Source organism: Streptomyces sp. NPDC054866 (assembly GCF_053610745.1).
Genome location: NZ_JBSGZA010000005.1, coordinates 226661 through 283000 on the forward strand (window position 1 = coordinate 226661; position 56340 = coordinate 283000).

Consider the following 56340-nt stretch of genomic DNA (forward strand, 5'->3'; position numbering starts at 1 on the left):
CGTTGTACGGCGTGATGATGTGCGCGTTACCGCTGATCAGCAGCTTCGACGTGTCGACGCCGCGCTCGTTCAGACCGCTCAGCTCGGAGAGCAGGACCGACGGGTCGACGACGACTCCATTGCCGATGACAGGCACGCAGTCCGGGGAGAGAATCCCGGAAGGGAGGAGATGCAGCGCGTACTTCTGGTCGCCTACGACGACCGTGTGGCCGGCGTTGTTGCCGCCCTGGTATCGCACTACATAGTCCACGGAGCCACCGAGCAGGTCGGTGGCCTTTCCCTTGCCTTCGTCACCCCACTGAGCACCGAGCAGCACAAGTGCGGGCACAGGCGTACACCCCTTCCGGGCGGGGCATGTCCAAGGTCAGGGGCCGTAGCCGCCATATGGGTGTGCCTTGGATGCTGCCCCGGAATAGACGAAGCCCCTGGCGCAATAGCGCAAGGGGCTCTTGCACAAAGATGCTACCCGAGGACTCAGAAAAGGGGCGCACGTTGTCGGCTCGCGACCAGCTGCTAGTCGTCATCGACCCGGTCGCCCGGCGCACGGACGGTGAGTCGGTACGGATCGCGAAGGATGTGCTCGGCGCGGGTGCGGCCATCCGGATCTGCCTGCCGGAAGGGCCCGAGGACTTCGCGAAAGCCCTGGCCAGGAGGGGTGCGCGGCGTCCTGTGGTGATCGGTGACGACCGGGCGCTGCTGCGTGCCGTCGCGGCGTTGCACCGCGAGCGCGAGCTCGGTTCGTGCGCGGTTTCGGTCGTTCCCGTCGGGGCCGCCCAAGTACTTTCCCGGGCCCTCGGAGTGCCGCTCGGCGCCGTCGCGGCGGCCCGTGCGGTGCTCGAAGGGGCCGAGCGGCGGCTTGATCTGCTCGTGGACGACAGCGACGGTGTGGTGCTCGGGACGCTGCGGATCCCGCCCGTCGTCCCGGCGGGCTCCGGGAGCGCGGCGGCCTCCGGGAGCACGGCGGTGGACGGTCGCCCCTGGCTGCGCACGTGCCAGTCCTTCGTACGCACCCTTGCGCGTCCCGCACGCGTGGCGTCGGCGCCGGGCCCCGCGCCCGCGCGGCTGCGGGTGGAGGCGGACGGGGTGCTCGTGGTGGACCTGGACCAGCCGGTGGAGGGCGTCTGGGTGCGTCCGGGGGCCGATGGTCTCGCGGAGGTCGAGGTGCGGCCGACCTCGGTGGGCGCGGCGGCCGAGGCGCTGCGGGTGCGGGCGCGGACGATCACCGTGTCCGGGGCGGATTTCCGCTACCGGGCGGATGCGGTGGTCGGGGGGCCTGTGCGGACGCGGACGTGGTCGGTGCGGGCCAATGCTTGGGGCTTGATGCTGCCTCGTTGACCGGCCGGGGATCCGGCACCCGGCGGAGGACCCACCGTCCTTCGGGTGCGGCGCCGTTTCCGCCTGGCCGCCGCTTCGCGGCGGATTTTCCCCACCCGCCCACCCATTACCCCGCGGGGCAATCGGGTGGGTGGGCGGGAAGGGTCCGCCGCGGGGCAATCGGGTGGGCGGGAAGGATCCGCCGCGAAGTGGCGGGACAGGTCACTTGCCGAACAAGGTCTCCCTCCGCACTCGCCACCGCTCCAGCATCCCCACGATCTCGTCCTCGACGAACTCGAAGAAGGCGAGCGTCTCCGCCATGCGGCGGCCCGCCGGGGTGTCGGCGCCGAGGCTCGTGACGCCGTCGCGCAGGGCCGACTCCCAGCGCTTGAGGATCCCGTCACGGTTGGCCAGCGCCTCGTACCACTGGTTGCTGTGCACCCGGAAGATGTCCCGTCGGGAGCCCGGCTCGCGCTCTCGGGCCACCATGTGCTGCTGCGTGAGGTAGCGGACCGCGCCCGAGACCGCCGCGGGGCTCACCTGGAGCCGTTCCCCCAGCTCCGCCGATGTCAGCGCGCCCGAGTCCGACGCGAGGAGCGCCGCGAAGATCCGCGCGGGCATCCTCGGCATGCCCGCCTCGACCAGCTGCGCGGCGAACTGCTCCACGAAGCGTGAGACGACCTCGTCGTCACGCCGCGCCTCTCCGTTGGACCCCTCGGACCCCTTGGGCATCTGCCGATCATCTCCCCTGCGTGCCGGTCGCGGTCGAGTTTATACGCTTCCTTAACTTCACAAGTTTGTGAAGTTAGCGTAAGTTCCGAAACATGACGAAGGCAATCACCGTCTCCGGACTGCACAAGTCGTTCGGACGGACGCACGCGCTGGACGGGCTCGACCTCGACGTCGAGACCGGCGAGGTCCACGGCTTCCTCGGCCCCAACGGCTCAGGGAAGTCCACAACCATCCGGGTCCTCCTCGGCCTGCTCCGCGCCGACTCCGGCGCCGCCCAGCTCCTCGGCAAGGACCCGTGGAACGACGCGGTGGAACTGCACCGGCGCGTGGCGTACGTACCGGGTGACGTCACCCTGTGGCGCAACCTCTCCGGCGGCGAGGTCATCGATCTGTACGGGAAGCTGCGCGGCGGCCTCGACCGGGCCCGCCGGGCCGACCTCATCGAGCGGTACGAACTCGACCCGACCAAGAAGGGGCGCACGTACTCCAAGGGCAACCGGCAGAAGGTCGCCCTCGTCGCCGCCTTCGCGTCGGACGTCGACGTCCTGATCCTCGACGAGCCCACGTCCGGGCTCGACCCGCTCATGGAGGAGGTCTTCCAGGCGTGCGTCGGCGAGGAGCGCGACCGGGGCCGGACGATCCTGCTCTCCTCGCACATCCTCAGCGAGGTGGAGACGCTCTGCGACCGCGTGAGCATCATCAGGAAGGGGCAGACCGTCGAGAGCGGATCGCTCGCCGACCTGCGCCATCTGACGCGGACCAGCGTCACCGCCGAGCTTGCGGGGCCGCCGAACGGGCTCGCGCGGCTGCCCGGGGTGCACGACGTCGACGTATCCGGGCAGGGAGAAGGAGTAGCCGGGCATCGCGTCAAGTTGCAGGTCGAGACCGACAAGCTGGACGCGGTGCTGCGCTCGCTGGCCGACTCCGGGATCCGCTCGCTGACCTCCACGCCGCCGACGCTGGAGGAGCTCTTCTTGCGGCACTACCAGGACGATGTGCGGGAGGCCGCGCGATGACTGTCGCCACCGGAGCAGTGGGGTCCACCCCCCGCACCTCCCACTCATCCGCCCAACTCGCCGGAACCGGCGCCCTGTTGAGGCTCGCCCTGCGGCGCGACCGCGTCATGATGCCGGTCTGGGTCATCGTCGTCTCCGGCCTGGTCCTCTCCATGCCGGGCGCCCTGGAGCAGACGTACGGAACGGCCGCCGAGCGGGCCGACGCCATGCGGTCGATGAACGCCAACTCCTCGATGCGGGCGCTGTATTCGCCGGTGTTCGGGGACTCCGTCGGCGCGCTCTCCGCCTGGCGCATCGGCGTCTACGCCGCGATCCTCGCCGCCGTGATGAGCCTGATCATCGTCGTACGGCACACGCGCGAGGAGGAGGAGACGGGCCGCCAGGAGATGCTCTCCGCCGCGATGGTGGGGCGGCGTGCGCCGCTGACCGCCGCGCTGCTCGCCGCGTTCACCGCGAACGCTGCCGTGGGTCTGCTCATCGCCGGCGGGATGGCCGGGCAGGGCTCGGCCGGTGCGCTCGCGCTCGGGCTCGGCATCGCGGGCACCGGGATGCTCTTCGCCACCATGGCGGCGATCGTCGCCCAGCTCACGGAGAGCGCGCGGCTCGCCAAGGGGCTGACGTCCGGGGTGCTCGGCGCCGCGTACGTGCTCAAGGCCGCCGGTGACGCGGGGTCCGAGGGCGGCTCGTCCGTGCTGACCTGGCTCTCACCGCTCGGCTGGGCACAGAACCTCCGCGCCTACGCCGGCGAGCGGTGGTGGGTGCTGCTCCTGATCGCCGCCGCGATCGTCGCGCAGGGGTCTTTCGCGTACGGCCTGGCGGGGCGGCGCGACGTGGGGATGAGTTTTCTGCCGACCCGGCCGGGGCCCGCGAAGGGCGGGATCGCTACGGCGGGCGGGCTCGCGTGGCGGTTGCAGCGGGGGAGCGTGCTGGGCTGGACGCTCGGATTCCTGGCGGCCGGTGTGGTCTTCGGCGGGATGGTGGAGGGGGCGGCGGACATCGTCGGCGACAACGCCAACACCCGGGAGATCATCGAGCGGATGGGCGGCCAGTCCGGCCTCACGGACGCCTTCCTCGCCACGATGGTCGGCCTGCTCGGGATGGTCGCCTCGCTGTACGTCGTCGCTTCGGTGCTGCGGCTGCACGGCGAGGAGACGTCGCAGCGGGCGGAGCCGGTCCTCGCGAACGCGGTGGGGCGGCTGCGGTGGGCCGGGGGCCACCTGGTCATCGCCTTCGGCGGCTCGGTACTGCTGATGCTGGCGGGCGGCCTCGGTCTCTACGCCGGTCACGGGGAGAGCCTGGGGGCGATCCTCGGGGCGTGCCTGGTGCAGGTGGCCGGGGTCTGGGCGCTGGGCGGGTTGGCGGTGCTGTTGGTGGGGGCCTTCCCTCGGGGGGCGGTGGCCGCGTGGGGTGTGGCCGGGGCCTGCCTGGCGCTCGGCTGGATCGGCCCGGCCCTGGACCTCCCGCAGCTGGCACTGGACGCCTCCCCCTTTGGCCACCTCCCAAAGCTGCCGGGCTCCGAGATGAGGTGGGCCCCGGTGGCGACGCTCCTCACCATCGCGGCAACGCTGGCGGCCGGCGGCCTGACGGCACTGCGCCGCAGGGACCTACTTACGTGACCCTGCTGCATGCCGGGGGCCCGGCGGGCCGCGCCCCCGGCATGGACCTGACTACGTGACCCTGCATCCGCCTGCAGCCGAACAGGCCTTTCCCTCCCACCCACCCGATTACTCCGGGGTAACGGGTGGGCGGGTGGGAGAGGCTCGTTCGGGGACGGTCGGATGCGGGGTGTCGGGCGGGTGGGTGGGAAAGGTTCGTTCCGGCACGGTCAGATGCGGGGTGTCGGGCGGGTGGGTGGGGAGGTCCCCGTTCCGCTAGGCCCCCGGCCATGGTGTAGTACCTGCGACGGACCCCCGAGGACCCCTCCCTGGCGGGACGACCCCGGTGGAGGCTGCCCGTACCTTCGTACGTGTGACTGACGCGACCAAGAACGCCCCCAGCAGCAACCGCAGCCCGGAGTTCCGCCTGGCCGTGGGTGCGCTCGGAGGGCTTCGGCAGGACCTCTTCCGGGACGCCTTCGCCTACCGCCCGCTGCAAGCGATGCGTACGGACGGCCCCCTCACCCGGCGCCTCCCCGCCCGCATACGCCAGTACGTCGGCTGGGCCCCGCACGCGGCGGTCGTGACGGCCGCCTTCTTCACCTTCCTCCTCGCGTACGCGGAGGACTCCGGCGGTCTCGACTACGTGCTCACCGGCCTCATCCCGGCCGCCGCCGTCGTGATGACCCTGCTCAGGCCCGTCGGCGCCTGGTGGGTCCTGATCGCGAGCACCCCCTTCTCCGGCGCCGTCGCCGGCAACTGGAACGGCTACCCGTGGACCGCCAGCGTCTTCTTCGCGCACATCACCGTGATGACGGTCATCACACTGCGCACCCGCCCCCGCACCGCCGCGTGGATGTGGGTCGCCACAGCGCTCTACGGCATCGCCGCTGAGGTCTTCCTCAGCCCGGGGTACACCACGAATCTCCCGGAGATGCTCTTCTTCTCCGCGCTCGCCCTCCTCGCCGCCTCCCTCGTGCACATCCGCCGCGAGGCCAAGCACGAGGTCAGCGTCCAGCGGACGGTCACCGAGATGGAGCGCGGCAGGCGCACCCTCCTGGAGGAGCGGACGACGATCGCGCGCGAGCTGCACGACGTGGTCGCGCACCACATGTCGGTGGTCGCCATCCAGGCGGAGGCCGCCCCCTACCGCGTCGAGAACCCGCCGCCCGAGCTGGAGCAGGCGTTCGTCACGATCCGCGAGAACGCCGTGGCCGCCCTGACGGAGCTGCGCCGCGTCCTCGGTGTCGTACGCGCGGAGGACTACGAGGCGCCGGACGCCCCGCAGCCCACGCTCGCCGACCTCGACCGGCTCATCGCGAACGTCCGTGAGACCGGCCTCGACGTCGAGAAGGTCGTCACCGGAGCCGTCCGCGAGCTCCCGCAGGGCGTCGAGCTCTCCGCGTACCGCATCGTCCAGGAGGCGCTGAGCAACACCCTGCGCCACGCACCCGGAGCCACGGCCCGCGTCGAGGTCGGCTATGTGCTGGGAGGTCTTGGGCTGCGCATCGTCAACGGACCCGCGACCGGCCTGGTCAAGCCCTCGCCCGGAGCGGGCCACGGCCTCACCGGCATGCGCGAGCGTGTCACGATGCTGGACGGCGAGATGACGACCGAGGAGACCGCCGACGGCGGGTACGAAGTCACCGTGTTCCTGCCGGTCGCATCCGCATCGGAACCCTCCGGAGGCCAGGAATGACGATCCGCGTACTGATCGCCGACGACCAGATGATGGTCCGCGAGGGCTTCTCCGTCCTGCTCAACGCGATGCCCGACTTCGAGGTCGTGGGCGAGGCCGTCAACGGCCGTGAGGCGGTCGACCGCGTCCGCGAGCTCGCCCCGGACGTCGTCCTGATGGACATCCGCATGCCCGTCCTGAACGGCATCGAGGCGACCCGCGAGATCGTCGCGGCCGACGTGACGTCGAAGGTCCTCGTCCTCACCACCTTCGACCTCGACGAGTACGTCTACCAGGCGCTGCGGGCCGGTGCCTCCGGCTTCCTCCTCAAGGACGCCTCCGCGCGCCAACTCGCCGACGGCGTGAGGGTGGTGGCTGCCGGCGAAGCCCTCCTCGCGCCTTCCGTCACGCGCCGCCTCATCACCGAGTTCTCCAAGCTCGGCGAGACACCGCGCCTCTCGGCGACGGTGCAGGCGCAGCAGTACGGCGAGCTCACCGAGCGCGAGACGGAGGTGCTCGTCCTCATCGCCCAGGGCCTTTCCAACGGAGAGATCGCCTCGCGCCTCGTGGTCGCCGAGTCCACGATCAAGACCCACGTGAGCCGCATCCTGGTGAAACTGGGCCTGCGGGACCGCACGCAGGCGGCGGTCTTCGCGTACGAGGCCCGGCTGGTCACGCCGGGCTGACGGCCACTATCCACGCCGGGGCGCACCCGACTACCGTCCCTCCATGGACGCCCCCCTCGCCGAATTCGCCCCCTGGTCAGCGGAGTTCATCGCCGACCCCTACCCGGCCTACGCGCAGCTGCGGGACGCCGGGCGGGTCCACTATTTCGAAGCCACCGATCAGTGGCTCGTCCCGCATCACGCGGACGTCTCCGCGCTGTTGCGGGACCGGCGGCTCGGGCGGACCTATCTGCACCGGTTCACGCACGAGGAGTTCGGGCGGCAGGCCCCGCCGCCCGAGCACGAGCCGTTCCACGTCCTGAACGACAACGGCATGCTCGACCTGGAGGCGCCCACCCACACCCGCATCCGGCGCCTGGTGTCGAAGGCGTTCACGCCGCGCACCGTCGAGCAACTCCGGCCGTACGTCGAGCAGTTGGCCGACCAGCTTGTACGGGAGCTGGTGGCGGACGGGGGCGGTGACCTCGCCGCCCGCGTCGCCGAGCCGCTGCCGGTGGCCGTCATCGCGCAGATGCTGGGCATCCCGGAGGCCGACCGGGCCCAGCTGCGGCCCTGGTCGGCCGACATCTGCGGAATGTACGAGCTGAATCCGCCCGAGGAGACCGCGGCGCGCGCGGTCACGGCCTCGCTCGAATTCTCCGCGTACCTGCGCGAACTCATCGCCGCGCGCCGCGAGAAGCCGGGCGACGATCTGATCTCGGGGCTCATCGCCGCGTACGAGGAAGGGGAGTCCCTCAGCGAGCAGGAGATGATCTCCACCTGCGTGCTGCTGCTCAACGCGGGGCACGAAGCGACGGTCAACGCCACCGTCAACGGCTGGTACGCGCTCTTCCGCAACCCCTCACAACTGGCCGCCCTGCGCGCGGATCCGGGGCGTCTCATCCCCACCGCGGTCGAGGAGTTGATGCGGTACGACACCCCGCTCCAGCTCTTCGAGCGGTGGGTCCTCGACGACGTCGATATCGACGGCACCGTGATCCCGCGTGGCAGCGAGGTCGCCCTCCTCTTCGGCTCGGCGAACCACGACCCCGCGGTGTTCACCGCCCCCGCCGAACTGGACCTGACCCGCGCCGAGAACCCGCACATCTCCTTCAGCGCGGGCATCCACTACTGCATCGGCGCACCCCTGGCCCGCATCGAACTGGCCGCTTCACTCGGCGCGTTGCTCCGCCGGGCCCCCGGTCTCACGCTCGCCGCCGAGCCCGAACGGAAGCCGAACTTCGTGATCCGGGGGCTAAGGGAACTTCGGGTGGAAACCTGAGTCCCGCGGCCCCGCCTCAGAACGCCAGCTGCGCGATCTCCTCCGCCACCACCGCGCAGGCGTCCGCCGCCGGGTCGATCAGCGGGAAGTGCCCGACCTCTTCGAGAAGGGTCACGCCGACCACTTCGCCCGCCTTCGCCGCCGCGTCGGCGTACGCCTCGGCCACCGCCTGCGGCACGACGATGTCGGTACGCCCCTGGACGACGGTCGTGGCGATGCCGGTCGGCAGCAGGGCCGCCGGGTCCGCGTGCGGGAGCCGCTCCTCGAACTGCGCGTCGCCGCCGAGGAGTTGCACGGGCGCGTCCGAGCAGACGCCGAGCTCTCGCGCCACGCGGAAGTCGGCGATGGGCGCGAGGGCGACGACACCCCGGAAGGGGGCGGGCCGATCGGTGCGCCAGGGTGAACCGGTGGGCAGCACATGCCGGGCGGCGGCCCAGAGAGCGAGGTGGCCGCCGGCCGAGTGGCCGGTGACGACGGTGCGGCGGAGGTCGGCCGACGGCAGGTGCCGCGCCGCGAGCGCGGGCAGCGCGTCGAAGGCGGCGGCCACGTCGTCGAAGGTCTCGGGCCAGCGGCCCGCGACGGGCCCCTCCCCCTGGGCGGGGATGGAACTGCCGCGCCGGTACTCGACGTTGGCCACCGCGAAGCCCCGTCTGGCCAGGAAGTCCGCGAAGGGCGTGAGGTGCTGCCGGTCGTACGGGGCGCGCCAGGCGCCGCCGTGCAGGGCGACGACGAGGGGGGCGGGGGCGCCCGTGGCGGTCCGGGGCTCGTAGAAGTCGACCACCTGGTCGGGGTGCTCGCCGTACGCGGCGGTGGCGTCGGGCGTCACCGCGGGGTGCGACAAGGCGGCCTCGGCCTCGGCGGCATCGCGGGCCACGGCGGCGGCGTCGTCCGGCATGGCGTCGTCCGGCATTGCGACAACCTCTCTGCGGGGAGTGGAGCTGCTGCGGGTGGGTGCTCGTTTGATCTTCCCCTACCCCGCCCCTGCCCGAGAACGGCTCCGCCCCCCAAACGCCGGACGGGCTGAACCCGAGCCCGTCCGGCGTCCGAGCGGCGGGGCGGGGTCACTCACCCAGCGTCCGCGCCAGCACCTCCGCCGCCCGCTCCACATCGGCGAAGCCGACGTACAACGGCGTGAAGCCGAACCGGAGCACGTCCGGCGCCCGGAAGTCGCCGACCACACCCTGCTCGACGAGGCGCCTCATCACGTCACCGGCGTCGTCACACCTCAAGGCGACCTGGCTGCCGCGCTCCTCATGGGCGGCCGGGGTAAGCACCTCGACCCGCCCCTCGGGGACGTAGGCCGCCACGCACTCGACGAAGAAGTCCGTCAGGGCGAGGGACTTGGCCCGTACGGACTCGATGGACACCCCGTCCCAGACGTCGAGGGCCGCGTCGAGCGCCAGCATCGACAAGATGTCGGGCGTACCGACCCGCCCCCGCAGGGCACCCTCCGCCGCCTCGAACTCCGGCCGCATCCCGAAGGGCTCCGCGTGCGAGTTCCAGCCGGGCAGCGGGGAGTCGAAGCGGGGCTGCAGATCCGCCCGTACGTAGATGTAGGCAGGTGAGCCCGGCCCCCCGTTCAGGTACTTGTAGGTGCACCCGACCGCGAGGTCCACGCCGTGCGCGTCCAGCCCGACGGGCAGTGCGCCCGCGGTGTGGCACAGGTCCCATACCACCAGCGCGCCCGCGTCGTGCACGGCCGCCGTCAGGCCGGGCAGGTCGTGCAGGCGTCCGGTGCGGTAGTCGGCGTGGTTGAGCAGGACGACTGCTGTGCGCGGGCCGAGGACGTCGCGCACCTCGCCTGGGGCGACCGGCACCAGAGTGCAGCCCGTCATCCGTGCCGCGGACTGGGCGATGTACCCGTCCGTGGGGAAGGTCGTCGCGTCAACGACGATCTCGTCCCGCCCCTCGCCCGAGTCACGGACCATGCGTACGGCGGCGACCAGGGCCTTGAAGACGTTCACGCTCGTGGAGTCGCCGACCACTATCTGGCCGGGGGCGGCCCCCACGAGCGGGGCTATGCGGTCGCCGATGCGCTCGGGGGCGGTCCACCAGCCGCTCTCGTCCCAGGAGCGGATGCGGAGCTTGCCCCACTGCCGGGATATGACGTCTGCGACCCGCTCCGGCACGTGTGCCGGCAAGGCTCCCAGGGAGTTCCCGTCCAGGTAGACGGTGTCGTCCAGGACGAACTCCTCGCGCTTCGCGCTGAGTTCGTCCTCGCCGTCCCTCTTTGCCGCTTGCGCCTTGAGGTCGGCCTCAGACATGGCTCCTCGCAGTCCACAGCTCGGGGAACACGTTCTTCGTCGCGCGCTTCTCCAGCCAGGCCACGCCGGCCGAGCCGCCCGTGCCCGTCTTGGAGCCCATCGCGCGCCGGGTCGCCACCAGGTGGTCGTTGCGCCAGCGCCACACCAGCTCGGCGACGTCCGTCAACACCTCGCCGAGGCGGGCCAGTTCATCGCTCTCGTCACCGGCGTAGAGGTCGGTCCACACCTTCTCGACCTCGGGCGAAGGCTCGTACCTCTGCGTCAGGTCGCGCTGAAGCACGGCGGCCGGGACGGCGTGGCCGCGGCGGGCGAGCAGGGCGAGGACCTCGTCGTACAGGCTCGGCTCCTGGAGCGCCTTCTCCAGCTCCGCGTGGACGCGCGGCGCGCCCCGGTGCGGCACCAGCATGGACGCGGACTTGTCGCCGAGCAGGAACTCCATGCGGCGGTACATCGCGGACTGGAATCCGGACCCCTCGCCGAGCGCGCCGCGGTAGGAGTTGAACTGCCCGGGGGTCAGCTGGGCGAGCGGGCGCCATGAGGCGTTCAGCGCCTCCAGCTCGCGGAGGCTGCGCTTGAGGGCGGCCACGGCGGTCGGGATGTCGTCGCGGCGCAGGGCGTGCGACGCGGTCTCCCACTCGTGCACGATGACCGTGAACCACAGCTCCATCACCTGGGTGGTGACCAGGAAGACCATCTCTCCGGGGTCGTCCGAGCGCAGGTGCTGGAGGTGCGTGAGGACGTCCGCCTGGACGTAGTCCTCGTAAGGGGTGGTTCCTGCGAAGTCGAGGTTCGGGGTGTCCGCCTCTTGGGACATCGCGATCTCCTTGATACGTACTCCGGGTAGCGGTCCGCCCCTGCCGTTACCGACACGGGGGCCCCGGTCCCCACCGGCATCCTCCGCAACATCCCACAAAACGGCAAGACCTGCCTGGTCACAGCGGCGTCCAGGCAGGTCAGGTACGTATCGGGTACGTATGCGGGGGCTAGCCCAGCGTCTGGGCCGCCGTCTCGGAGGAGTCCCGCAGGAAGCCGGCGCAGCGCTCGTACTCCTCCTGCTCGCCGATCGACTGCGCGGCGCGCGCGAGGCCGTGCAGGGCCCGCAGGAAGCCGCGGTTCGGCTCGTGCTCCCACGGCACGGGGCCGTGGCCCTTCCAGCCGCTGCGGCGCAGCGCGTCGAGGCCGCGGTGGTAGCCGGTGCGGGCGTACGCGTACGACTCGACGACGCTGCCCCGCTCGAACGCCTCGTCGGCGAGCTGCGCCCAGGCGAGCGAGGAGGTGGGGTACTTCGCGGCGACGTCGGCGGGCGCCGCGCCGTTCGCGAGGAGCTCGCGCGGCTCCGGGTCGTCGGGCAGGTGGGTCGGGGGCGGTCCCCCGAGCAGATCCTTGTGAATGGCCATGGGTTCCAGTCTGCTCCATACGCGTACGGGCCCGGCACCCAGGGAAGGGGTGCCGGGCCCGTACGGACGCCGTGGTGACTACTTCAGCTTCGTGCCCGAGGAGCGCAGGTTCGCGCACGCCTCGGTGACGCGCTTGGCCATGCCGGCCTCGGCGGCCTTGCCCCAGGTGCGGGGGTCGTACGTCTTCTTCGAGCCGACCTCGCCGTCGACCTTCAGGACGCCGTCGTAGTTCTTGAACATGTGGTCCGCGACGGGACGCGTGAAGGCGTACTGCGTGTCCGTGTCGAGGTTCATCTTCACGACGCCGTTCTCCAGGGCGGTCGCGATCTCCTCGGCGGTCGAGCCGGAGCCGCCGTGGAAGACGAAGTCGAACGGCTGCGAGCCCGCGGCCTTGCCGTGCTTGGCGGCGACGCCCTCCTGGAGGTCCTTGAGGAGCTCGGGGCGCAGGACGACGTTGCCCGGCTTGTAGACGCCGTGGACGTTGCCGAAGGACGCGGCGAGGAGGTAGCGGCCCTTCTCACCGAGGCCGAGCGCCTCAGCCGTACGCAGCGCGTCGTCGACGGTCGTGTAGAGCTCGTCGTTGATCTCGTGCGTGACGCCGTCCTCCTCGCCACCGGTCGGGGTGATCTCCACCTCAAGGATGATCTTCGCGGCGGCGGCCTTCGCGAGCAGCTCCTGGCCGATGGCCAGGTTGTCGGCGAGGGTCTCGGCGGAGCCGTCCCACATGTGCGACTGGAAGAGCGGGTTACGGCCGGCCTTGACGCGCTCGGCGGAGACGTCGAGCAGCGGACGGACGTAGGTGTCCAGCTTGTCCTTGGGGCAGTGGTCGGTGTGAAGGGCGACGGTGATGTCGTACTTCGCGGCGACGATGTGCGCGAACTCGGCGAGGGCCACGGCGCCCGTCACCATGTCCTTGTTGTGCTGGCCGCCCAGGAACTCCGCACCACCGGTGGAGATCTGGATGATGCCGTCGCTCTCGGCCTCCGCGAAGCCGCGCAGTGCGGCGTGCAGCGTCTGCGAGGAGGTCACGTTGATGGCCGGGTAGGCGAACTTGCCTGCCTTCGCCCGGTCCAGCATCTCGGCGTAGACCTCGGGGGTTGCGATGGGCATGTGTCCGCTCCTTGTGATGTGCGGGTGTGTGCTTGGCCCTGACCTAAGGGGGCGACGTCATCGTCGCCCCCATCTTTCCAGATCTGCCGGGCGGCTCGGCCCGGACGCAGATCCTCAGCCGCCGGACCTCAGTCGCTGAGGCCGAGGTCGTCCTTGGAGTACGCGAAGAGGTACGGCACCCCGGCGCCCTCGGTGATCTTCTCGCCCGCCCCGGTGGCCCGGTCCACGATGGTCGCGACGCCGACGACCTCGGCACCGGCCTCGCGCACGGCCTCGACGGCGGTGAGCGGGGAGCCACCGGTGGTGGAGGTGTCCTCGACGACGAGTACGCGGCGCCCCTTGATGTCCGGGCCCTCGACGCGGCGCTGCATGCCGTGCGCCTTGGCGGCCTTGCGCACGACGAAGGCGTCCAGGCGCTTACCGCGCGCCGCGGAGGCGTGCAGCATCGCGCCGGCGACAGGGTCGGCGCCCATGGTGAGGCCGCCCACGGCGTCGAAGTCGAGGTCGGCGGTGAGGTCGAGGAGGACCTGGCCGACCAGGGGGGCGGCCTCGCCGTCGAGGGTGATGCGGCGCAGGTCGATGTAGTAGTCGGCTTCGAGACCCGAGGAGAGGGTCACCTTGCCGTGCACCACGGCCTTGTCCTTGATCTGCTGCAGCAGGGCGCCACGTACGTCGTCAGTCATGCCTGTCAGCTTAAAGCCGCGTCCAGGTCCAGGTCGTCGCCGTCTCCAGGGGCTCGATGGGGGTGACGAGGCGAGGCAGGGTGTTGAGCCCGTTCGGCGGCCCGGTCTGCGGCTCGACGCAGACGGCGGCTTCCTGCTCGTCGTAGACGACGACCCACTGCTCACGGCTCTTCACCGTGAGCGCGAGCCGTTCGGGCCAGGTCAGGGTGACGTCGACGCCGTCGGGCATGCCGAAGCAGTCGTCCCAGGGGCCGGGGGTGGGGGCGATGCGGTTGCCGGTGGGGAGGTGGTCGTCGCCGCGCTCCTCCTGCCAGGCGGGTTCGAAGCCGATGCGCACGTCTTCGCCGCCCTCGCCCAGGCTGCGGTTGAACCACGGGTGCCAGCCCGCCTGGGCGGGGAAGGAGTCGCCGTACGTCTCGATGCCGAGGGTGAGGGTGAGGGAGTCCTCGGTGAGCTCGACGATCTGCGTGACGCGGCCTTCGTAGGGCCAGGGGTCGGTGAGGTCGTACGTGAACGCGGCCTCGCTCTTGCCCGCGCGGGCGGTGCGCCATGCGGCGTCCCTCGCGAAGCCGTGGATGGCGTGGGGCGGGGAGTTCAGGGGCATCTGGTGGGTCGTGCCGCCGTTGCGGAACTTGCCTTCGCGGATGCGGCCGGCCCAGGGGGCCATGGGGAAGCAGCCGTAGCGTGGGCCTTGCCTCAGCAGTTCGGTCCCGCCGATCTTGAGGCTGCCCACCCGGCAGCCGTTCCCCGCCTGCACGGTAACTTCCGCGTCGCCCGCGGCCAGTGTCACGTCTTCGTTGCTCACGGGTCGACCCTACGGGCAGGAAAGTTCCCCAACCCCGCCCCTTCCCGAAAACCCGCTCTGGCGCGGGGGCCTGGGTGGCCGTCATCACCGGCTTCGCCGAGTTCGTCCTCAAACGCCGGACGGGCTGGAAGATTCCGGCCGGGCTGGATGGATCCAGCCCGGCCGGCGTTTGAGGCCATCTTGTCGGGGTCTGGGGCGGAGCCCCAGGTAGGCCCCCGCGCCGAGCGGGTTTTCGGGAAGGGGTGGGTTGGGGAAAATTAACGCCTGCGGCGAAGCGCTCGCCCCACAACAATCGCCGAGGCCAACACCACCGCCGCAGCAGGCGCAGCCCACCGCAGCGTGGCGGAGGTGGACAGGGACTCAGCAGCGGGCGCGGGGGCGTACCGCCCCCGGGGCGGCGCGTGGTCGACCTCCTCCGCGCTCCGGCCGATCATCGTCCGCCGCGCATGCGCAGCCTCAGCAGGCGGCACCACGACCTCATCCACGACACCGTCGTCGTCCTCCTCGAACGACGACGGCGGCACCTCCGTCTCGAAGACGGTGGCCGCCTCGACGGGCTCGACCACCACAGGCTCGGGCTCAGGCTCGGGCTCCGGCGCGGCCCCCCGCCCCAGCCCTTCCGCGAACCGCTCAAGGAGCCTCCGCACCGCCCCCTCCACAGCCTGTGGAGAACTTTCGGTGACGCGCCCCTCCCCCGCACCCGTACCGGAGAAGATCACCCGGGTCCCGGCGTCGCCGCCTTCAGCAGACGCGGGATCAGACGCAGACTCCAGCCGCACCGTCAGCGAGAGCTTCACGGAGCCGCCGCCCCGCACCTCCACACCCTCGCCCTCGATCGCGAAGGTCCCGTCGCCGCGCGGAGCGACCCGCGCCGCACCGCGATACGTGATGGTGTGACCGCCGACCCGCACCTTGAGACGGCCGGAGACCGGCGACGCGGACTCGTCGGCGTCGCGCTGAAGTCCGGGCACCGCCCCGGCGACCTGCTCGGGGTCGCTCAGCACCTGCTGAAGACGGTCGGCGGGAACCGGAACGAACACCTCATGCTCCATGGCAGTCGAGCCTACCCACGTGGCCGAGACCATGTACGTCAGTTCGTCAGTTCGCATACCGCGGGTGCACCAGTGTGGAGGGGAGAAGACCCCTCGGAACCCGCGTCCGCGTCCGATCGGCGGACACCACGCCCACCCGCGGCGGCGCCGACTTCCCGGGCGGTTCGAGGACCGGCCGGGACCTGGCCGCCAGGACGAAGCCCCAGTCGCGCGGCGCGGACGCGCCGTCCGCCGTCCGGTCGGGGCCCGCCGCGAACCCGGAGAGCCTGCCGCCCACGCGGTACGGCTCGGTGAGCAGCCCCGCCGCCCGCAGCGTCGCCTCCACCGTCCAGAAGACACGCGGCCTGTCGGCCATCGGCCCCGCGTGCACGGCGAGGCGTCCGCCATCGGCCAGGGCCAGCGCCGCGAGGCCGTAGAACTCCTGGGAGTAGAACTTGGCGCTCGCGGTGATGCCGGGGTCGGGCAGGTCGGAGACCACCACGTCGTACGTACGAGGGGGCGAGCGCAGCCAGTGGAACGCGTCGGCGTACTCCACCCGCACCCGGGGGTCGCTGTAGACGTGTCCGTTCAGCTCGCTCAGCGCGGGGTCGCTGCGCGCCAACCGCACCACCCCCGGGTCGAGTTCCACGATGTCCACCCGCCGCACCCCCGGATGCCGCAGCGCCTCGCGCGCCGCGAGGCCGTCTCCGCCGCCGAGGATCAGCACGCGCGCGTGCCTGCCGTTCATCGCGGGGCCGACGAGCCCCCGGTGGTAGCGGTGCTCGTCACGGCCGCTGACCCGCAGGCGCCCGTCGAGGTAGAGGTCGAGCGAAACGTCCCTGCCGCCGGTGAGGACCACTTCCTGGACGTCGGTCTGCACGGCGACCCGCACGTCCTTGCCGTAGACCGCCCGGCGCGCCGCCGCCTCGAAGTCGCCGACGAGGACGGCGGCCGACGCGAGCAGGCCGAGGACGGTGACGTTCGCGACGAGCAGGGCCCAGCGGCCGCGCACGCTCAAGTCGTGCCGGAACAGGCCGAACACGAGCGCGCCGCCCGCGAGCGCGTTGACCGAGCCGGTGATCAGCGCCCCCGTCAGCTGGCCGAGCAGGGGGAGCAGGAGGAAGGGGAAAGCGAGGCCGCCCACCAGCGCGCCCACGTAGTCCGCGGCGAAGAGGTCAGACAGGGCGCCGCTGGCGTCCTGTCGTCTGATCCGCTGGATGAGCGCCATGAGCAGCGGCACTTCGGCGCCGATGAGCAGGCCGATGGCGAGCGAGAAGGCGACGAGGAGATACCGGGAGCCGCCCGCCCAGACCTCGCCCCGGTCGCCGGTCCAGGCGAACGCCGCGTACAAGGCCATCGCGCTCAGCCCGCCGACCAGCGCGAGCGCCGCCTCGACCAGGCCGAACCCGACCGCGGCACGGCACCGCAGGCGCTTGGCGAGCAGGGAGCCGATGCCCATGGCGAAGACCATCACCGAGAGGACCACCGACGCCTGCGTGACCGAGTCACCGATCAAGTACGAGGCGAGGGCGACCAGTTCGAGTTCGTACACCAGACCGCAGGCCGCGCAGATGAAGACGCCCACCAGGACGAGGAACCGTCCTGTCCGGGGCGTCACCGGTAAATGCGTTGACGGCTCGATCACCTTGGGAACGCTACGTCACCGAACTCACACATCCAGTCACCCACAAGGGTGCAACTCGGCGTCCTAGGTGTATATGGGGCGCATTGGTCAGAGCGATCAGAGCACTGCCGGCATTCGCACACCCACCCGAGTGCGGGTCGCCACCAGTTGCCCGTCCTGCGGGTAGGCGTGCCAGGTGCGCCACTGCACCGCGCCCTCGTGCCGCTGCGCCAGCATGGCCGTGAACGCGTGCGGACTGCCGGGGAAGACCCCGGCCAGACCATGCGGGTGCTCGGCCACCAGAGCGAGCAACTCTTGTGCGCGGCCCGCGAACTGACCTCGCGAGAGAGTCTCGACGCGCGCCGCGAATTCGTACTCCCACTCGCCGAGGCGCTTGGAGACGCCGAGCGGGAGGGGCGTACTGCTGCCGGGGATGCAGGCGACGGTCTCTGAGCAGGTGCCCTGCTCCTCTTCGAGGAGCACCTGGTGCGATGCGCCGAGGAGCCTCAGCTCCATTCTCGCGTCGACAAGCTCCAGTTCGAGTGTGGCGAGTGCGGGCAGCGGCTCGCGCCCAAGGGTCCAGGCGAGGTCCGCGGCGCACGTGTCGGTATAGACAGTCTTCAGGGTCGTGAGCATGGGTCGGCTCCGCTAACACGCAATGGAGGTGGTGCCGGCGCACCCGGTCGGAGACCGGGAGGTCGGAATGCCGGCTCGTGCCCACGAGAACGTTCTTGATGTCCAAGTCGTCCGTCCGAGGGCGGTGCTGACGGTTAAGAGGGAATCATGGACTGCTGCACTGCCACTGCGCTTTTACCCAACTTCGGAGGGTTTCCACCCCCGCGGGGGCTGCACAGTTCAACTGTTCAATGAGTCAACGACGAAGTGCCCGGCAGGAGTTGCCTCCCGCCGGGCACTTCAACAGATGGACGGACCAGCTGCCCCGTGTCAGCTGCCTCCGCCACCGCCACAACCGCCACCGCCGCCGCACGAAGAGCTGCCGCCGCAGGACGAACCACCACCACAGGAGCTACCGCCGTGGTGTCCCCCGCTGTCACCTCCGCCGGCCCACCAACTGCCGCCGGACCCCGCCGAGCCGGCCGCACCGGAGCGCGAGCTGCCGCCGCTTCCCCTGCCACTGGCCACTGCGACCGCGACGACGACCAGAACCACCGCGACAAACACGAAGACCGGAATCATGATCTCCACGCCCCTTTCCGTTCCCCCGAAGCAGGCCCCCCGTGGGTCCGCGTTCTTTCCTGCTGTTCTTGTGTGAAAGGGGAATGCCCCCGGGGAAGCCGACCCAAAGCAGAGTTGAGGAAGTCCAGAGGTTCGGCGCAGGATGGCGGCCATGACCTCCACATCCGGGAGCGGGCGCCCGCTGCTCAACCGCCGCCTCGCCGAGTTCGGTACGACGATTTTCGCCGAGATGTCCGCGCTGGCCGTGAAAACCGGCGCCATCAACCTCGGCCAGGGCTTCCCCGACACGGACGGTCCCGAGGAGATCCGCGAGGCCGCGGTGCGCGCACTGCGTGACGGCCGCGGCAACCAGTACCCGCCGGGCCCCGGCATCCCCGAGCTCCGCGCGGCCGTCGCCGAGCACCAGCGGCGCCGGTACGGCCTCGCGTACGACCCCGACCGCGAGGTCCTGGTCACGGCGGGCGCGACCGAGGCGATCGCCGCGTCCCTGCTCGCCCTCGTCGAGCCGGGCGACGAGGTCATCGCCCTGGAGCCGTACTACGACTCGTACGCGGCGTCGATCGCCCTCGCAGGCGGCAAGCGGGTCCCCGTGACGCTGCGCCCGGACGCGGCCGAGGGGCGCTTCCGCCTCGACCTGGACGAGCTGCGCGACGCCATCACGCCCCACACCCGGCTGCTGCTGCTCAACACCCCGCACAACCCGACCGGCACGGTCCTGACCCGCGCGGAGCTCACCGAGATCGCGAAGCTCGCGGTCGAGCGTGACCTCCTCGTGGTCACGGACGAGGTGTACGAGCACCTCGTCTTCGACGACGGCGAGGGCACGGCGCACATCCCCCTCGCCTCCTTCCCCGGCATGCGCGAGCGCACGGTCACGATCGGCTCGGCCGGCAAGACGTTCTCGTACACCGGCTGGAAGGTCGGCTGGATCACGTCATCGCCGGAGCTGGTGACGGCGGTCCGCTCGGCCAAGCAGTTCCTCACCTACGTGTCCTCGGGCCCGTTCCAGTACGCGATCGCGGAGGCCCTGGCCCTGCCCGACTCGTACTTCACGTCCTTCGCCGAAGGCATGCGCGCCAAGCGGGATCTGCTGAGCGAGGGTCTGACGGCCGCGGGCTTCGACGTCTACCGCCCGCAGGGCACGTACTTCGTCACGACCGACATCCGCCCCCTGGGGGAGTCCGACGGCTTCGCGTTCTGCCGCGCCCTGCCCGAGCGCGTCGGCGTGGTCGCCATCCCGAACGCCGTCTTCTACGACCACCGGGAGGCCGGGGCGCCGTTCGTGCGCTTCGCGTTCTGCAAGAAGGACGAGGTCTTGGCCGAGGCGGTCTCCCGGCTCAAGACGCTGTAGTCCCGGTCATGACGAGAGCCCGGCCGGGTCACCCCGGCCGGGCTCTCGGTCTCGCGTGGTCCAGGCCTAGGCCTGGTCGTCGCCGGGCTTCTCTTCACCCTCGGTGCCGTCGACCTCTGCCTCCAGGCCGAGCTGCTCGACCAGCCAGCGGTCGAACTCGATCGCGGCCCGCACCCAGCTGACCGTCGACGACACGAAGTGCTCGAGCGCGACGCCCGTGCCGATCAGCATCTGCGCCTCGCCGATGAGGCGGACGGTGCCGTCGTCGTGGGTGTGCGTGTAGACCTTCGGCCACAGGGTGCGGCGGTTCCAGTCGTCGATCGCCTCGAGAAGCTGGGACTTCTCTTCGATGCCGTGCGCGCGGTCGTAGAACGTCCGCACCGAGAAGACCTGCTGGTCTCCCTCGCCACGGAACATGAAGTACGTGCGGAACTCCTCCCACGGCGCCGCGAGGTCACCCTCTTCGTCGACGACGTGCTTGAGCTCCATCTGGTCCAGGAGCTGCTTGACCAGGTCCTGGTCGGGGACAACGGGGCCCGCCGGTCCATCGCCCTGCTGCGGTTCGGGCTGTCCCCCGAAATTCGGAATCGAGGACGGGTCGATGCTCACGTGCTTAGTCCCTTCGTACGGATTCCGCCATCCTGCCCCATGTCGGGCGGGGGCCCGCAACCCCCGCCCCCGATGTGACCGGGTTATGCCCTCTCGGCCGTCGCCGGTCCGACGATCAGGCCGTCCTCGAAGGTGTCCACGCGAACCGTGTCCCCGTCCTTCACCTCGCCCGAGAGGATCTCCTTGGCGAGCCGGTCGCCGATGGACGTCTGGATGAGGCGCCGCAGCGGCCGCGCGCCGTACGCCGGGTCGTTGCCCTCGTCCGCCAGCCAGGCCAGCGCCTCCGGGGAGACCTCCAGCGTGAGCCGCCGCTCGGCAAGCCGGGCGGCGAGGCGGTCGATCTGCAGCTGGGCGATGTGCGCCAGCTCGTCCTTGCCGAGCGCGGAGAAGACGACGAGGTCGTCGAGCCGGTTCAGGAACTCCGGCTTGAAAGAGCTCCGTACGACTTCCAGGACCTGCTGCTTCTTCTCCTCCTCGGAGGTCAGCGGCTCGACCAGGTACTGACTGCCGAGGTTGGAGGTCAGGACGAGGATGGTGTTGCGGAAGTCCACCGTCCGGCCCTGCCCGTCGGTGAGGCGTCCGTCGTCGAGGACCTGGAGCAGCACGTCGAAGACCTCCGGGTGCGCCTTCTCGACCTCGTCGAGGAGCACCACGCTGTACGGGCGCCTGCGTACGGCCTCGGTGAGCTGGCCGCCCTCCTCGTAGCCGACGTATCCGGGCGGGGCGCCGACCAGCCTTGCCACGCTGTGCTTCTCGCCGTACTCGCTCATGTCGATGCGGACCATGGCGCGCTCGTCGTCGAAGAGGAAGTCCGCGAGGGCCTTCGCCAGCTCGGTCTTGCCGACGCCGGTCGGCCCGAGGAAGAGGAAGGACCCGGTGGGGCGGTCGGGGTCGGCGATCCCGGCGCGCGTGCGGCGCACGGCGTCGGACACCGCCCGTACGGCCTCGGTCTGGCCGATGAGCCGCTTGCCGAGCTCGTCCTCCATGCGGAGCAGCTTCTGCGTCTCGCCCTCAAGGAGGCGACCTGCGGGGATGCCGGTCCAGGCGCCGACCACGTCGGCGATGTCGTCGGGCCCGACCTCCTCCTTGACCATGGTGTCCTTGGAGACCTCCTCCTCGGCCTCGGAAGCGACCTCCAGGTCGTGTTCGAGGGCGGGGATCTCGCCGTAGAGGAGCTTGCTCGCGGTGTCGAAGTCGCCGTCGCGCTGGGCGCGTTCGGCCTGGCCGCGCAGCTCGTCGAGCTTCTCCTTCAGCTCACCGACGCGGTTGAGGGACTGCTTCTCCTTCTCCCAGCGGGCATTGAGCCCGCGCAGCTCCTCCTCCTTGTCGGCGAGGTCGCGCCGCAGCCTTTCGAGGCGCTCCTTACTCGCGGGGTCGGTCTCCTTGCTGAGGGCGAGCTCCTCCATCTTCAACCGGTCGACGGCGCGCTGGAGTTCGTCGATCTCAAGCGGGGACGAGTCGATCTCCATCCGCAGCCGTGAGGCGGCCTCGTCGACGAGGTCGATGGCCTTGTCGGGCAGGAAGCGCGAGGTGATGTACCGGTCGGAGAGCGCGGCGGCGGCGACGAGCGCGCTGTCGGCGATCTGGACCTTGTGGTGGGCCTCGTAGCGCCCCTTGAGCCCACGGAGGATGGCGATCGAGTCCTCGACGGTCGGCTCGTCGACGAGCACCTGCTGGAAGCGGCGCTCCAGGGCCGGGTCCTTCTCGATCCGCTCGCGGTACTCGTCGAGGGTGGTCGCGCCGACCATCCGCAGCTCGCCGCGGGCGAGCATGGGCTTGAGCATGTTGCCGGCGTCCATGGCGGAGTCGCCGCCCGCTCCCGCCCCGACGACGGTGTGCAGCTCATCGATGAAGGTGATGATCTGCCCGTCGCTCTCCTTGATCTCGGAGAGGACGGTCTTGAGCCGCTCCTCGAACTCACCGCGGTACTTCGCGCCCGCGACCATGGCCCCCAGGTCGAGGGAGACGAGCCGCTTGTTCTTGAGGGACTCGGGTACGTCGCCCTTCACGATGCGCTGCGCGAGCCCTTCGACGACGGCGGTCTTGCCGACGCCGGGTTCGCCGATGAGGACGGGGTTGTTCTTGGTGCGCCGGGACAGGACCTGCACCACGCGGCGGATCTCCTGATCCCGCCCGATGACGGGATCGAGCTTCCCCTCCCTGGCGGCGGCGGTGAAGTCGGTGCCGAACTTCTCCAGGGCCTTGTACTGACCCTCCGGGTCCGGTGTGGTCACCCGGCGTCCTCCCCTTGCCTTCTCGAACGCGTCGAGCAGTTTCTTGGCGGTGGCCCCGTGCTTGCTCAGGACCTCTGCGGCGGGGCCGCCCTTGGCGGCGATGCCGATGAGCAGATGCTCGGTGGAGAGGTAATCATCGCCCAGCTTCTTCGCGCGCTGCGAGGCGTCGGCGATGACCGCGAGCAGGTCGCGGTTGGGCTGCGGCGGCGCGACGGTGGATCCCGTGACGCTGGGCAGGCCGCTCAGTGCCCGTTCGGCGTCGGCACGGACGGCGGCCTGGTCGGCCTCCACCGCGGCGAGCAGGTCGGTGATGTTCTCGTTGTCCTGCCCCTCCAGCAGCGCGAGCAGCAGATGCGCGGGGGTCAGGTCGGGGTGCCCGTCCTTCACGGCCAGGCTGCTGGCCGCGTTGATCGCGTCCCGGCTCCTGTTGGTCAGCTCGGCGTCCACGTGAGTCGTCTCCTCCTTGCGGTCCGTATGGCCTGTCGGCGCGGTCCTATGGCCTGTCGGCTCGAGTGGCCCGGCCCACCTGCTTTAAACAGCGTACATAAAGTTGAGTCTATTCCACTCAAGGGAGGCGGGATGGGGGCATGCGGCGGGCCATGGCGGCGGCGGATAGGTTCCAACCCATGGCCATGGATCCCCACCACCCGACTCCCGCGTACCTAAGCTTCTGGCGCGAACGGCACCTGTGCACGCTGACGACGCCGCGCCCGGACGGCACGCCGCACGTGGTGCCGGTCGGTGTCACGTACGACCCGGAGGCGGGCGTGGCCCGCGTCCTTGCGAACAAGTCGAGCGCAAAGGTGACCCACGTCCTCGCGGCGACGGGCACCGAGGGCCCCGGGGCGCGGGTGGCGGTCTGCCAGGTCGACGGGCGGCGCTGGGCGACGCTGGAGGGGTACGCGAGCGTGCGTACGGAGGAGGGCGAGATCGCGGCGGCGATGCGCCGCTACGAGGAGCGGTACGGGAGGGTGCCGAGGCCCAACCCGGACCGGGTGCTGATAGAGATCACGCTGACGCGGGCGATGGGAACGAGGTCGCTGGGCGGCGAGGCCTAGCCCTGACCGGGGGGGTGCCGTCACACACCACAGCGGCGCCACCGTGTTCAGGTCCACGGTGGCGCCGCTGCTGGGGGAAGCACCTGCGCGATGTACAACGACGGGGGATCGCGTCAGGCGCTGCGGGGGGTGGCTGTGATGGCTCTTGTAGTGGTGGAACTCTGCTGGTCCTGCTGCTGTCGGCCCGACTGCCCCGGCTCACCGACCAGCTGGTGGTCACGCCGGTCGAGATTGACGAAGACCATCCCGTACCGAATGGCACACCGCACGGGCTGCGGGGCGCCTCGCGGCTTACGGAGGCACCGGTAGGCCCGGATCTCCTCCTCGTCGTCACGGGTGACGACTACTGGCTCACCGAGGAGCGTGACCATCAACGAGTCGCCGACGTGGGGTATCGCGGTGGCGAGATCGATGAAATGCCAACCGGAGCGGTAGGCGGTGGCCATTTCTCGGCGGAAGGTGCGGTCGTCGGGGGGAGTGCTCATGAGGTTACGTCTCCCGCCGGAGCGGGGGCGTCGGCAGGAGCCGTACCCCAGATGATGTCGCCCTTGGCCGAGGCCCAAATGATGTCAGGCGGCGCCGCGTTAGCCCCCGACTCCTGTATGGCCGTAGACCCGGTATCCCTGTGCAGATCAAAAGCGCTCACGGCGCTGATGGCCAATCCGACAGAGAAGGCACCAACAAGTACCGAGCGAAGCATTGTCTTGCACATAGCGGGCTTCGTCCTCACTTCCATAGCGACTCTCCCCCGGCCTCCCAAGACGATGGCTCATTCAGCCATGCGAACACCACAGGAGCGATGCATCATGTTCCTGCACGTTCAGGACCCTGGGGGATGGAGTTATGACAACAAAAGGCCCAATTCGGGCACATCCTCACTCCATGGCCGAGCTATGTGAAGAGGGAAAGCGGCTCTACGCCAGCGCGTTGCGCGCAGGACGCATCGCGCGCATCGAAGCGGACGCGGCTCCCTGCCTGGTGGAGTTCGCCCTCCTGCACCCCGACTCGGACGACCCCGACTGGCTCCGCCCGGCTCCACCTACCTCCGTGCTCGCGCAGCGCCTCCGGCCCATCGAGCGCGAGATCCAGGAACGAAGGGCCCTGGCGGTCCAACTGACCGACGCCTTTGAGCCATTCATGTCCATCAGCGTCCAGGACCGGTCGACTGCCCATGCGATCACCGTGCTGGAAGGCGCGACCAGAATCAACGCGGCCATAGAAATCGCCACAACTGAGTGCCAGAGCGAGATCCTTACGGTCCAACCCGGCGGAGGACGCAGCGAAGCCATCCTCACCGAGGCCGTAAAGCGCAGCCAAGGCATCATCGACCGTGGCATCAGGATGCGCACGCTGTACCAACACACGGCCCGGCACAGCCAGGGCACCATCGCCTATGCCGAGCATATGAAGCAGGGCAAGGTGGAGGTGCGCACTCTCGAAGAGCTAATTGAACGTCTGATGATTTTCGATCGCACGGTGGCCTACATACCGGCACGGGACGACCGTCAAGCGGCCTTGGAACTACGGCATCCCGGAATTGTCGAGTATCTGGCGAACGTCTTCGAGCAACTCTGGCAACGCGCTGCCCCCCTGCTCGAAGAGACCCCCTACGCCCCACCGACCGACGGCATCACGGGCGTCCAGCGCTCCATAGCCAGGCTCCTCATCGAAGGCCACGTCGACGAGGCGATCGCCCGCCGCCTCGGCATGAACGTCCGCACCTGCCGCTCCCACATCGCCAAGATCGCCGCGGCCCTTGGCAGCGGCAGCCGCGCTCAACTCGGTTATCTGATCGCCCAGTCCGGCATCCTGGACAAGGATCACTGAAGTCGGCGAGGGAGGTCGATCTGGCAACAGAGCCTCATGCCCACCAGGCCCCCGCCCACAAACCAATCCCGCCGTGAAGCGACTACCTCTGCTTAGAATCGCGTCGCTTCAACCACACGGGAGGGGGCACAGCGTGGCCGTCGAGCACATACCGCACGGCGTCGAGCAACTCTGCGAACCAGGTTCGGCCATGTACCTCCGCGCGCTGAACGAAGGCCGGATCCGAAGGGAAGACGCCGAACAAGCGCCCTGCCTCATCGACTTCGGCCTGCTCCATCCCGGAGTCAACGACATGCGGTGGTTGCATCCCACTGCCCCTGGCGCCGCCCTCCCCCGCCTCCTCCGCACCATCGAGGACCGCATCGCGGACCAGCGCCGACGGGAGGAACGCCTCACCGCGGCGTTCGAGCCACTCATGGCTCTCGACTCCCGGCTGACCCCTGAGTCCGACGATCCCGCGATCACGGTCCTCGACGGCCTCGAACGCATCAGTACGGCCATCGACCGGGCCGCGTCCGACGCCACGCAAGAGTTCCTCACCGTCCAGCCCGGCGGCGTCGGCCCTCCGGAGACCTTGGCGGACACCTTCGCCCGCGACCAGGCCCTGCTCAGCCGCGGCTGCCGCATGCGAACTCTCTACCAGTACACGGCCCGCCGCCCCCTCCCCTCTCTCGCCTACTTCGAGCGCCTCGAAGGCGACGCCGAAGCCCGCATCCTCGACGAGGTCACAGAGCGCCTGTTCGTCTTCGACCGAACCGTGGCCTTCATCCCCGCGAGCAAGGACCGCAGCCTCGCACTCGAAATACGCCACCCCGCCGTGGTCGACCACCTCGCCACCGCCTTCGACCGCCTGTGGCGCCTGGCCACTCCCATGCGGTCCCAGCCCGCACCCCAACCCGCCGAAAGCGGTATCACTGCCCGCCAACGCGCCATCGCCGCCCTCCTCGTCGAAGGCCACACCGACTCCGAGATAGCCACCCGCCTGGGCATGAACGTCCGCACCGCGCGGATCCACATCGCCAAGCTCGCCGCCAGCATCGGCAGCCACAGCCGAGCTCAACTCGGCTACCTCATCGGGCAGTCAGGAATTCTCGATCAGGAACTCCAGGAGTCGGCATCTCAACCAGGGAGCGACGGGGAAGCATGACCAGAGGGCACTGCGCGCACGAACCCGATGATCTGTGCAAGGCAGGAATGGATCTGTACGCCCGCGCCCTGCGCGAAGGCCGCATCCGTCCCCAAGCCGTCGCCCTCGCCCCCTGCCTTGTCGACCTCGGCTTCCTGCGTCCTGACGCCGACAACCCGCAGTGGCTACGTCCCGTCTCCCCTGCCGTCGTCCTCCCTCAGCTTCTCCTGGACATCGAGGTCGGCGTCGCCCAGCAACATCTTCACAAAGCGCAATTGGCTCTCGAATTCGGTCAGCTGATGTCGCTGTCTCCCAGCGGGGCCCCGGACTTGAGTGGCTCCGGGATCACCGTGCTGGAGGGAAGGGCACGCATTGACGCGGCCATCGGCCGAACAACCACCGCCACCAACCACGAGATCCGCATCATCCAACCGGGGGGAAAGCGGCTACCGGGAAACCTGGCCGCCTCTCGTCCCGTTGAACAGGGGTTTCTCAGGCGTGGCGGTCGTATGCGTACGCTCTATCAACACACGACCCGCCACTCACTGGCGACTCTCGCCCACTACGAGCAACTGCAGGGCGAGGCCGAGGTGCGCACTCTGGACGAACTTCCCCAGCGCCTCTTTCTCTTCGACCGGCACGTGGCAATGATCCCAGCGCGGGAGGCCAGAGACGTAGCCATCGAGCTACGCCATCCGGCAGTTGTCGCCCATCTCGGCGCATACTTTGAAGTCTTGTGGCACAAGGCGACTCCCATGTACCCAGTGCTTGCCCCGCTGCCCGCGCGGGACGGCATCACCACCCGCCAACGCGCCATCGCCGCCCTCCTCATCGAAGGCCACACCGACTCCGAGATAGCCACCCGCCTCGGCATGAACGTCCGCACCGCCCGAGTCCACATAGCCAAACTCGCCACCACCGTCGGCAGCCGCAGCAGGGCTCAACTCGGCTACCGCATCGGCCAGTCCGGGATCCTGGACGCCGAGAACTGAGCCAGCCGGCCCACCCCAAGCCCCCCTATGTCTGATTTCAGGCCGGTTTACTCCCGCCTCAGTGAGCTGCACTGCAACAAGATGACGCTGGCGGCACACCCCCACCCGCACCAAAGTTGATGTCGGCGGAGCAAGCTCACGACCGGGGGCGGAACCCTTGCGTCTTCGGCGTCATATTTCCCAGGGGGGGAAATGAAGAACAGCTGTTTTGTGAACCGAATAATGGCCACCAAAGCCGCGAAGGGTGCTGTCGTGGCGGCGTTGGCAGCCACTGCCATCGGCCTTACGGCCCCTATGTCCAGCGCCTCCAACGAGCGCTCGTGGACTGACGGTTGCCGGGGATACTGGTACTCAACCGCCGGTCACGGGTACTGCAAGAAGGCAAACACGTGGTACTCGAATGGCTGGTACACGAGCTACAACTGCAGCAGCGAAATTGACACGCAGCACTACGACAGGCTGCGCAACGGTTACAGGGGCAAGTACGACACCCACGAGTGCACGTTCAGCATCAGCAGCACTGACGTACACCACTAGCTCGCCTTGTTGTCCTAGTTCAGCTCGTTCAGCTCACCTAGTTCACCGGCGCTGCGGTGGGCCCGCCGTTCCGTTCTGGCGGGCCCACCCCGCAATTTGGGAATCCAATCTATGACCACTCACCCCGTCGCCCGGCTGACAGCCCTCACGCAGGGATACGGCAGCCGGCGCATCATCGAGGGTCTCGACCTGTCCATCCAGGCAGGTGTCACCGGACTGCTAGGGCCCAACGGAGCAGGCAAAACCACCCTGTTCCGTACCCTCGCCACGATCGCGCCGCCCCAGAGCGGGGGGCTTGAGCTCTTCGGCGAGCCCGTCACCTGTGAACGGGATGTCCGGCAGGTCCGTCCTCGAATCGGTTATCTCCCGCAGGACTTCGGCTTCTACCCGGCCTTCTCCGTCACCGATTTCGTCCGCTACTGCGCCTGGCTGCGTGAGGTGCCGTCCAAGGAGGCCGAGGCCGCGACCGACGAGGCGTTGGCTGCTGTCGGGCTGGCCGACCGGGGCCGTGACCGGATGAAGTCTCTTTCCGGTGGCATGCTCCGTCGCGCCGGGATCGCCGCCGCCATCGTCGGTTCTCCCTCCTTGCTCCTCCTCGACGAACCCACCGTCGGCCTCGACCCTGCCCAGCGCCTCGACTTCCGTGATCTCATTCGTTCCCTCGCCCGCGCCGGGGCTGCCATCGTTCTCAGTACGCACCTGGTGGAAGACGTAGGCGCTGCTTGCGACTCCGTCCTTGTACTCAGCGACGGACGAGTGGTCCACAGCGGGACCCCACAGCAACTGGCAGAGCTCTCCGCACCGACAGCTCCGGGGGACAGTCCGCTGGAGCGCGGCTACATGACGGTTCTGGGCAGTCGCAGGGGCAGTCGCGGAAGCAGCCGCGGAGGTAGCCGCGGGTCGACCGAGGAAGCCGCATGCTGAACGCATACCGCATCGAGCTGCGCCGCTCGCCCCTGCTCACCGCCTTCCCCGTGATGATCGCCGTGGACCTGCTGGTGCTCTTCGGGCGGTCCCGGTACTGGATCGGCGTGTGGCCCGAGGCGAGCGTGGCGGCACAGATCGTCACGCTCTTCCTGGGGCCCGTACTCGCCGGTGTTTCCGCCTGGCAGGCCGGACGTTCCTCCCGGGCGGGCATGCCCGAGTTCCTTCTCGCGGCCGCCCGGCCCGGCTGGCAGATCGAGGCCGCGAGGCTGGCCGCCACCCTCACGCTCGGATTCCTCGCGTACGGGATCGGGTGCCTCACCGCCGCAGCCGTCTCGCTCGGCGACGCGGGACCGGGGTTCCTATGGCCGTCCTATCTGCTCCTCGGCGCCTCGACCCTGATCATTTTCGCGTCCGTGGGACATCTGGCCGGCCGCTGGTGGCCCTCGGCGGGATTCACACCCATCGTGTGCGCCCTGGGCTGCTTCATCAGCATGTTGGCCCTGCCGTTCAAGTTCAACGTCCTCGCGGGGCCGCCGGACACCCACATGAATCCGCTGCCGGTCGCCCTTCGTCTCCTGTGCGCTCTCGCTCTCGCGGTGCTGGCGGTGACGGCACCGCCGCTGAAGAGGAAGGCCGAGCGCCAGACGCCCCGCCGGAAATCGCCACGGCATGTACGCGGCATTGCCGTCGGGTCGGTGGTCTGTTCCTTCACCGCTCTGGCCGCGACCCCAGCCGCCGGCGAACTGCGCGTGGAGCGTCCGGCCTCGGCGACCACGCCGCTGTGCGATCGTGCCGACGACAGCGCCCCGCGGGTGTGCGTCTGGCCCGAGCACCGGAAGTATCTGCCGGAGCTGACGCGGATGGCTCAGCGCCTCGACCAGACCAATCATTCCTGGATCAAGACACCCGCCGTGTTCTACGAGTTCGGGCTCCGGCGGACCGACCTGGGAGACCGGGGATTCGACATCGCCGAAGGGCACGTACGCACCGCGGCGATTGCCATGGCCGACCAGGTGTTCACTGAGTCGTTCGGCGACTGCAGCCCGCCCGAGGACGAACGCCGTGCGTGGCAGTCCATGGACAACATCGCACTATGGCTTGAATACCAGGCCGTGGGACAGGACCCGGCCGTCGCCGACGAGGGACTCCATATGGAAGGAGTCGACACCGCCCAGCGCGAGGCGACCAAGGCTGCGCGGATGCCGTCGGCCGAGCAGCAGAAGTGGGTCGAGCAGGAGCGCAGCCAGGTACTTCGTGAGAGCTCGTGGTGCAAGCCTGATGAATGGCACTGATCTGCTCCGCTATGCGAGAGTCCACCGGGCTACAGCCGTCGTCACCGGCACCGCGGTTGTAGCCCTTCTGTCAGCGTTGTTCGGTGGTACCAACATCGCGCTTCCCTCCATCGGCAGCGGCGGAGTCACCACGGGCGTGCCATACCGGCAAGAGCTTCCGCTCCTGTCGGCTGTCTTTCTCTCTGCCGCCCTCGACGGAGCCATGTCGGCACACGACGCGCTGGGGGCATCCGCGATGCACCGCCTTCGCGCTGTTTACTGCACTGCGCTCACGTTGACGGTTTGCGCCTTCTCGTTCGGCGCGGAGGCCCTCGCCAACGGGCCGGAATCCGGGACCGTCTTCGTCCGGTCCCTCTTGATCTGGCTGGGCCTGGCCCTGCTGTCCGCCGCCGTACTGGGGCAGCAACTCGGCTGGGCCATCCCGCTGACCTCGGTCCTCTTTCTCGTCTGGTACCCGAACAACTGGTGGGATTGGACGGCCAACCCGCCTACTGACCTCTTCAGCTGGGCTGTTGCCGCTGTCGCTCTGAGCCTCGGAGTTACCGCGATCGCGGCAACTCCCTGGCGACGGAAGGCCTTCCTCCACAGAGCGGCGAGGCCCCTCTCCCAAGAGGACTGATCGCCCCCTAGGCGGCGTCGGCAGTGGCCCAGCTTCGGAGCAGTGCCTCCCGCTCCGATGCCCGGGGTGAACCGCCCTCGTGTGCGCGGCCCCACTCCGCCATCCTCGCCAGCGTCGTGTTCATCGTTGCCGCGCCGTCCGTCAGACGGGTCAGGAGCTCGCGCGAAAGGTCGTACTCCGTCCGGGAGTAGCCGGCGGCCGTAGCGGCGATGTATGCCGCCAGCTCGGTCTCGCCCGACGGCGATTGGAGACGTACCGTCATCAGCGGTGCCTCGTCCGCGCCACCAAGGCCCACGGTGAGGGCCAGGTCCACCAGCGTGACCACCTGCCGCTTCAGGGTCTTGAGCGCTACGACGCCCTGCCCCTTCAGCGACTTCACCGGGGCGTCCTCGACCGTCAAGGCCCGCACCTCGTCCCACGGGTAGAACGCCGACTGCTTGTCGCCCAGGGCCACCACGCCCTCCGGAGTCAGGCGCACCCCCGCCGCCAAACCTGACGGCTTCGCGCCCACGTACACATCGCCCTCGGCGATCCAGAACAGTCCCACCATGGCCATGGCGACCCCACCCCCGCTTTCCCCAGCAGAAACGAAAAGGGGCCGGGAGGTCCTGCCTCCCGGCCCCTACGCCCACATATTAGTGAGCGCTACTGCGCTACTGCTCCGTCGTCCGCTTCGGACGCCACACCACCAGCGCGCTCGCCTGCTGCACATCCTGGTACGGGACCAGGTCCCGGCGGTACGACGCGTGGACCGCCGCCTCGCGCTGCTGCATCGCTGCGGCCGCGCCCTCCACGGCGCTGGACAGCTCGACCACCCTCGCCTGAAGCGCCGCGACCTGGTTCTCCAGCTCGATGATGCGCTTGATGCCTGCGAGGTTGATGCCTTCTTCCTGCGACAACTGCTGCACCGTGCGCAGCAGTTCGATGTCGCGGGCCGAATAGCGCCGGCCACGGCCCGCCGTGCGGTCCGGGGAGACCAGGCCGAGGCGGTCGTACTGGCGCAGGGTCTGCGGGTGGAGGCCCGAAAGCTGGGCGGCCACTGAGATGACGTAGACCGGCGTCTCGTCTGTCAGTTGGTACGCCCGCCCAAAATTGGACTGTCGACGACGGCCGTCCATCTCATGCTCCCTTCGCGGCCTGGAACAGTTCTGCCCGCGGATCGTCGTCCGCAGTCGCCTCGCGGTACGTCTCCAGGGCTTCCTTCGCCGCGTCGGAGAGTTCGGTCGGAACCGATACCTCCACCGTCACCAGCAAGTCGCCCCGCGAACCGTCCTTGCGGACCGCGCCCTTGCCCCGCGCCCGCATCGTACGACCGTTGGGGGTGCCCGGAGGCAGCTTCAGGGTGACCGGCGGGCCGCCCAGGGTGGGGACCTTCACCTCGCCACCCAGTGCCGCCTCTGCGAACGTCACCGGAACCGTCACCGTCAGGTTGTCGCCCTTGCGGCCGAAGACCGGGTGGGTGTCGACGTGCACGACCACGTACAAGTCGCCCGCCGGGCCGCCCCGTTCACCGGGGCCGCCCTTGCCTCGCAGGCGGATGCGCTGGCCGTCCGATACGCCCGCGGGGATCCGCACCTGCATCGTGCGCGACGACTTCGCCCTGCCCGAGCCCTTGCAGACCTCGCACGGGTCCTGGGCGATGAGCCCGCGGCCCTTGCAGTCCACGCAGGGGTCGGTCAACGAGAATCCGCCGCCTCCTCCCCGCGAGACCTGGCCCGTGCCGACGCAGGTCGGGCACACGCGCGGTGTGCCGTTCTTGTCGCCGGTGCCGGAACAGGCCTTGCAGGGAGCCTGGGAGGACATCCGGAGCGGGACCGTCGCCCCGTCCACCGCCTCCGTGAAGCTCAGCGTGACCTCGGACTCGATGTCCTGGCCGCGCCGGGGCTGCGTACGCGTGCCCGCGCCGCCCGCACCCGTGCCGCCTCGGTTGAACAGGCCCCCGAAGACGTCACCCAGACCGCCCCCGAAGCCGCCGCCGGCGCCGCCCGCTCCACCGCCCGGGGCGCCGCCTCCGAAGAGGTCGCCCAGGTCGAAGTTGAACGAACCGCCGCCGCCCGCGCCTCCGGGACCGGCTCTGAAGCCGCCGTTGCCGAAGAGAGCACGCGCTTCGTCGTACTCCTTGCGCTTCTTGGGGTCACCGAGGATGTCGTTCGCCTCGGAGATCTCCTTGAAGCGCTCCTCCGCCTTGACGTTTCCCTTGTTGGCGTCCGGGTGGTTCTCGCGTGCGAGTTTCCGGTACGCCTTCTTGATCTCGGCTTCGGTGGCGTCCTTGGGGACGCCGAGGACCTTGTAGTAGTCCTTCTCGATGAAGTCCTTGGTGCTCATCCCCGACGTCCCTCCTCTCGCTTCACAACAGCTCCGTCATGTCAGCCCTCGTCCGGGCCGCCACCGGTCTCCTTGTCCTCCGCCGCGTCGGCGGAGTCCGTGGACGTGGCGGTCTCGGCCTCGCCCTTGACCGTCTGCGCGCCCGGCTGCGGCTCGGCCACGGCCACCCGCGCGGGGCGGATGGTGCGCTCGCCGATGCGGTACCCCGGCTGCAGGATCGCGACGCACGTCGTCTCGGTGACGTCGGGCGCGTACGAGTGCATCAGTGCCTCGTGGATCGTCGGGTCGAAGGGCTCGCCCTCCTTGCCGAACTGCTGGAGGCCCATCTTGGCGACGACCGTCTCAAGGGCCTCCGCGACCGACTTGAAGCCGCCGACCAGCTCACCGTGTTCACGGGCGCGGCCGATGTCGTCGAGGGTCGGGAGGAGCTCGGACAGGAGGTTCGCCGCGGCGATCTCCTTGACCGTGACCTTGTCCCGCTCCACACGGCGGCGGTAGTTCTGATACTCGGCCTGGAGCCGCTGGAGGTCCGCCGTGCGCTCGCCGAGCGCCGTACGCACCTGGTCCAGCTGGGCGATCAGGCCCACGTCCTGAGCCGACTGAGCCGACTGAGTCTGCTGACTCGCATTGCTTGCGTCCCCGGCCGGGGCCGCCGGGCCCTCCTCGGTGGAGGGCTCGGCGGCCTGCGGCGCCGCGTCATCAGGGGTGGCGCCGGAGGGGACGTCGGGCTTCTCGGCGTTCTCGCCGAAGCCCGGAGTCTCCTCGGTCATGCGGCGCCGCCCTTCGTGTCGTTCGGCTTCTCGTCGTCGACGATCTCGGCGTCGACCACGTCGTCGTCCTTGGACATGTTCGGAGCCTCGCCGCCCTCGGCACCCGGGGCAGCGCCCTCGGCGCCGGCGGCCTGCGCGTCCGCGTACATGGCCTGGCCGAGCTTCTGCGAGACGGCCGCGACCTTCTCGGTGGCCGTGCGGATCTCCGCCGTGTCGTCGCCCTTGAGCTTCTCCTTCAGCTCTTCGACGGCCGACTCGACCTCGGTCTTCACGTCACCGGGGACCTTGTCCGCGTTGTCGGTGAGGAACTTCTCCGTCTGGTAGACGAGCTGCTCGCCCTGGTTGCGGGACTCGGCGGCCTCGCGGCGCTTGTGGTCCTCGTCCGCGTACTGCTCGGCCTCCTGGCGCATGCGGTCGACCTCGTCCTTCGGCAGCGAGGAGCCGCCGGTGACGGTCATCTTCTGCTCCTTGCCGGTGCCGAGGTCCTTGGCCGTCACGTGCATGATGCCGTTGGCGTCGATGTCGAAGGCGACCTCGATCTGCGGGACACCGCGCGGGGCCGGCGGCAGGCCCGTGAGCTCGAACATTCCGAGCTTCTTGTTGTACGCCGCGATCTCGCGCTCGCCCTGGTAGACCTGGATCTGGACGGACGGCTGGTTGTCCTCGGCCGTCGTGAAGATCTCGGAGCGCTTGGTCGGGATCGTGGTGTTGCGCTCGATGAGCTTGGTCATGATCCCTCCCTTGGTCTCGATACCGAGGGACAGCGGGGTGACGTCGAGGAGCAGGACGTCCTTGACCTCGCCCTTGAGGACACCGGCCTGGAGGGCGGCGCCGATGGCGACGACCTCGTCGGGGTTCACACCCTTGTTGGCGTCCTGGCCGCCGGTCAGCTCCTTGACGAGCTCCGCGACGGCGGGCATACGGGTCGAGCCACCGACGAGAACGACGTGGTCGATCTCGGAGAGCTGGATGCCCGCGTCCTTGATGACGTTGTGGAACGGCGTCTTGCAGCGCTCCAGAAGGTCGGACGTGAGCTGCTGGAACTGGGCGCGCGTGAGCTTCTCGTCCAGGTGCAGCGGGCCCTCGGCGGACGCCGTGATGTACGGGAGGTTGATCGTGGTCTCCGTGGAGGAGGACAGCTCGATCTTGGCCTTCTCGGCCGCCTCGCGCAGGCGCTGGAGCGCCATCTTGTCCTTGGAGAGGTCCACGCCGTGGCCGTTGTTGAACTGCTTGACCAGGTAGTCGACGACGCGCTGGTCCCAGTCGTCACCACCGAGGTGGTTGTCGCCGTTCGTGGCCTTCACCTCGACGACGCCGTCGCCGATCTCCAGGAGGGACACGTCGAAGGTGCCGCCACCGAGGTCGAAGACGAGGATCGTCTGGTCGTCCTTGTCGAGGCCGTACGCCAGAGCGGCGGCCGTCGGCTCGTTGACGATGCGCAGGACGTTCAGGCCCGCGATCTCGCCGGCCTCCTTGGTGGCCTGGCGCTCCGAGTCGTTGAAGTACGCCGGGACGGTGATGACCGCGTCGGCCACCTTCTCGCCCAGGTACGACTCCGCGTCGCGCTTCAGCTTCTGCAGGATGAACGCCGAGATCTGCTGGGGGTTGAACCCCTTGTCGTCGATGTCCACCTTCCAGTCAGTGCCCATGTGGCGCTTGACCGAACGGATGGTCCTGTCGACGTTCGTGACCGCCTGGCGCTTGGCGACCTCGCCGACAAGCACCTCGCCGTTCTTCGCGAAGGCGACGACGGACGGCGTGGTCCTGGCGCCCTCGGCGTTGGTGATGACGGTGGGCTCGCCGCCTTCAAGAACGCTGACGACAGAGTTAGTCGTGCCCAGGTCGATGCCGACCGCACGTGCCATTTCGGTTCCTCCAGATGTAACTCTTGAGTGGATCTGACTCAACAATGCATGACCGCTGCGCCGGCGTCAACAGAGCTGAGTCTTGGGGGCTCAACTCTTATCCCGCGCTTACGCGCAACCCGGGCCCCGCCGGGTAGCCGTCTGCGGGTCCGCCGTGGCTGGTCGCGCAGTTCCCCGCGCCCCTTCGGGGCGCCCCCGGCAGCCGCGACTCGGCAAGGGTTGCCTGAGCGACGCAGATCACCGCCTCGCTGGCTACAGTGCGGCTGAGTAAGTGGGTAGTCTCAGACGGACTGCATAAGTTACCGCTTAGTAATAGTTCGCCTCGCAGGCCCGAGGAGCCCCCAAATGCAACTCGCCGCGATCATCGTGTCGCTGGTCCTAATCGCGGTCGGCGTCGCGCTGTTCGGCCGTGCCATCGTGCAGATCTACCAGTTCATGCGGCTCGGCCAGTCCGTCCCGGCAGGCACCCGCACCGATCAGCCCGTGCAGCGCACCGTCACCGTGGCCAAGGAGTTCCTCGGCCACACCCGTATGAACCGCTGGGGCGTCGTCGGCGTCGCGCACTGGTTCGTGGCGGTGGGCTTCTTCTCGCTGCTCCTGACCATCGTCAACGCCTTCGGCCAGCTCTTCAAGGCCGACTGGATGCTGCCGATCATCGGCGAGTGGGCGCCGTACAACATCTTCGTCGAGTTCATCGGCACGATGACGGTGCTCGGCATCCTGACGCTGATCGTCATCCGGCAGCTGAGCAACCCCGACAAGCCGGGCCGCAAGTCCCGGTTCGCGGGCTCCAAGAAGGGCCAGGCGTACTTCGTCGAGGCCGTCATCCTCATCGTCGGCGTCTGCATCTTCACGCTGCACGCCCTTGAGGGTGCCCAGCACCACGTGGACAGCTACGAGGCGTCGTTCTTCATCTCGTACCCGTTCGTCTCGTGGTTCGGCGGCATGGACCTCTCCACGCTGCAGAACCTCACGTACTTCTTCGCCATGGTGAAGATCGCGACGTCCTTCATCTGGATGATCACCGTCGCGCTCAACACGAACATGGGCGTCGCCTGGCACCGCTTCCTCGCCTTCCCGAACATCTGGTTCAAGCGCGACGCGGACGGCTCCACGACGCTCGGCGAGCTCCAGCCCATGACGTCCGGCGGCAAGCCGATCGACTGGGAGGACCCGGCCGAGGACGCCGTCTTCGGTGTCAGCCAGGTCGAGCAGTTCTCCTGGAAGGGCCTCCTCGACTTCAGTACGTGCACCGAGTGCGGCCGCTGCCAGTCGCAGTGCCCCGCCTGGAACACCGGCAAGCCGCTCTCCCCGAAGCTCCTGATCATGTCGCTGCGCGACCACGCGCACGCCAAGGCCCCGTACCTCCTCGCGGGCGGCGGCAAGGACATGGAGGGCAACGAGAAGGCCACCGAGGAGCAGCTGAAGGACGTACCGGCGGCGGCGATCGCGGAGGCCGAGCGGCCCCTCATCGGCACCGCCGAGGAGAACGGCGTCATCGACCCCGACGTCCTGTGGTCCTGCACCAGCTGCGGCGCCTGCGTCGAGCAGTGCCCGGTGGACATCGAGCACATCGACCACATCGTCGACATGCGCCGCTACCAGGTGATGATCGAGAGCGCGTTCCCCTCCGAGGCCGGGACGATGCTCAAGAACCTGGAGAAGAAGGGCAACCCCTGGGGTCTCGCCAAGAAGCAGCGCCTCGAGTGGCTCAAGGAGCTCGACTTCGAGGTGCCGGTCGTCGGCAAGGACATCGAGGACCTCACCGAGGTCGAGTACCTCTACTGGGTCGGCTGCGCGGGCGCGTTGGAAGACCGCGCGAAGAAGACCACCAAGGCCTTCGCGGAGCTGCTCCACATGGCGGGCGTCAAGTTCGCGATCATGGGCGGCGACGAGAAGTGCACCGGTGACTCCGCCCGCCGCCTGGGCAACGAGCCGCTGTTCCAGCAGCTCGGCCAGGAGAACGTGATGGCGCTGAACATGGCGTTCGGCGAGGAGCTCGACGACGACGGCAAGGTCACGCCCGAGTCGGCCAAGCCGAAGACCGCGAAGAAGATCGTCGCGACCTGCCCGCACTGCCTCAACACCCTCGGCAACGAGTACCCGCAGCTCGGCGGCGACTACGAGGTCATCCACCACACGCAGCTGCTCCAGCACCTCATCGACGAGGGCAAGCTGATCCCGGTGACGCCCGTCGAGGGCCTCATCACCTACCACGACCCGTGCTACCTGGGCCGGCACAACAAGATCTACACGCCCCCGCGCGAGATCATGTCCGCCGTCCCCGGCCTCCGCCAGCAGGAGATGCACCGCCACAAGGAGCGCGGCTTCTGCTGCGGCGCCGGTGGCGCGCGGATGTGGATGGAGGAGCGGATCGGCAAGCGCATCAACACGGAGCGGGTCGACGAGGCGCTCAGCCTCAACCCCGACATCGTGTCGACCGCCTGCCCGTTCTGCCTGGTGATGCTCACCGACTCCGTCAACGGCAAGAAGAACGACGGCAAGGCCCAGGAGTCCCTCCAGGTCGTGGACGTCGCGCAGCTCCTTCTCGACTCCGTGAAGACCCCGGTGGACCCCGCCGGTGAGTCAGAGACCGCGGACGAGCCGGAGCCCGAGCCGGTGAAGTAGCCACTCCCGCACCGCCTTCAGGCCGGTTCCGCCCTCCGGGGCGGGACCGGCCTTTCGTGTGGAGCGGGAGGGGGGCATCATGTGCTGGTTGTTGTCGGGTGGGGCGGTCGGGGCGGGTGATGGGCATGCGGAGTGCCGGGATACGTGACATGCGTGGCGTCAGACGTGGCGGTGTCGTGGGTACGGCTCTCGCCGTCAGCTGCGCGCTGCTGCTCGCCGGATGCGGCGGCGGCAACGACGAGGCGGCCAAGCCCGACGCACGGCACCGGCCCGTCAGCATGACGGGCAAGGGCACTCCCCAGGAGCCCGTCCCCCGCGGCAAGGGCAGCAAGGTCGAGGACGACTTCAACGGTGACAGCGCCCCCGACCTCGTACTCGACGACCTCGTGCACAGCGGCCACGGCGACGACGCGGGCATCGGTGTCGTCTACGGGTCGAAGAACGGACTGCGGCCCGGGGCGCGGCAGTTGCTGAGTGCGCAGGCCAACGGGGCGCGTACGAAGGGTGAGTTGCCCGCGGCCTTCGAGTCGGAGGCCTCCTGCGACCTCGACAAGGACGGGTTCACCGATCTGCTGGTCTCCACCGACCCGCCCTACGACGGCGTCGGCCAGCCGCCCGTGCCGCTTCAGATCCTCTTCGGCTCGGCCCGGGGCCTGACGGGCAAGGCCGTGAAGGTGCAGGTGCCCAAGCAGTCCCGCATCGGCAACGACTGGTCCGACCAGCCGGTGTGCGGGGACTTCGACGGCGACGGCGCGAGCGACCTCGTCCTGCACGCGAGCGGCGCCCGGCTCACCTTCCTGCGCGGCCCCTTCAAGCGGACCGGCGCCCCGCGCGCCGCGGGCAAGCCGCTGCCGGCGCCCGGCAACGACCTCGTCACCGGCAAGGCCACGGACGTCGACCGCGACGGCTACGACGACCTCCTCGTCCGCAAGGCCGCGAACGCGTCCGGTGCCGCCGCCGGCGCCCTCGTCCTGGGCGGCCCGAAGGGCCCCGCCGAGACCGGGGTGCTCTTCCCCGCGGGCACGGACACCGCGTTCGGGCGCTTCGGCAAGGGCAGGGCGGCGACCGACGCGGCCATCGCGGGCCCGAACGGAGTCGCCCTGCGCTACGACGTGCCCGGCACCCTGCGCTCCACGCTGGAGGCGAAGAACGCGGCCGTGAACGCGGGTGACTTCGACGGGGACGGCCTGAGCGAGCTCGTCCTGAGCGGGGGCGGCGGGAGTGGCGGCGGCGCTGGGGAGGTGCGGGTCTTCCGGGGGCGGGCTGCGGGGCTCGGCGCGAACGCCACGGCCACCGTCGTCCCCTCCGCGAAGGGCACCACGCAGGTGGTCGCTGTCGCGGACTTCGACGGGGACAAGCGGGCCGATCTCATCCTGCGGACGTATCAGGGAGACGGCGAGGACACCGTGGGGGTCTATCGCGGGGCAGAGGCGGACCTTGTCGCGCGTAAGCCTCAACTGACGTTCTCCACGCGGGAGTTCCTCGCCCTGGGGGACGGGGCGTAGGGGTTCCGCCCACGGGCCGCCCCTGGTTCACCTGAACGTCACCTCATCGCCCCCGTCGCACAACCATTCGTACGCCCCGCAAGTCACACCCCCGGAAGTATTTCCCCACTCCCGGGAGTCCCGTGTGCGCGTACGTAATCTGGCCATCGCCGCGACCGTGCTCGGCGTCGCGAGCCTGACCGCGGGCGGCGCGTCCGCCGCCGAGCCCGCCGTTCCAACGGCCGACTACAACAACGACGGTTACGCGGACCTCGCGGTCGGCGTGCCGGGCGCGACGGTCGACGGCAAGGCCAAGGCCGGTTACGTCAACGTGGTGTGGGGCGGCGCGTCCGGCCTCGGCAAGCACGGCTCGACCACCGTCAGCCAGTCCACGGCGGGCGTGCCAGGCACCGCAGAGGCGGGCGACGCGTTCGGCACGGCCGTCGACTCGAACGACATGAACGGCGACGGCTACAGCGACCTGATCGTCGGCGCGCCCGACGAGGACAACGACGCGGGCCTCTCCGCGGGCACCGTCGCCGTCGTGTGGGGTGCGCCCGGTGGCTTCAAGGGCGGCTTCACCGCGGCCAACGGCGGTGTCAGCGACGGCAGTTACGGCCAGCTGCTCGCGAGCGGGGACTTCGACGAGGACGGCGACGAGGACATCGCCCTCAACACCCACTTCGACGAGACCAGTTCGGTCTCGGTGCGTCCCGGCCCCTTCACCGCGGGCTCTCCCGCCGACCTGTCCCGCGTCGAGGGCTGGCACTTCGCGGGACCTCGCGCGCTGGTCGCCGGTGACTTCGACGGGGACGGCGCGGACGACCTCGCCTTCAGTTACGACGGCATGGAGGTCAGCGGTACGACGGTGAAGAGCCGCGACGCGGGCACGGGCGAGTGGAGGACGACGTGGGCCACGGGTGACAGCACCGACACCGGGCTCGCCACCGGTGACTTCGACGGGGACGACACGGCGGATCTGGCGATCGGCAACGTCCAGCCCAACCCCGAGGCGGAGGCCACGGCCTGCGAGGACCGTCTCGGCGGCGCGATCCTCACCGTGTACGGCAAGAAGGGCACCACGCTGGGCGGGCCCGCCTCCTGCACGACGCAGAGCGGTCCGCAGGTCGGCGGCAGCCCGGAGGCCGGGGACGACTTCGGGCGGCGCCTCGCGTCCACCGACACCGACCAGGACGGCCGCGACGAGCTGATCGCCGGGTCCGAGACGGAGTCGGTCGGCACCGCCGAGAACGCGGGCACGTACTGGTTCCTCACCTCGACCGGCACGGGCACGGACCTCGCGGGCCCCGCCTTCAGCCAGAACACCGCGGGAGTCGCGGGCACGGCGGAGGCGGGCGACCGCCTCGGCGCGGCGGTCACCGCGGGCGACTACAACGGCGACAGGCTCCCGGACTTCGCCGTGGGCACGCCCGGCGAGGACGCGAAGTCGGGCGGTGTCTGGTACGCGGAAACGCCCCCGGACGGCCCGAGCCCGGCGGTGACGTCGGTGACTCCCGGAAAGCTGGGGCTCTCCGGCGCCAGTGGGTACGGGGCCGTGCTGAGCCGGTAGCGAGCGAGCCGAGTTCTCCCGGACCGGCTGTTCCGCCGAGCGATCCGAGTTTTCCCGGCCGGGCCGAGGCTCTCCGCCCGGCCGGGGTCAGTCCACCCCCCCCTGAGGCGACAACCACCAAGGAGCCCCCGTGCCCAAGCACAAGCGCCCCACCTCGCACAGACCCGGCCGCCTGGCCGCGGCGACAGCCGCCGCCGCGGCCCTCACAGGCGGACTCCTCACCCTCTCGGCGACCTCCGCGACGGCGGCCCCCGCGGCCACCCAGCCGGACGACGCCGACTTCAACGGCGACGGCGTGGCCGACCTCGCCACGTCCGCCCCGCTCGCCGGCGTGGGCGGCAAGGACAAGGCGGGCCAGGTCGTCGTCACGTACGGCGGCACCGAGCAGCGCCACGTGACGTACAGCCAGGACAGCGCGGGCGTGCCCGGCGCCGCCGAGAAGAGCGACATCTTCGGCGCCGACACCGCGTTCGGCGACTTCGACCGCGACGGTTACGACGACCTCGCCGTCGGCGCGGTCGGCGAGGACGTCGGCTCGGACGCCGACGGCGGCACCGTCCAGGTCCTGTGGGGCTCCCCCGGCGGCTTGTCCGGCGGCTCCACGATCAAGGACCCGCGCCCCACCAAGCACGACGGGTTCGGAGGCCCGATCCAGGCGGGCGACTTCGACGGCGACGGCAAGGACGACCTCGCGGTCGGCTCCACGTCGGGCGCGGCCACCATCGACATCTTCGACGGCGGGATCTCCCGCTCCGGCGCCACCGGCGGCCGCTACACCGTGCTCCCGCCCATCCACAGCGGCGAAGGCGCGGGCCCCTTCACCCTGCACTCCGGGGACGTCAACGGCGACGGCGAGGACGACCTGATCGTCAACGGCTTCTCCACCGCCGACGGCTACAACGCCAACCTCTGGCTGCCGGGCAGCGCGAACGGCGTCACCACGAACGGCGTGCAGCGGCTGCCCGCCGGCCACATCACCGACGTGGGCGACACGGACAGCGACGGCTACGGCGACATCATCATCGGCCTCACCTGGGACGAGGGCATCGACGGCGCCCACAAGGGCGGCACGGTGTACGTCGTGAAGGGCAACGCGAACGGCCCGTACGGCGACAGCCAGGCCATCACCCAGGACACATCGGGTGTCCCGGGCGGCAGCGAGAAGGGCGACTCGTTCGGCCAGGAGCTCGACCTCGGCGACATCAACGGAGACGGCCACCTCGACCTGGTCGCGAGCTCCCCCGGCGAGGACCTGAACGGCGTCGCCGACGCGGGCTCGGTCACCGTCATCTACGGTGCGGCGGACGGCTCCGGCCTCTCCACGGCGGGCTCGGTCCTCTACAGCCAGGACACCCCGGGCGTCCCCAACTCCAATGAGGAGAACGACTACTTCGGCTCGGACGTCCACGTCGACGACCTGAACGCGGACGGCCGGGGAGATGTCTCCGTAGGCGCGTCCGGCGAGAACGGCTCCAACGGCGCGGTGTACATCCTGGGTTCAGGACCCGACGGCACCCTCTCGGGCAGCTCCGGCGTCTACACGTCCACGGTCGGCATCTCGGCCACGGGCACACCGAGCCTCGGCTTCAACTTCGCCGACTGAGCCCCCGCTCGTCCCCGCTGATCCCCGGGCCCGCACCCCTCCGTGCGGGCCCGGCTCCGCCCGGAGGGCAACCCTGGGCCAACTCCGCGTGTCACACAGGTGAAGCAAGGCAGCGGCGCAGCCGGCGCGCCTCACCTGATCGCCCATCAACTCACCCTGTATCCATACAAGTTGGAGCGCTCCGTGCCCACTGTGTCCCCGCGCGCCCGCATCCTCGCCCTGGCCGCCACCACCGCCCTGACCGCCACCGGCCTCACCCTCCCCCTCGCGGCCACCGCCACCGCCGCGCCCGGCCCCGCCCCGCTCTCCGCCGACTTCGACGGGGACGGGTACGAGGACCTCTTCGTCGGCGTGCCCAGTGGCACCGTCGACGGCAAGGCCAAGGCCGGGTACGTGAGCGTCGTGTTCGGCGGGGAGTACGGGCCGGGGCCGCACAGCGTGCGGCGGATCACCCAGGCCACCGTCGAGGTGCCCGGCACCCCGGAGAGCGGTGACCGGTTCGGCGGTTCCGTCGTCGCCGCGCACGTGGACGACGACAAGTACGCCGACCTCGTCATCGGCGCTCCCGGCGAGGACATCGACGCCGCGACCGACGCCGGCTCCGTCACCGTCCTCTACGGCACCGGCGACGGCTTCGCCCTGGCCAACACCGCCGCCCGGGGCGCGAAGTCCGGTGACGTGTACGGGAATTCCCTGGTCGCCGCCGACTTCACCGGTGACACGGACGTCGACCTCGCCATCGGCGGCAAGGACCAGGTCGTCGCCAACTTCAACCCGCTCGCCGCCCGGACCCAGCCGATCATGGCCGACCGCATGGGCGGACGCGCCCCCGTCATGACGACCGGCGACTTCGACACCGACGGACGCCCCGACCTCGCCCTCGGCTACTACACGAAGAACCAGCCCTACACCCAGTCCCACGTCCGCCTCTACGGCTGGAACAAGGACGAAGGCTCCATGCTCAACTTCTGGAACAACTCCAACGGCGCCGCGAACGCCCTCGCGTCCGGCGACTTCAACGGCGACGGCTACGACGACCTCGCCCTCGGCAACTGCCGCGAGAACGCCGACGAGAACATCGACGACCCCTGCGGCCCCGAGGAGCTCACCAAGGGCGGCGGCATCCACATCCGCTTCGGCGGCGCCAACGGCAGCTTCGGCTGGGAGCAGCAGACGTTCAACCAGGACACCGCGGGCATGCCCGGCGTCGCCGAGACCGGTGACGGCTTCGGTGACGGCTTCGGTGACGCGCTCGCCGTGGCGGACATCGACGCCGACGGTCACGACGACCTGATCGCGGGCGCCCCGGGCGAAGCCATCGGCAGCGCGGCGAAGGCGGGCAGCGTCACCGTCCTGAAGGGCGGCGAGATGGGCCTGCTCGACCCGGCGGGCGCGGCGAACGCGGGGACGGTCGCCTACCAGCAGAATTCCCCCGGCATCCTGGGCGTCGCCCAGGCGGGCGACCTCTTCGGCGGGGCCCTCGCCTTCGGCGACCACAACGGCGACGGCGTCCCGGATCTGTCGGTCGCCGCGCCCGGTGAGAACTCCGCCGCGGGCGGCGTCTGGGACCTGCCCGGCGCCAAGGCCGGCGGCTCGGTCGTCACCCCGAACTCCCTGGGCCTGCCCGCCTCTTTGGACCCGCTGGCGTACGGGGCGGTGCTCGGGAAGTAGCCGGTCCCCCAGGACCGTGGCGGCACCGGGACCCTGAGGAAAACCCCTCAGGGTCCCCCTAAGGGTTGTCACAGGTCAGCGGCAAAGCCTCTCTCCTCCCGAGGAGGGACGACCCGGACCCTTCAGACCAGGTACGTTCGATTCGTGGCTGGATTCAGGATCGGACGCGGCCGGGACAACCGCACCCCGCAAGCGCGACCCCAACAACGACCGCGGCAGGAGCCGTACGGGCAGCAGGCCCCCCAGGGCCAGCAGCCTCCGTACGGCTACCCTCAGCCGCCCTCGCAGCAGTACGGCGGGCAGCAGCCCCCGTACGGCCAGGGCGGCCAGGGCCGTCAGGGCCGCCAGGGCGGGTACGGCGGGCAGCAATGGCCGCAGGCGGGCGGCAACCACGGCGAGCCGGAGTACTTCGGCGGTCAGGGAGACCCGGGGCAGGGCGGCCAGGGCGGCTTCGATCCGTACGCCGCCAACAACCCCGGTCACACCCAGGCCTTCTCCATAGGCGAGGACCCGTACAACCAGGGCGACACCTACCGCGCGGGCCAGGCCCCCGCCCCGGTGGGGCCCCGCCTGCACTGGAAGGACCTCCTGCGCGGCATCGTGCTGCGCCCGGGACCGACGTTCCTCCAGATGCGGGACTACGCGATGTGGGCCCCGGCCGTCATCGTGACGTTCCTCTACGGCCTCCTCGCGATCTTCGGCTTCGACGGCGCCCGCGAGGACGCCATCAGCGCCACGCTCTCCACGGCCGTCCCGTACGTCCTGACGACGGCCGTCGCGATCACGATCAGTGCCTTCATCCTGGGCGTGGTCACGCACACCCTGGCCCGCCAGCTCGGCGGCGACGGCGCCTGGCAGCCGACGGTCGGCCTCTCCATGCTGATCATGTCCATCACGGACGCACCCCGCGTGGTCGTCGCGATGTTCCTCGGCGGCGGCCAGCCCTTCGTCCAGCTGCTCGGCTGGGTGACCTGGATCGCCGCGGGCGCGCTGCTCACGGCGATGGTGAGCAAGTCGCACGACCTGCCGTGGCCGAAGGCGCTGGGCGCGGCGTCGATCCAGCTGCTCGCGCTGCTGGCGATCATCAAGCTGGGCACGTTCTAGCACTTGAGACGTACTGGTACTTGAGACGGAGAAGGGCCCCGGCGGATGCTCCGCCGGGGCCCTTCTCCATTCGTCGTCACACCTCAGGCGTCCAGAACCTGCCCGGCACGCCGCACGACGGGCGCCTCGACGCTCCAGGGGAAGTTGATCCAGTCGTCGGTGCGCTTCCAGACGTACTCGCACTTCACGAGCGACTGCGACTTCTCGTAGATCACCGCGCTGCGCACCTCGGCCACGTGATCGAGGCAGAAGTCGTGCACGAGCTTCAGCGTCTTCCCGGTGTCGGCGACATCGTCGGCGATGAGCACCTTCTTGTCGGTGAAGTCTATGGCGTTGGGCACGGGCGCCAGCATGACGGGCATTTCCAGGGTCGTCCCGACCCCCGTGTAGAACTCCACGTTGACCAGGTGGATGTTCTTGCAGTCGAGCGCGTACGCGAGCCCGCCCGCGACGAAGACGCCACCGCGGGCGATGGAGATGATGATGTCGGGCTCGTACCCGTCGTCGGCGATCGTCTGCGCGAGCTCACGCACCGCGTCGCCGAACTTCTCGTACGTAAGGTTCTCGCGCACGTCACTCATGCTGGATGTCACACCTGGGTCCGATGGAAATTGAGGAAGGAACGGGAGGCGGTCGGCCCGCGCTGCCCTTGGTAACGCGACCCGTACCGCTCCGACCCGTAGGGCGACTCGGCGGGCGAGGTCAGCCGGAACATGCACAGCTGGCCGATCTTCATGCCGGGCCAGAGCTTGATGGGCAGCGTCGCGAGGTTGGAGAGCTCCAGCGTCACGTGCCCGGAGAAGCCGGGGTCGATGAACCCGGCCGTGGAATGTGTCACGAGCCCGAGCCGCCCCAGGCTGGACTTCCCCTCCAGCCTGCTCGCGAGGTCGTCGGGCAGGCTGATGATCTCGTACGTCGAGGCGAGCACGAACTCGCCGGGGTGCAGGATGAACGGCTCGTCGCCCTCGGGCTCGACGAGCCGCGTCAGGTCGGCCTGCTCGACGGAGGGGTCGATGTGTGGGTAGCGGTGATTCTCGAACACCCGGAAGTACCGGTCGAGCCGCACGTCGATGCTTGAGGGCTGCACCATGGATTCGTCGTACGGATCGATCCGTACTCGTCCGGCGTCGATCTCGGCCCGGATGTCCTTGTCTGAGAGAAGCACGCACCGAGGATACGCAGAGCGCGCGGGCCCGCCCCAATCGGACGGCCCCACGCGCTGTCGTTCTCTTCTCCGCCTACCTCTTCTGCGACACGACCGGCACGGCATGCCGCAACCGGGCGCATCGTGGACAGCGGATGAGACGGCCGGGTCCGAGCCGGTCGGCCTTCTGCATCGGGAACGAAGCAGTGCTGAACACGTGCCCTTCGGCACATCGGACGACGGTGCGCTCCATCAAGTCCTCGAGTCCCTTCCCCATTGCCGTAGTTGAGCTCGCAGCGTCCCGCACCTGCTCGTACGCGAGCTGACGACGAAAGGCCACATTACGGGACGAAAGGGGCGCCCCTCCAGGCGGCACTCCGGTCTCTCACCGTACGCCCCAACTCCCGCGTCCCGAAGCGCCATCCACGCCCCGGACAGCACGCAGGCCCCACGGCAAAAGCGCCCGGGGCCTGGGATGAGGTAGAGTGTGCGACGTTACGACACCGCCACAGACGGTGTCTTTCGCGGGTGTAGTTTAGTGGTAGAACATCAGCTTCCCAAGCTGAGAGTGCGAGTTCGATTCTCGTCACCCGCTCCACAGTTGAGGCCCAGGTCGAGCGACCTGGGCCTTTTTGCTGCTCCGGGCCCCGATCACGCCTGCTCATGCCTGCTCATGACTCGATCACAAGAGCACAATGGGAGGTAGTGCCTCTTGGAAGGACGGGGCCATGAGCGAGATCCACTCCCCGGGGAAGGGTCATCGCGTCTTCTTCGGGGTCTTTCTGGCGATCCAGGCCGTCTTTCTCGCCTGGGTCGTGGCAGGCGCCGTCAGCGGCGAGACCATCGGCACCACGATCGGGGTCGGCGTGATCGTCTCGGTCTGGCTGGCGACGGACTTCCTCATAGCCGTGACATACGCCATGTACTGGCTCGCCGGCAGACCACCACGACGGCCCCGCGCCCAGCACTGACGCGCCCGCGCCTAGCGCTTTCGGCCCAACTCCCCAAGGACTTCGGCGAGTTGGTCGGCGGTGAGGGCGGTATCGGGGAGCGGCGTCGTGGCCGGTGCGGCGCGCAGGCCGTCCAGGAGCAGGACCAGGGGGCGGCGCCAGGCGTCGGGGGTGGTCGCCGTGGTCAGGGCCGGGATGGCGCGGCCCAGGGCGGCCAGTGCGAACAGGACGTCCTCGGTGGTCGCGTCGGCGCGGACCGTGCCCTGGGCTCGGCCCCGGCTCAGCAGGATGTCCACCGTCTCGCGGTTGTGGGCGTGCACGGCCCGCAGCGCGTCCACGCCCTCCAGGCGGGTGGTCATGAGGTCGTTGGTGCCTCGGTCGGCGGCCAGCGTGACGAAGACGGCCCGGAGGTACTCGTTCAGCGCCGCCCAGGCGTCCGGGGCCGTCCGGGCCTGATCGCCCGCGGCCATCGTGCCCGTCAGGAGGTCGTGGAAGACGGCGTCGACGAGGGCGGCGCGGGTGGGGAAGTTCCGGTAGAGCGTCGCGTTCCCCACGCCTGCCCGGCGGGCGATCACGTCCAGCGGCGCCTCAAGGCCCTGCTCCGCGAACACCTCGCGGGCGGCGTCCACCAAGAGGTCCCAGTTGCGTCGCGCGTCGCGGCGACGTGGGGGCGTCGCGCGGGGTGAATCGCCGGTCATCGCCACTGTCCCTGCCGACCTTCCTGTCGACCTTCCTGCCAAGTGGGGACCACTCCCCGGTAGGGATGTTAACGTCGGACTCAGAAGTGGGGAGCACTCCCCATTTAGCTGGGGAGGGCATGGCATGGGCGGGAACGGGACGGCGCTGGTGCTCGGCGGCGGAGGGCCGGTCGGCGGCGCGTGGATGACCGGAGTCCTGGCCGGACTCGCGGACGCCGGCATCGACCTCGGCCGGGCCGACGTCGTCATCGGCACCTCGGCGGGCGCGATCTTCGGCTCCCGGCTCGCGAGCGGCGAACCGGCGAGGGAGCTGTACGAGCGCCAGCTCGCCGGGGCGGACCGGGTGGACCTGGCGGTCTCCGTGCCGCAGACGCTCCGCTTCCTGTGGGCAGCGCTCGGCTCCCGTGACCCCGAGCGCTCCGTGCGGCGCCTGGGCCGCGCCGCCCTCGCCGCGCGCACCGGGCCCGAGGCCGAGGTGTTCGACACCGTGGGAGGCCTGCTCCGCGGGGCGGGGGCCTGGCCCGAGCAGCCGCTGCGGATCACCTCGGTCGACGCCGTGACCGGAGCCGTGGAGACGTTCGACGCAGGCTCCGGGGTCCCCCTCGCCGAGGCCGTCGCCGCCAGCTGTGCGGTGCCCCTGGTGTGGCCGCCGGTGACGGTCGCGGGCCGCCGCTGGATCGACGGCGGCAGCCGCTCCACCACCAACATCCACTTGGCCCGCGGCTACCGGCGCGTCCTTGCCGTCTCCCCGATCCCCACCGCCGTCGGACCGCACCCCGGGGCGCGGGAGCAGGCGGCCGAACTCGCCGCGGAGGGCACCGACATCACGCTCCTCACCCCGGACCCGGCGGCCCGCCGCGCCATGGGCCGCGACATGACCGCCGACACCCGACGCCACGCCGCCGCCCGAGCGGGCCACCACCAGGCCACAACACTCGCGCCCACACTGACCGCCCTCTGACCTCGCGGCCCCCGACACGAAGAGCACGAACCGGCTGCCCCGAGCCGACCGCCCCGCGCCGACGGCCCCGAACCGACCGCCACGAACCACAGATCACCATCCAGCGGTCACGAACTGGCAGCCCCGCACCGGTGGCCACGAACCGGCAGCCACGCACCGCAAATCACGAGCCAGCGATCACAAACCCGCAGTCACGCACCGGTAGCCACGAACCACAGTTCACGAACCACAGATCACCAGCCAGCGATCACAAACCCGCAGCCACACGCCATCGAGCCACAAACCACAGATCACGGCCCGATGGCCCCTAGCCAGCGGTCACGAGCCACACGGCCGCGAACCAACGGTCACACTCCAACGGACCCAGGCCCACGGGCCCTGTCCCATGGACCCCGGCCCACAGCCCAAGCCAGCCCCGCAAGTCCCACGCTCCCGCCCCACGACCGAACGGACCCGTCATGCCGGCCCCCGCCCTGGAAGACCTGGCCCCCGAAGGCCATGACCTGGCGATCGACCCGTACCCCCTCTACGCGGCCCTTCGCGCCGAGAGCCCCGTGCGCCGCGTCAGCGTCCCTGGCAGCGGGGAGGCCTGGCTGGTTCTTGCTCGCGACGCGGCTCGGGTCGCGTTGACCGATGCCCGGCTGCGCAACGACATCCGGTACTCGTCCTCCTGGCAGACCGACGGCGGTCACGCCATCGGCCGCAACATGCTCCAGAGCGACCCCCCGCAGCACACCCGGCTGCGTCGGCTCGTGGCCGGACACTTCACGCCCGGGCGGATCGCCGAGCTGCGGCCGAGGATCGAAGCCGTCGCCGACGACCTGCTCGCCGCACTCCCACCGCAGGGCACGGCAGACCTCGTGAGCCAGTACGCCCTGCCGCTGCCCGTGGCGGTGATCTGCGACCTCCTCGGCGTGCCCGCGGCAGACCGGGCCCTCTTCCACACCTGGTCGAACGAGCTGGTCATGCCCACATCCGAGGAAACGGCGGCTTCGGCGGGCACCGCGCTCGCCGGCTACCTCACCGAGCTGATCGACCGTAAGAGCAAGGACCCCGACGGCACCCTGCTCAGCGAACTCGCCCTGCTCAGCGATCCCGCCGCGGAGGCGGCCCCGCCGGAATCCGGCGGCCTCACCGCCGAGGAACTCCTCGGCATGGCCTTCCTCATCCTCGTCGCGGGCCACGAGACGACGGTCGACCTCATCTCCGGAACGCTCCATGCCCTGCTGGCCCACCCCGACCAGCTGGCCCTGCTGCGCGCCGACCCCGGCCTGACCGGCGGCGCCGTCGAGGAGTCGCTGCGCTACAACTCCCCCGTCCACGCCTCCGCGTTCCGCTTCGCTGCCGAGCCCCTGGACCTGGCGGGCACCCGCATAGCCGCCGGTGACACCGTCCAGGTCTCCCTCGCCGCGGCCTCCCGCGATCCCCTGCACTTTCCCGAGCCCGACCGCTTCGACATCAGGCGCCGCGCGCAGGGGCACCTCGGGTTCGGCCACGGCCTGCACCACTGCCTCGGCGCCCCGCTCGCCCGCGCCGAGGCCGAGATCGCCGTGCGCCGCCTCCTCACCCAACGCCCCGGACTGGCCTTCGCCGCCGACCCCGCCGCACTCACCTGGCGCACCAGCGCACTGCTGCGGGGGCTGACGGAACTGCCGCTGTCCCTCGGGCCCTCCGGACGAGCTATCCGAACTGGCCCGGCTGGTAGTCGCCTGCCGGCTGCTGGACTATGACGTTCACTCGGTTGTAGGTGTTGATGAGGGCGATGAGCGACACCAGGGCCACGAGCTGGTCCTCGTCGTAGTGCTTGGCGGCTTCCGCCCAGGCCTCGTCCGTGACGCCGCCCGCCGCGTCGGCGATGCGCGTCCCCTGCTCCGTGAGCTCCAGCGCGGCGCGCTCGGCGTCGGTGAACACCTGGGCCTCGCGCCAGGCGGCGATGAGGTTGAGGCGCGTCGGGGTCTCGCCCTGGTGCGTGGCGTCCTTCGTGTGCATGTCGGTGCAGAAACCGCAGCCGTTGATCTGGCTCGCGCGGATCTTGACCAGTTCCTGTGTCGCGGCGGGCAGCGTCGAGTCCGAGACGACCTTGCCCGCCGAGTTGAGGTGCTTCAGGACCTTGCCTGCGAGCGCGCTGCCGAAGAGGTTCATACGAGCGTCCATGGTGATCTCCTATGCCGTTGCCGATGCTGTCATTCCTCTGACGGACGCGCGCGCCAAGATGTGACAACGGAAGCAACACAGACTTCGCCGGCCCGTCCCACGGGCCTCGCGTTACAGTCGGTGATTCCTGTGGGTTCAACTAAATGGGGGGTTTCTCATGGCACTGTTCGGAAACGCGCACACGATCGATCCGATGACCGCGCAGCAGGACTACGCGCGTCTGCTGGGCCACGGCGAGCAGGTGCAGGCCGCGTTCCTGCTGATCCGCGACACCATGCTCTTCACCGACCGCCGCCTCCTCCTCGTCGACAAGCAGGGGATAACCGGCAAGAAGGTCGAGTACCACTCGGTCCCGTACCGCAGCATCACGCACTTCGCGGTGGAGACCGCCGGGCACTTCGACCTCGACGCCGAGCTGAAGATCTGGATCTCCGGCTCCCCCGCGCCCATCCAGAAGACCTTCACCAAGGGCGTCGACATCTACGAGGTGCAGGCGATCCTCACGCAGTACGTGGCGCGCTGAGCGGAAGCCACCGGGGCGCCGAGGGGTGGGCGGCGCCCCGGTGGGGGGCGGGCCGGGGGGCCTCAGGCCGTGGGTACGCGGTCCAAGAAGCCGTGCACCGTACGGATACGGCCGTCATCGGCGAGCGTGACGACGTCGAAACCGGCGACGGGGGCGGAGCCGTCCGCGACGGACACCAGTTCCCAGCCGAAGCGGGCGATGTGGTGGTGGCCGTCGACCGCCCCGGTCTGCCTGAACTCGAAGCCAGGGAACTGCTCGTGGGCTCCCGCGATCACGGCGGCGAGGGACTCGTGCCCTGATACGTCAGCCAGCGGGTCCGTGTAGCTGCCGTCCTCGCTCCATGCGGCGGCCACGGCCTTGGCCAGGTTGTCGGCGCCCTCGGCGTTCCAGGCCTCGAAGTAGCGGGCGACGGCGGTCTCGTACGCGGCAGTGTCGTGTCCGGACATGGTGTGCCTCCTGGGCTTGTCCAACCGGGTCGTTCCTTCGATGACTTGAGCTTGCCGTGCGGGCCGGATCGGGTCGATTACGTCCGGGGTAATGCGGGGCCGGAAGAGGGCCGGAAGAGGGCCGGAAGACGGCCTGGAGCGCCACCCCCTGCCTTCTCACGCGCGCGCGACTGTGCTTGCCTAAGGGGCTCTTTCGGTTGCCTGGACGGGAGTTGACGTATGCGCAAGCCGTGGATCGGTGGGGTGCTTGCCGCTGTGCTGCTCCTCGGGGCGTGCGGCGACCCGGGCTCGGGGGGTACGTCGTCCGACGTCCCGGACACCCCAACCGCCGCGCGGGAGAAGCCCTCCGCCGAGTCCTCGGCTGAACCCTCCGCCTCGGCGCCGTCGTCCACCACCCGCCAGCGCGTCGCAGAAAATTCCCAGAAGAAGGCCCCCAAGGTCCTCTACCTCGGGGATTCCCTCGCCATGGAGAACCAGACCGTCCTCGGTGACCTCCTCCGTGCAGACCTGGGCGCCCGCTACCGCAGCGCGCCCTACTCCGGCACCACCCTCTGCGACTACCTCGACGACACCGGCAAGGACTCCCTCGTCCCCGACAAGGACAAGGCCGCCGCGCTGGTGCGTGAGCAGCGGCCCGACTACGTGGTCCTCCAGTTCTGGGGCAACGCGTGGGGCTACACGCCCTGCATGGACGGCATCACGTACGACAAGCAGCGGCAGAAGTACTTCGACCGGTACGCCGCCGACGCGAAGGCGCTGGCCTCGCAGATCCACGATGCGGGGGGCTCCGGAGCCGACCGGCCCCGGATCGTGTGGGTCCTCCAGGGCCCCGACCCGATCACGCCCGACCGCGTGCGGCGCGTCAACGGAATCTACGAGGCGCAGGCGGCTGCCTCGGGTGGGATCGTCGCCGACGCGGGGCGCGTGGTGGCTCCGGGGGCGGATCGGTACACGTGGGTGGAGAAGCTGCCGTGCACGTCGTACGAGAGGAAGCACCCGGCGTACTGCACGGAGCCTGGCAGTGGTCGTACCGCGCTGCACCGCGGTGACGACTATCTGCACTTCTGCTTGGCGCCGACCACGGCCAAGTCCCGGCCCTGCCCGGCCCGTTCGCCCGGGATCCGCCGCATGGCCGCGGAGATCACCCGGGCGGTGGGGGCTGCGGGGTAGCTCCCGCTGCGGGTGCGTCGTGGCTTGTCGCGCCCCGCGGCGGAGCCGCAAATGTCACAGCCCCGCGCCCCTTCAGGGCGCGGTCTCTGGTGGGCTCCGGAGCCCTGCCCCGCCCGTTCGCCTGGGATCCGCCGCATGGCTGCGGGTGCTTCGTGGCTTGTCGCGCAGTTCCCCGCGCCCCTTCAGGGCGCGGTCAGCCCTCCGTCAGCGGCAGCCTGCACGAAGCGGGCGAAGGCGCCCGGGGGGGGGCGGGTAGCTCCCGCTGCGGGTACTTCGTGGCTTGTCGCGCAGTTCCCCGCGCCCCTTCAGGGCGCGGTCAGCCCTCCGTCAGCAGCAGCCTGCACGAAGTGGGCGAAGGCGCCGGGGGAGATGGTGAAGGCGGGGCCTTCGGGGTTCTTGCTGTCGCGGAGAGCTATGCCGCCCTCGCGGGGGGCGAATTCGACGCATTCACCGCCGCTGGTTCCGCTGTACGTCGACTTGCGCCATGCCGTGCCGTTGAGGGGGGCACATTCGATGCATTCGCCGCCAGTGTCCGAGCTGTAGGACGACTTACGCCACAGCACGCCCGGCGGCTTCTGGTTGGTCCCCATAGCGCTCCTCCATTACTCGGGCGATCAATGCCGCCGAAGCTTCCACGGAGAGCGCGGCGGCTCGCAAATGATCGTAACGGAGCGAACCCTCTTTGAGGGCTTGAGGGTTGGCCGTCATGTGCCCTTGAACGAAGTCCTCGGTGTAGACAAGATCGGGGTCGCCACCAAAGCGCAGGAGCGTGAATGTGCCTGGCAGTCCGGGGTGCGCGCCTGCCGCGAACGGCAGGATCTGCACCCTCACCCAATCCTGGCGTCTGGGCAGGTCCAACAGGTGGGCGAGTTGGTTCCGCATCACCTCTCGACCGCCGATCTCCTGGTGCAGCACTGCCTCGCTGAGCACCACCCACATCAGAGGCGGGTTGTCCCGCTCCAGGATGCGCTGCCGCTCCATCCGAGCCGCTGTCCGAGCATCGAGGTGGTCCTCAGTTCTGACGCCGAGTACGGCACGCGCGTATCCATCCGTCTGTAGAAGTCCGTACACCAACTGGCACTGGTAAGTGGAGATATACGTAGCCCTGGCTTCCAGCTCCGCATACGCCTGGAACCACGTCGGCAGCTGGCTCTTCAGAACCAGCCCCACCAACCGCGAAAACACCCCATCAGTCCCCAGCGCCGCATCCACCCGCTCGGAGAAATCCCTCGTCGGCACCTTCTTCGCTGTCTCGATCTGGCCCACCAGCGAGCCCGTACAGAAGATGATCCCGCCCAACTGGCCCTGCTTCAGGCCCACAGCCTCGCGCAAGCGGCGTAGCTCCGAGCCGTAGTAGTCCAGCGGCGACGCGCTGGGGTCGAGGTCGCGGATGTTGACCATGCGTGGGGCACCCCCATAAGCAACGCCTCGCGGCGTCCAGTTCAACTCGTAGCCCAGTGTAACCAGCCGACTCCACGCTGGTGACATGAATCACGTAACTCCCCCTCCACCCCTGCCCGTTCGCGGGGCGTACCGGATGAGCCTCACGCTCGGTGAGCACTCCGTCCGGCACCTGCGGTTCATCCTCCGTGCCTACCTGGGGAGTTGGGGCATGGGTGAGCTGCGCGACTGCGCCGAGCTGGCCCTCACCGAACTCGTCACCAACGTCGTACGCCACGTACCGGACCGGCACTGCGAGCTCCTCATCCTGCGTCGCCCGCGCGGCCTGCGGGTCGAGGTCGCGGATGCGAGTCCCCTGCTGCCCACGCAGGGCAGTGGTGAGGAGCCGGCCGAGGGCGGGCGGGGGCTGCTCATCGTCGCGGCCGTCACCGATCGCTGGGGATACGAGCCGCGGACGGACGGCAGCGGCAAGACGGCCTGGTTCGAGTGCGACGCCAAGGAGTCGGGGGCCACTCGTTCGGTCTAAGCCCGCTCGCGTCGGCCCCGGGGCTGTCACACGCTGTGAACTCCTGAACGACGAAGAAAGGGTGCCCATGAGCAGCGGAGCGAGCAACCCTCGGGGCGTAAGCCCCTGGGCGTCGGGCGGCACGATGTTCGCGGGTGTCCTGATGCTGGTCAGCGGCATCCTCGGCATCCTCGAAGGCATCGCGGGCATCGCCAAGGACGACGTCTACGCACGCATCGGGGACTACGTCTACAAGTTCAACCTCACGACGTGGGGCTGGATCCACCTGATCCTCGGCATCCTCGTCGCGATCACCGGATACGGCATCCTCAAGGGCGCGACCTGGGCCAAGGCGTGCGGTGTCGCGCTCGCCTCGATCTCCGTCATCCTGCACTTCATGTGG

The 56340-nt window shown here is 69.9% G+C and carries 53 protein-coding genes, 1 tRNA gene and 1 pseudogene (2 of these 55 only partly in view); 28 read left to right on the forward strand and 27 right to left on the reverse strand.

The window, feature by feature from the left end:
- Positions 1–328 carry the beginning of an adenylosuccinate synthase gene (locus tag ACWGI2_RS25910; RefSeq protein ID WP_249588735.1) on the reverse strand. 956 nt of this gene lie to the left of the window's left edge, so the window shows 328 of its 1284 coding nt (coding positions 1–328); it begins with the start codon at positions 326–328; the stop codon falls past the left edge of the window.
- A gap of 131 nt (positions 329–459) precedes the next feature.
- On the opposite strand from ACWGI2_RS25910, the gene ACWGI2_RS25915 reads away from it, so the two are divergent.
- Positions 460–1335 carry a diacylglycerol kinase family protein gene (locus ACWGI2_RS25915; protein WP_453697908.1) on the forward strand — a complete coding sequence of 292 codons (876 nt, stop codon included), beginning with the start codon at positions 460–462 and terminating at the stop codon, positions 1333–1335.
- 201 nt (positions 1336–1536) lie between these two features.
- Here the strand turns inward: ACWGI2_RS25915 and ACWGI2_RS25920 are convergent, their stop codons facing one another.
- On the reverse strand, positions 1537–2046 hold the full coding sequence (locus ACWGI2_RS25920) for a GbsR/MarR family transcriptional regulator (protein ID WP_453697910.1): 510 nt from the start codon (positions 2044–2046) through the stop codon (positions 1537–1539).
- A gap of 92 nt (positions 2047–2138) precedes the next feature.
- On the opposite strand from ACWGI2_RS25920, the gene ACWGI2_RS25925 reads away from it, so the two are divergent.
- The 5 genes from ACWGI2_RS25925 to ACWGI2_RS25945 all read left to right on the forward strand — a co-directional run bounded on the left by ACWGI2_RS25925 (position 2139) and on the right by ACWGI2_RS25945 (position 8282).
- The gene (locus ACWGI2_RS25925; RefSeq protein WP_453396942.1) at positions 2139–3062 is read left to right on the forward strand and encodes an ATP-binding cassette domain-containing protein; all 924 of its coding nucleotides are present in this window, start codon (positions 2139–2141) and stop codon (positions 3060–3062) included.
- Positions 3059–4678 carry an ABC transporter permease gene (locus tag ACWGI2_RS25930; protein ID WP_453697912.1) on the forward strand — a complete coding sequence of 540 codons (1620 nt, stop codon included), beginning with the start codon at positions 3059–3061 and terminating at the stop codon, positions 4676–4678. Before ACWGI2_RS25925 ends, ACWGI2_RS25930 begins: the two co-directional genes overlap by 4 nt.
- A gap of 352 nt (positions 4679–5030) precedes the next feature.
- Positions 5031–6356, forward strand: coding sequence for a sensor histidine kinase (locus tag ACWGI2_RS25935; protein ID WP_453697913.1), 1326 nt, complete (start codon positions 5031–5033; stop codon positions 6354–6356).
- Entirely contained in the window at positions 6353–7021 is a 669-nt protein-coding gene (locus ACWGI2_RS25940) for a response regulator (protein ID WP_453396939.1), read from the forward strand. The genes ACWGI2_RS25935 and ACWGI2_RS25940 overlap by 4 nt, the downstream gene beginning before the upstream one ends.
- Before the next feature lie 43 nt (positions 7022–7064).
- Positions 7065–8282, forward strand: a complete 1218-nt coding sequence (locus tag ACWGI2_RS25945) for a cytochrome P450 (protein WP_453697915.1) — start codon at positions 7065–7067, stop codon at positions 8280–8282.
- A 16-nt stretch (positions 8283–8298) separates the two neighbouring features.
- Here ACWGI2_RS25945 and ACWGI2_RS25950 read toward each other — a convergent pair whose 3' ends face one another.
- From ACWGI2_RS25950 to ACWGI2_RS25995, 10 genes are all read right to left on the reverse strand, one after another.
- Positions 8299–9192, reverse strand: a complete 894-nt coding sequence (locus tag ACWGI2_RS25950; protein WP_453697917.1) for an alpha/beta hydrolase — start codon at positions 9190–9192, stop codon at positions 8299–8301.
- Positions 9193–9343: 151 nt separating this feature from the next.
- Positions 9344–10546 (reverse strand): kynureninase, encoded by a 1203-nt coding sequence (kynU, locus tag ACWGI2_RS25955; protein WP_453697918.1) that lies wholly within the window; start codon positions 10544–10546, stop codon positions 9344–9346.
- Complete coding sequence (locus tag ACWGI2_RS25960) at positions 10539–11360, reverse strand: tryptophan 2,3-dioxygenase family protein (protein WP_453697919.1); 822 nt, start codon at positions 11358–11360, stop codon at positions 10539–10541. Before ACWGI2_RS25960 ends, kynU begins: the two co-directional genes overlap by 8 nt.
- A 169-nt stretch (positions 11361–11529) precedes the next feature.
- Positions 11530–11943, reverse strand: a complete 414-nt coding sequence (locus ACWGI2_RS25965; protein WP_453396934.1) for a DUF3151 domain-containing protein — start codon at positions 11941–11943, stop codon at positions 11530–11532.
- A gap of 78 nt (positions 11944–12021) precedes the next feature.
- Positions 12022–13053, reverse strand: a complete 1032-nt coding sequence (gene fbaA, locus ACWGI2_RS25970) for a class II fructose-bisphosphate aldolase (RefSeq protein WP_160506240.1) — start codon at positions 13051–13053, stop codon at positions 12022–12024.
- Positions 13054–13181: 128 nt separating this feature from the next.
- Positions 13182–13736, reverse strand: a complete 555-nt coding sequence (pyrE, locus tag ACWGI2_RS25975; protein WP_249588748.1) for an orotate phosphoribosyltransferase — start codon at positions 13734–13736, stop codon at positions 13182–13184.
- 10 nt (positions 13737–13746) lie between these two features.
- The gene (locus ACWGI2_RS25980; protein ID WP_453697921.1) at positions 13747–14541 is read right to left on the reverse strand and encodes an aldose epimerase family protein; all 795 of its coding nucleotides are present in this window, start codon (positions 14539–14541) and stop codon (positions 13747–13749) included.
- Positions 14542–14798: 257 nt separating this feature from the next.
- Positions 14799–15593 carry an SRPBCC domain-containing protein gene (locus ACWGI2_RS25985; RefSeq protein ID WP_453697922.1) on the reverse strand — a complete coding sequence of 265 codons (795 nt, stop codon included), beginning with the start codon at positions 15591–15593 and terminating at the stop codon, positions 14799–14801.
- Positions 15594–15639: 46 nt separating this feature from the next.
- Positions 15640–17217, reverse strand: coding sequence for a polyamine aminopropyltransferase (locus ACWGI2_RS25990; protein WP_453697924.1), 1578 nt, complete (start codon positions 17215–17217; stop codon positions 15640–15642).
- A 96-nt stretch (positions 17218–17313) separates the two neighbouring features.
- Complete coding sequence (locus tag ACWGI2_RS25995) at positions 17314–17832, reverse strand: DUF2617 family protein (RefSeq protein ID WP_160506235.1); 519 nt, start codon at positions 17830–17832, stop codon at positions 17314–17316.
- Between the two features lie 703 nt (positions 17833–18535).
- Between ACWGI2_RS25995 and ACWGI2_RS26000 the strand changes: the two genes are divergently transcribed.
- A complete protein-coding gene (locus ACWGI2_RS26000; protein ID WP_453697926.1) occupies positions 18536–19744 on the forward strand; it encodes a pyridoxal phosphate-dependent aminotransferase in 1209 nt (402 codons plus the stop codon).
- 66 nt (positions 19745–19810) lie between these two features.
- On the opposite strand, the gene ACWGI2_RS26005 is transcribed toward ACWGI2_RS26000, so the two are convergent.
- Positions 19811–20353 (reverse strand): YbjN domain-containing protein, encoded by a 543-nt coding sequence (locus ACWGI2_RS26005; protein ID WP_453396929.1) that lies wholly within the window; start codon positions 20351–20353, stop codon positions 19811–19813.
- Between the two features lie 83 nt (positions 20354–20436).
- Entirely contained in the window at positions 20437–23034 is a 2598-nt protein-coding gene (gene clpB / locus ACWGI2_RS26010) for an ATP-dependent chaperone ClpB (RefSeq protein ID WP_453697928.1), read from the reverse strand.
- Positions 23035–23213: 179 nt separating this feature from the next.
- Here clpB and ACWGI2_RS26015 point away from each other — a divergent pair, with 179 nt between their 5' ends.
- Positions 23214–23645, forward strand: coding sequence for a pyridoxamine 5'-phosphate oxidase family protein (locus ACWGI2_RS26015; RefSeq protein ID WP_453697930.1), 432 nt, complete (start codon positions 23214–23216; stop codon positions 23643–23645).
- A gap of 113 nt (positions 23646–23758) precedes the next feature.
- On the opposite strand, the gene ACWGI2_RS26020 is transcribed toward ACWGI2_RS26015, so the two are convergent.
- On the reverse strand, positions 23759–24130 hold the full coding sequence (locus tag ACWGI2_RS26020) for a hypothetical protein (protein ID WP_453697932.1): 372 nt from the start codon (positions 24128–24130) through the stop codon (positions 23759–23761).
- Positions 24131–24527: 397 nt separating this feature from the next.
- Here ACWGI2_RS26020 and ACWGI2_RS26025 point away from each other — a divergent pair, with 397 nt between their 5' ends.
- The 6 genes from ACWGI2_RS26025 to ACWGI2_RS26050 all read left to right on the forward strand — a co-directional run bounded on the left by ACWGI2_RS26025 (position 24528) and on the right by ACWGI2_RS26050 (position 30965).
- Entirely contained in the window at positions 24528–25472 is a 945-nt protein-coding gene (locus ACWGI2_RS26025; RefSeq protein ID WP_453396925.1) for a helix-turn-helix transcriptional regulator, read from the forward strand.
- A 190-nt stretch (positions 25473–25662) separates the two neighbouring features.
- Positions 25663–26619 (forward strand): LuxR C-terminal-related transcriptional regulator, encoded by a 957-nt coding sequence (locus ACWGI2_RS26030; RefSeq protein WP_453698298.1) that lies wholly within the window; start codon positions 25663–25665, stop codon positions 26617–26619.
- Complete coding sequence (locus tag ACWGI2_RS26035) at positions 26616–27590, forward strand: helix-turn-helix transcriptional regulator (protein ID WP_453697933.1); 975 nt, start codon at positions 26616–26618, stop codon at positions 27588–27590. The genes ACWGI2_RS26030 and ACWGI2_RS26035 overlap by 4 nt, the downstream gene beginning before the upstream one ends.
- Before the next feature lie 648 nt (positions 27591–28238).
- Positions 28239–29051 (forward strand): ATP-binding cassette domain-containing protein, encoded by an 813-nt coding sequence (locus ACWGI2_RS26040; RefSeq protein ID WP_453697934.1) that lies wholly within the window; start codon positions 28239–28241, stop codon positions 29049–29051.
- Entirely contained in the window at positions 29045–30346 is a 1302-nt protein-coding gene (locus ACWGI2_RS26045; protein ID WP_453697935.1) for a DUF7224 domain-containing protein, read from the forward strand. The genes ACWGI2_RS26040 and ACWGI2_RS26045 overlap by 7 nt, the downstream gene beginning before the upstream one ends.
- Positions 30333–30965, forward strand: coding sequence for a hypothetical protein (locus tag ACWGI2_RS26050; protein ID WP_453697936.1), 633 nt, complete (start codon positions 30333–30335; stop codon positions 30963–30965). The genes ACWGI2_RS26045 and ACWGI2_RS26050 overlap by 14 nt, the downstream gene beginning before the upstream one ends.
- A gap of 7 nt (positions 30966–30972) precedes the next feature.
- On the opposite strand, the gene ACWGI2_RS26055 is transcribed toward ACWGI2_RS26050, so the two are convergent.
- From ACWGI2_RS26055 to dnaK, 5 genes are all read right to left on the reverse strand, one after another.
- The gene (locus ACWGI2_RS26055; protein ID WP_453396918.1) at positions 30973–31521 is read right to left on the reverse strand and encodes a hypothetical protein; all 549 of its coding nucleotides are present in this window, start codon (positions 31519–31521) and stop codon (positions 30973–30975) included.
- 97 nt (positions 31522–31618) lie between these two features.
- Positions 31619–32083, reverse strand: coding sequence for a heat shock protein transcriptional repressor HspR (locus tag ACWGI2_RS26060; RefSeq protein ID WP_363210447.1), 465 nt, complete (start codon positions 32081–32083; stop codon positions 31619–31621).
- A 1-nt stretch (position 32084) separates the two neighbouring features.
- The gene (gene dnaJ / locus ACWGI2_RS26065) at positions 32085–33290 is read right to left on the reverse strand and encodes a molecular chaperone DnaJ (protein ID WP_453396917.1); all 1206 of its coding nucleotides are present in this window, start codon (positions 33288–33290) and stop codon (positions 32085–32087) included.
- Positions 33291–33331: 41 nt separating this feature from the next.
- Complete coding sequence (gene grpE, locus ACWGI2_RS26070; RefSeq protein WP_453396916.1) at positions 33332–34060, reverse strand: nucleotide exchange factor GrpE; 729 nt, start codon at positions 34058–34060, stop codon at positions 33332–33334.
- Positions 34057–35925: a molecular chaperone DnaK gene (gene dnaK, locus ACWGI2_RS26075; protein WP_453697937.1), complete on the reverse strand. Its 1869-nt coding sequence runs from the start codon at positions 35923–35925 to the stop codon at positions 34057–34059. Before dnaK ends, grpE begins: the two co-directional genes overlap by 4 nt.
- A 345-nt stretch (positions 35926–36270) precedes the next feature.
- Here dnaK and ACWGI2_RS26080 point away from each other — a divergent pair, with 345 nt between their 5' ends.
- The 6 genes from ACWGI2_RS26080 (at position 36271) to ACWGI2_RS26105 (ending at position 45985) form a co-directional block, all read left to right on the forward strand.
- A complete protein-coding gene (locus ACWGI2_RS26080) occupies positions 36271–38553 on the forward strand; it encodes a (Fe-S)-binding protein (RefSeq protein ID WP_453697939.1) in 2283 nt (760 codons plus the stop codon).
- Between the two features lie 149 nt (positions 38554–38702).
- On the forward strand, positions 38703–40058 hold the full coding sequence (locus ACWGI2_RS26085; protein WP_453697941.1) for an FG-GAP repeat domain-containing protein: 1356 nt from the start codon (positions 38703–38705) through the stop codon (positions 40056–40058).
- 124 nt (positions 40059–40182) lie between these two features.
- On the forward strand, positions 40183–41607 hold the full coding sequence (locus ACWGI2_RS26090; protein ID WP_453697943.1) for an FG-GAP repeat protein: 1425 nt from the start codon (positions 40183–40185) through the stop codon (positions 41605–41607).
- Positions 41608–41737: 130 nt separating this feature from the next.
- Positions 41738–43210: an FG-GAP repeat protein gene (locus ACWGI2_RS26095; RefSeq protein WP_453697944.1), complete on the forward strand. Its 1473-nt coding sequence runs from the start codon at positions 41738–41740 to the stop codon at positions 43208–43210.
- Between the two features lie 183 nt (positions 43211–43393).
- The gene (locus tag ACWGI2_RS26100) at positions 43394–44881 is read left to right on the forward strand and encodes an FG-GAP-like repeat-containing protein (RefSeq protein WP_453697945.1); all 1488 of its coding nucleotides are present in this window, start codon (positions 43394–43396) and stop codon (positions 44879–44881) included.
- Between the two features lie 144 nt (positions 44882–45025).
- Complete coding sequence (locus ACWGI2_RS26105) at positions 45026–45985, forward strand: Yip1 family protein (RefSeq protein ID WP_453396909.1); 960 nt, start codon at positions 45026–45028, stop codon at positions 45983–45985.
- Positions 45986–46068: 83 nt separating this feature from the next.
- Here ACWGI2_RS26105 and ACWGI2_RS26110 read toward each other — a convergent pair whose 3' ends face one another.
- Together ACWGI2_RS26110 and dcd are read right to left on the reverse strand one after the other, a co-directional pair.
- Positions 46069–46566, reverse strand: a complete 498-nt coding sequence (locus ACWGI2_RS26110; protein WP_453697947.1) for a phosphoribosyltransferase — start codon at positions 46564–46566, stop codon at positions 46069–46071.
- Positions 46567–46574: 8 nt separating this feature from the next.
- Positions 46575–47150, reverse strand: coding sequence for a dCTP deaminase (gene dcd / locus ACWGI2_RS26115; RefSeq protein WP_160506211.1), 576 nt, complete (start codon positions 47148–47150; stop codon positions 46575–46577).
- 503 nt (positions 47151–47653) lie between these two features.
- On the opposite strand from dcd, the gene ACWGI2_RS26120 reads away from it, so the two are divergent.
- Both ACWGI2_RS26120 and ACWGI2_RS26125 read left to right on the forward strand, forming a co-directional pair.
- Positions 47654–47727, forward strand: a tRNA-Gly gene (locus ACWGI2_RS26120).
- 130 nt (positions 47728–47857) lie between these two features.
- Positions 47858–48100, forward strand: a complete 243-nt coding sequence (locus tag ACWGI2_RS26125; RefSeq protein WP_453396907.1) for a hypothetical protein — start codon at positions 47858–47860, stop codon at positions 48098–48100.
- Positions 48101–48111: 11 nt separating this feature from the next.
- Here ACWGI2_RS26125 and ACWGI2_RS26130 read toward each other — a convergent pair whose 3' ends face one another.
- Complete coding sequence (locus tag ACWGI2_RS26130; RefSeq protein WP_453697949.1) at positions 48112–48777, reverse strand: TetR/AcrR family transcriptional regulator; 666 nt, start codon at positions 48775–48777, stop codon at positions 48112–48114.
- Positions 48778–48901: 124 nt separating this feature from the next.
- Here ACWGI2_RS26130 and ACWGI2_RS26135 point away from each other — a divergent pair, with 124 nt between their 5' ends.
- Both ACWGI2_RS26135 and ACWGI2_RS26140 read left to right on the forward strand, forming a co-directional pair.
- Positions 48902–49738 (forward strand): patatin-like phospholipase family protein, encoded by an 837-nt coding sequence (locus ACWGI2_RS26135; protein ID WP_453697950.1) that lies wholly within the window; start codon positions 48902–48904, stop codon positions 49736–49738.
- A gap of 458 nt (positions 49739–50196) precedes the next feature.
- Entirely contained in the window at positions 50197–51468 is a 1272-nt protein-coding gene (locus tag ACWGI2_RS26140) for a cytochrome P450 family protein (RefSeq protein ID WP_453396904.1), read from the forward strand.
- On the opposite strand, the gene ACWGI2_RS26145 is transcribed toward ACWGI2_RS26140, so the two are convergent.
- Entirely contained in the window at positions 51419–51892 is a 474-nt protein-coding gene (locus tag ACWGI2_RS26145; protein WP_453697952.1) for a carboxymuconolactone decarboxylase family protein, read from the reverse strand. The two genes, ACWGI2_RS26140 and ACWGI2_RS26145, sit on opposite strands and share 50 nt — an antisense overlap.
- A gap of 157 nt (positions 51893–52049) precedes the next feature.
- Here ACWGI2_RS26145 and ACWGI2_RS26150 point away from each other — a divergent pair, with 157 nt between their 5' ends.
- Positions 52050–52415 carry a PH domain-containing protein gene (locus ACWGI2_RS26150; protein ID WP_453396902.1) on the forward strand — a complete coding sequence of 122 codons (366 nt, stop codon included), beginning with the start codon at positions 52050–52052 and terminating at the stop codon, positions 52413–52415.
- A gap of 62 nt (positions 52416–52477) precedes the next feature.
- Here ACWGI2_RS26150 and ACWGI2_RS26155 read toward each other — a convergent pair whose 3' ends face one another.
- Positions 52478–52861: a nuclear transport factor 2 family protein gene (locus tag ACWGI2_RS26155; RefSeq protein ID WP_453697954.1), complete on the reverse strand. Its 384-nt coding sequence runs from the start codon at positions 52859–52861 to the stop codon at positions 52478–52480.
- Between the two features lie 219 nt (positions 52862–53080).
- On the opposite strand from ACWGI2_RS26155, the gene ACWGI2_RS26160 reads away from it, so the two are divergent.
- A complete protein-coding gene (locus tag ACWGI2_RS26160; RefSeq protein WP_453697955.1) occupies positions 53081–54031 on the forward strand; it encodes an SGNH/GDSL hydrolase family protein in 951 nt (316 codons plus the stop codon).
- 305 nt (positions 54032–54336) lie between these two features.
- On the opposite strand, the gene ACWGI2_RS26165 is transcribed toward ACWGI2_RS26160, so the two are convergent.
- A complete protein-coding gene (locus ACWGI2_RS26165) occupies positions 54337–54621 on the reverse strand; it encodes a DUF397 domain-containing protein (protein ID WP_453697956.1) in 285 nt (94 codons plus the stop codon).
- Positions 54581–55432, reverse strand: a complete 852-nt coding sequence (locus tag ACWGI2_RS26170) for a helix-turn-helix domain-containing protein (protein ID WP_453697957.1) — start codon at positions 55430–55432, stop codon at positions 54581–54583. The genes ACWGI2_RS26165 and ACWGI2_RS26170 overlap by 41 nt, the downstream gene beginning before the upstream one ends.
- A 136-nt stretch (positions 55433–55568) precedes the next feature.
- Between ACWGI2_RS26170 and ACWGI2_RS26175 the strand changes: the two genes are divergently transcribed.
- The gene (locus ACWGI2_RS26175) at positions 55569–55958 is read left to right on the forward strand and encodes an ATP-binding protein (RefSeq protein ID WP_453697958.1); all 390 of its coding nucleotides are present in this window, start codon (positions 55569–55571) and stop codon (positions 55956–55958) included.
- 67 nt (positions 55959–56025) lie between these two features.
- Positions 56026–56340, forward strand: a pseudogene (locus tag ACWGI2_RS26180) (DUF7144 family membrane protein); its annotated part runs 75 nt beyond the window's last position; the annotation flags it as partial.

Coding starts and splice junctions, on each gene's coding strand:
- ACWGI2_RS25915 (WP_453697908.1), top strand. CDS start 460: ATGCTACCCGAGGACTCAGAAAAGGGGCGCACGTTGTCGGCTCGCGAC.
- ACWGI2_RS25920 (WP_453697910.1), bottom strand. CDS start 2,046: ATGCCCAAGGGGTCCGAGGGGTCCAACGGAGAGGCGCGGCGTGACGAC.
- ACWGI2_RS25925 (WP_453396942.1), top strand. CDS start 2,139: ATGACGAAGGCAATCACCGTCTCCGGACTGCACAAGTCGTTCGGACGG.
- ACWGI2_RS25930 (WP_453697912.1), top strand. CDS start 3,059: ATGACTGTCGCCACCGGAGCAGTGGGGTCCACCCCCCGCACCTCCCAC.
- ACWGI2_RS25940 (WP_453396939.1), top strand. CDS start 6,353: ATGACGATCCGCGTACTGATCGCCGACGACCAGATGATGGTCCGCGAG.
- ACWGI2_RS25945 (WP_453697915.1), top strand. CDS start 7,065: ATGGACGCCCCCCTCGCCGAATTCGCCCCCTGGTCAGCGGAGTTCATC.
- ACWGI2_RS25950 (WP_453697917.1), bottom strand. CDS start 9,192: ATGCCGGACGACGCCATGCCGGACGACGCCGCCGCCGTGGCCCGCGAT.
- kynU (WP_453697918.1), bottom strand. CDS start 10,546: ATGTCTGAGGCCGACCTCAAGGCGCAAGCGGCAAAGAGGGACGGCGAG.
- ACWGI2_RS25960 (WP_453697919.1), bottom strand. CDS start 11,360: ATGTCCCAAGAGGCGGACACCCCGAACCTCGACTTCGCAGGAACCACC.
- ACWGI2_RS25965 (WP_453396934.1), bottom strand. CDS start 11,943: ATGGCCATTCACAAGGATCTGCTCGGGGGACCGCCCCCGACCCACCTG.
- fbaA (WP_160506240.1), bottom strand. CDS start 13,053: ATGCCCATCGCAACCCCCGAGGTCTACGCCGAGATGCTGGACCGGGCG.
- pyrE (WP_249588748.1), bottom strand. CDS start 13,736: ATGACTGACGACGTACGTGGCGCCCTGCTGCAGCAGATCAAGGACAAG.
- ACWGI2_RS25985 (WP_453697922.1), bottom strand. CDS start 15,593: ATGGAGCATGAGGTGTTCGTTCCGGTTCCCGCCGACCGTCTTCAGCAG.
- ACWGI2_RS25995 (WP_160506235.1), bottom strand. CDS start 17,832: ATGCTCACGACCCTGAAGACTGTCTATACCGACACGTGCGCCGCGGAC.
- ACWGI2_RS26000 (WP_453697926.1), top strand. CDS start 18,536: ATGGCGGCCATGACCTCCACATCCGGGAGCGGGCGCCCGCTGCTCAAC.
- ACWGI2_RS26015 (WP_453697930.1), top strand. CDS start 23,214: ATGGCCATGGATCCCCACCACCCGACTCCCGCGTACCTAAGCTTCTGG.
- ACWGI2_RS26020 (WP_453697932.1), bottom strand. CDS start 24,130: ATGAGCACTCCCCCCGACGACCGCACCTTCCGCCGAGAAATGGCCACC.
- ACWGI2_RS26025 (WP_453396925.1), top strand. CDS start 24,528: ATGGCCGAGCTATGTGAAGAGGGAAAGCGGCTCTACGCCAGCGCGTTG.
- ACWGI2_RS26030 (WP_453698298.1), top strand. CDS start 25,663: ATGTACCTCCGCGCGCTGAACGAAGGCCGGATCCGAAGGGAAGACGCC.
- ACWGI2_RS26035 (WP_453697933.1), top strand. CDS start 26,616: ATGACCAGAGGGCACTGCGCGCACGAACCCGATGATCTGTGCAAGGCA.
- ACWGI2_RS26040 (WP_453697934.1), top strand. CDS start 28,239: ATGACCACTCACCCCGTCGCCCGGCTGACAGCCCTCACGCAGGGATAC.
- ACWGI2_RS26045 (WP_453697935.1), top strand. CDS start 29,045: ATGCTGAACGCATACCGCATCGAGCTGCGCCGCTCGCCCCTGCTCACC.
- ACWGI2_RS26050 (WP_453697936.1), top strand. CDS start 30,333: ATGAATGGCACTGATCTGCTCCGCTATGCGAGAGTCCACCGGGCTACA.
- ACWGI2_RS26055 (WP_453396918.1), bottom strand. CDS start 31,521: ATGGCCATGGTGGGACTGTTCTGGATCGCCGAGGGCGATGTGTACGTG.
- ACWGI2_RS26060 (WP_363210447.1), bottom strand. CDS start 32,083: ATGGACGGCCGTCGTCGACAGTCCAATTTTGGGCGGGCGTACCAACTG.
- dnaJ (WP_453396917.1), bottom strand. CDS start 33,290: ATGAGCACCAAGGACTTCATCGAGAAGGACTACTACAAGGTCCTCGGC.
- grpE (WP_453396916.1), bottom strand. CDS start 34,060: ATGACCGAGGAGACTCCGGGCTTCGGCGAGAACGCCGAGAAGCCCGAC.
- dnaK (WP_453697937.1), bottom strand. CDS start 35,925: ATGGCACGTGCGGTCGGCATCGACCTGGGCACGACTAACTCTGTCGTC.
- ACWGI2_RS26080 (WP_453697939.1), top strand. CDS start 36,271: ATGCAACTCGCCGCGATCATCGTGTCGCTGGTCCTAATCGCGGTCGGC.
- ACWGI2_RS26085 (WP_453697941.1), top strand. CDS start 38,703: ATGCGTGGCGTCAGACGTGGCGGTGTCGTGGGTACGGCTCTCGCCGTC.
- ACWGI2_RS26110 (WP_453697947.1), bottom strand. CDS start 46,566: ATGAGTGACGTGCGCGAGAACCTTACGTACGAGAAGTTCGGCGACGCG.
- ACWGI2_RS26125 (WP_453396907.1), top strand. CDS start 47,858: ATGAGCGAGATCCACTCCCCGGGGAAGGGTCATCGCGTCTTCTTCGGG.
- ACWGI2_RS26130 (WP_453697949.1), bottom strand. CDS start 48,777: ATGACCGGCGATTCACCCCGCGCGACGCCCCCACGTCGCCGCGACGCG.
- ACWGI2_RS26135 (WP_453697950.1), top strand. CDS start 48,902: ATGGGCGGGAACGGGACGGCGCTGGTGCTCGGCGGCGGAGGGCCGGTC.
- ACWGI2_RS26140 (WP_453396904.1), top strand. CDS start 50,197: ATGCCGGCCCCCGCCCTGGAAGACCTGGCCCCCGAAGGCCATGACCTG.
- ACWGI2_RS26145 (WP_453697952.1), bottom strand. CDS start 51,892: ATGGACGCTCGTATGAACCTCTTCGGCAGCGCGCTCGCAGGCAAGGTC.
- ACWGI2_RS26150 (WP_453396902.1), top strand. CDS start 52,050: ATGGCACTGTTCGGAAACGCGCACACGATCGATCCGATGACCGCGCAG.
- ACWGI2_RS26155 (WP_453697954.1), bottom strand. CDS start 52,861: ATGTCCGGACACGACACTGCCGCGTACGAGACCGCCGTCGCCCGCTAC.
- ACWGI2_RS26160 (WP_453697955.1), top strand. CDS start 53,081: ATGCGCAAGCCGTGGATCGGTGGGGTGCTTGCCGCTGTGCTGCTCCTC.
- ACWGI2_RS26165 (WP_453697956.1), bottom strand. CDS start 54,621: ATGGGGACCAACCAGAAGCCGCCGGGCGTGCTGTGGCGTAAGTCGTCC.
- ACWGI2_RS26170 (WP_453697957.1), bottom strand. CDS start 55,432: ATGGTCAACATCCGCGACCTCGACCCCAGCGCGTCGCCGCTGGACTAC.
- ACWGI2_RS26175 (WP_453697958.1), top strand. CDS start 55,569: ATGAGCCTCACGCTCGGTGAGCACTCCGTCCGGCACCTGCGGTTCATC.